We start from the raw sequence: 44,691 nt of genomic DNA on the forward strand, positions 1-44,691 counted from the left end.
CTGCCGCGATGAGTACCGCGCTGCCATTGGGGCTGTCCGGGCGAAAGACCTCAAGGCGGGGCTCGGTGATGTTGTAAAGAGCGCCCTTGGCCGTCGCCTGTTCCGGTCCGCTTGGACCACCCCCGCCGGGTGGCGTCTCGGGCCAGAGCGCAATCTGCTCTGGCGATCGCGAGCGGGACGGCCCGTGACATCCTGTCAGAGCCGCGGCGGAGAGTGCGAGAGAGGATGTCAGCACGCGGCGGCGGTTGAGCGCACTCTTCGCCTCGGCTGGCCCCTCGTTCGCAGCGGTCAGACCATAACCTGAACCTTGCTCCGCCATTGCGATAGCGGGTCTGAAACTTCCGGGCGCTTTACGCGACATGCGGCTTCCTTCCTGCTTGTCGCGAACGGCGCTCAGGCCTTTCGGACGAATTCCGATTTGAGATTCATCCCGCCGATCCCGGGAATCTTGCAAGACAGATTGTGCCCATCGCTGGCATCGACAAGACGGATACCCTTGATCTTGGTACCGCCCTTGATGACCGACGACGATCCCTTGACCTTGAGATCCTTGATGATGGTCACTGTATCGCCATCAGCAAGCACATTACCATTGGCATCGCGCACCGTCGCATCATCGCCAGCCTGGGCCGTGCCATCCGGAGCGCCGGTCTCGACGCTCCACTCGAGCGCACATTCAGGACAGACCCACAATCCGCCGTCCTGATAGATATGTTCGCAGCCGCATTGAGGGCAGATATCGCTTTTCACGATCTTGTCTTCCTGTTCATTGGGGCGCCTCATGAAAAGATATCAGGGCACCGCTTTTTCTTGACGCGCAGGGTAGCGTTTACCCCTGACAGCATGGCTTTTGCCAGCGTCATATCGATCATTAGCCGTGGCAAAGCATCTCGCCGCACAGCGTGACAGAACTTACGTGGCCCGCTGGCCCACCGTCGAACGTCTTTATTGATGGATTATTGTCGTGATCTGTCGACCCCTTTTTTGGGGTCTGGCGGAGAGGGTGGGATTCGAACCCACGGTGCCCGTGAAGGCACAACGGTTTTCGAGACCGTCCCAATCGACCACTCTGGCACCTCTCCGTAGCAGGATCACCTGGTCGTGGGCGGCTTATAAGGGGCAGGTCCGGTGGCTTGCAAGAGGGGGAAAAGCGATTCTTTTCGTAATGCCGTCATTTCGCCCTGTTCCCCACGCGATAATGATTGACGGAAGCGGCTTGCCTCCTGTAGTGAGCCCCCCTCGCGGGAGCATGCGTCTTTTGGTGCGTGGTTCGGCCAATAATAAAAAGCGACTGGGCAATGCCGACCGGGGAAAACCCTGGCAAAATTGCCAAGAGATCGGACTGATAGAGAGTTTAAGACATGTTCGCAGTCATCCGCACCGGCGGAAAGCAGTATCGCGTGGCCCCGCAGGCAACGTTGAAGGTTGAGAAGCTCGAAGCCGAAGCCGGCACGACCATCACCTTCTCCGACGTTCTGGCCGTTGGTTCCGACGCAGGCATCAAGATCGGCGCTCCGCTGGTCGCTGGCGCCACCGTCACGGCAACCGTCATCGCCCAGGACCGTCTGGACACGGTCATCATCTTCAAGAAGCGCCGCCGGCAGAACAGCCGCCGCAAGAATGGTCATCGTCAGCACGTGACCGTCCTGCGCATCGACGCGATCAACGCAGCGTAACTGACGCTAGAGAGAAGGAGAGACCTCCATGGCACAAAAAAAGGCAGGCGGTTCGAGCCGTAACGGACGCGACAGTGCAGGCCGCCGTCTCGGCGTCAAGAAGTTCGGCGGTGAAGCCGTTCTCGCAGGCAACATCATCGTCCGTCAGCGCGGCACGAAGATGATGGCTGGCCCGAACGTTGGCGTTGGTCGTGACCACACCCTGTTCGCCCTCGCCGATGGCGCCGTGAAGTTCACGCGCCGCGCAGAAGGCCGCGTTCACGTTTCCGTGACGCTGGCAGAAGCCGCAGAATAAAAGACTGGCCAATACCAGTTGACGGGAGAGGCCGGTCCGCTTGGGCCGGCCTTTCTTGTTTTGAACGATATTGTTGGACGAAGACGAGACAGACCATGAAATTCCTCGACCAGGCCAAGATCTATGTGCGCTCCGGCGATGGCGGGGATGGTGTTGTCGCGTTCCGTCGTGAGAAATACGTCGAATTCGGCGGTCCTGATGGCGGCAATGGTGGCCGCGGTGGCGACATCATTTTCCGCGCCGTTCCCAACCTGAACACCCTCATCGATTTTCGCTACACCCAGCATTTCCGCGCTCGCAAGGGCGGCAATGGCGCGGGCTCGGACCGTACCGGGGCCAAAGCCGAGACCGTCATCATCAATGTGCCGATCGGCACGCAGATTTTCGACGATGATCGTGAGACCATGCTGGCCGACCTCGATGAGGACGGCAAGGAAGTGCTGCTTTGCAAGGGCGGCGATGGCGGATTCGGCAATGCCAATTACAAGACGAGCACCAATCGCGCGCCGCGCCGTGCTGACAAGGGCTGGCCGGGCGAGGAACGCTGGGTCTGGCTGCGCCTCAAGCTGATTGCCGATGTCGGTCTTGTGGGCCTGCCCAATGCTGGCAAATCCACCCTGCTCTCTGTCTGCTCACGGGCCAAGCCCAAGATTGCCGACTACCCCTTCACTACGCTCCACCCGCAGCTTGGCGTTGTGCGCCTTTCGGCCACGGAGGAGTTTGTTATTGCCGATATTCCGGGCCTGATCGAAGGTGCCAGTGAAGGCGCAGGGCTTGGCGATCGTTTTCTTGGCCATGTCGAGCGCTGCGCGATGCTCATCCATCTGCTCGACGGCACAGAGAGCCAACTGGTCAAGAATTACCGCATGATCCGTGGCGAACTCGCTGCTTATGATGAGACGCTCGCTGAAAAGCCGGAAATCATCGTGCTGAACAAATGCGATGCCCTGACCAAAACCCAGATCACAGCCAAGACGAAGGCCCTCGCCAAGGCCTCCGGTGCCGAGGTGTTCACCTTGTCGGCAGCCACCCATGAAGGGCTGGCCGAGCTGCTGCGTATCGTGCAGGATCGCGTCACCCATTACCGTCTGGAAGAACGCGAGACCCATCAGTGACCAACCGACTGGCTGAAGCGCGCTGTGTTGTCATCAAGATTGGTTCGGCCCTGCTGGTCGATGCCAAGAACGCCGCGCTACGCCATCACTGGCTGAACACTGTCTGCGAGGATATTGCCCGGCTGCGCCGTCAGGGCACCGATGTCGTGGTTGTCTCCTCGGGTGCCATCGCGCTTGCACGTTTGCGTATGGGCATGGTGGGGCGCAGGCTCCGTCTCGAGGAAAAACAGGCCGCTGCCAGTGTTGGACAGATCCAGCTTGCACAGGCATGGAGCGCCGCTCTGGGCCTTCAGGATCTCACGGCAGGTCAGTTGCTGCTGACCCCTGGTGACACAGAGGACCGCGAGCGTCACCTCAATGCCAGAGCGACATTGCGCACCTTGCTGGGCCTCGGCTGTGTGCCGGTCATCAATGAAAACGATGCCATCGCCACGACTGAGATCCGCTTTGGCGATAATGACCGTCTGGCAGCCCGTGTCGCCCAGATGATCGGCGCTGACACGCTGATCCTGCTTTCTGACATCGATGGCCTGTATACCGCTGACCCCCGCCTCGACCCCAGGGCGGAGCATCTGCCTGAGGTCGCTGCACTGACTGAGTCGATCATGGCGATGGGTGGAGCGCCCCCGCCCGGTTACTCCTCAGGCGGTATGCACACCAAATTGCTGGCGGCCCAGATTGCCACACGTGCGGGTGCCCGCATGGCCATTGCCTCTGGCCTCTCCCCTCACCCGATCAGCCAGTTGCTCGATACCGGGCGCTGCACCTGGTTTCTGGCTGCGGAAGATGCAGGCTCGGCCCGCAAGCGCTGGCTAGCCAGTGCGCTCGAAACCAGAGGTCGCGTCATGATCGATCAGGGCGCGGTACGTGCCCTCGATCATGGTGGCTCTCTCCTGCCTGCCGGTGTGAAACAGGTCGAGGGCCGTTTCAGCCAGGGCGATCTCGTCGTTATCTGCGATGAGGCCGGACAGGAAATCGGCCGCGGCCTGACCGCCTATGATGCCGACGAGTCCCGCCTGATTGCCGGCCATCGCTCTGAGGATATCGTCACGTGTCTCGGTCATTCAGGGCTGGACGAGCTGATTCATCGCGATGATCTGGTCCTGATCCGCCAACCCCGCGAACCGGCCTGATCCTCTGCGCTCCGGTACGGTACGGTACGGTACGGTACGGTACGGTACGGTACGGTACGGTACGGTACGGTAACCGTATAGGGCGCCTGAAAGACTTAGTCATGCGGTGGGGCCCCGGCAGCCAAAGATCGTCTTCCGTCGGAAGCAAGCAACGGCGTCAAATATAGCTCCCCCCCTCCCGGATGAGTTCGGGTGCCTGTTATCGGCACCCGGGGTCGTCGTAACACCCCTTGGTGCTCCTGTGCCTATCGGCTCAGGTCATCAAAGCACTGTCACCGCCATTGACCTCGAATTCGGCGCCTGTCGTGAGGGCAGATGCGTCGGAAGCCAGAAATACGGCAATAGGCGAGATATCCTCAGGCTGTAGCCATCCGACTGGCTGAACCTCGGTCCGGGCACGATCCTTCCATGCCTGGGCGGGTGAGATCTCGCCATGCACCTTGTGATGCACCTGCTGCTCGAGAGCTGCGAGGCGCTGCTGATTCAGCGTGAGCGCAGTACCCACAAGCCCCGGTATGATGGCATTGACTGTCATGCCATAGGGCGCGAATTCCATCGCTGCGGATTTCATCAGGCCAATCAGACCCCATTTTGACGCGGAATAGCTCGCGCCCCCCTTGGTGCCGTGTCGCCCCTGCATGGACGAGACAATCAGCACACGACCGCCCTGGCGCGTGATCATGTGCGGTACAAAGGCCCGCAGGGTTCGGGCGGTGCTATTGAGGTTGTTCTCTATCTGGTCGTCCCAGTCAGCATCATCCATATCGAGCAGCGACTTCCAGCCCTGTATGGCGGCATTGGCCACGAGGATGTCGATATGGCCAAAGGCCCTGACCACCTCATCCGCTGCGGCTCGCAGCTGTGCGATCTGACGGATGTCAGCCCTGATCGCCATTGCCCGGCGACCGAATGACTGGATTTGCCGCACAGTCTCATCCAGTTCCTCATGCCTGGCAGGGACCGCATCGGCCACATGGCTTATCGGGCCGGCGATATCCAGCGCCACCACGTCGGCCCCGTTTGCGGCATACTCGACCGCAATGGCACGACCAATGCCCCGGGCCGCCCCCGTGACGACAGCCACGCGTCCCTGCAACTGCGAGCCTCTCCCCGCCCGGATCGCCCCCGCACTGAACGCATCAGAAGCTCTCGGCGCCGTTCCAGGCCCATCGTCATTGACCGCAGCGGCCTTGGAACCGTTTGCCGAGGAGAGAAATGCTGCCCCTCCGGCCAGTCCGGCCACAAGCAAGGCTCGCCGTGCGTGAACCGGTGAAGATTGGGCCTCATCGCTCATGAGTGTCTTGCTTGTCTGCGAGTGTGGCATGGTCGTATTCCCTTGTCTGACCGACGTGTTCGGCCTGGACATACTACGACACAATAAGACACAAATAGGTACACATCATTGTGTCTATTTGCTCTGAACGCGAGCCTTGCCAGTAACAGTCGCAGGAATCACTGACAAAGCCTTAGTGAATAACCATAGAAATAGATTTATTATCGTAACTAAATTATATTTTCTATCTACCACACAGGATGGAGCAGCATACCTGCATTGGCTTCAGGCAAGGTTACTTACCCTGTGCTTCATCGTCTCAAAAATTGTGTGTAGGACCGCTCAGTGTCGACATTGATCAGGGGCGCGGCGGCCAGCGCAGGGTCGGCTCGGAACGAACGCGGCGCGCGCCTGCCTCTTCCGCCTGCCGGAGTTTTTCAGCTTCCGCTCCGGCACCGCGCGGTGCCATTTCCTGACGCTGCGCCTTCAGGCGCCATGCATCATCGTTGCGGCTCGCTACCTCATTCTGATCCTTGCCCTGAGAACTGAATATCGATGCGGCGGTACCGCCTGCCCCGACATAGGGTGCGGCAGACGCCCGCGTGTCATAAGTGGCACCTGGCGGACGCGGCGCCTCTCGCGGTGGCGGCGGGTCAAAATGCGTGGGACGCAGGATGCGCTCCAGATTCTCCTGTGCGCCGGACTCGGCATAGCTGTAATCATCCCGCACAATCGGCGGGCTCTGGCGGTCACGACGCTCGTCGGCCGACGGGTGGCGCGGCTGGAAGGCCTCGCGCGCTGAAACCTCCTCGGCAGCAGGCATGGGTCGCAACGCCTCATCCTGGCCTGAGCGCTCGTACTGCATCCTGTCCGGCTGGATACGTTCAACCGGGGCATGATCTGGCGTAAGGCGCTCACCCGAAGCCCGCTCGCCGGCGGAACGCTCCCCCGAGGAACGCTCAACCGGGGGACGCTCAACCGGGGGACGCTGGGCTGCCTGCCGACCGGCCTGCGCCGACCACGGCATGGGGTCGGGAGCGCGCATGGTTTCAGTCGGACGAAGAGGCGGCTCAGCCTGCCCTGCAGACGCTGCCGCTCGCCGGGGCGGCGCATAGATTGGCTCACCCGAGGGGCCAGTTTCGCCAGCGCCCTGAGCCAGCCTCATGGCGATGATGCGCAGTTCAGCCCGCACCTCGTTGAGTTGTAGCTCCACCTCTTCCAACCGCGGTTTCACCCCGAAGATGGAAAACGGCATGAGGATGAACATAAGCCCCAGCCCAAGCAGGATGAACCCTGCAAGAAACTGCATCCACAGGGGAAGAGAAAGGAGTGCGGTCGTCATAATCAGCGATCTATGCCAATTTTACCGACACCGCCAAGCGCGATCTTTACGGCTGGTCCTTTTGCCTTACCACGATTGGCGCCTGGGCCGACTCCCGGTGCTCTTAACGGTGCATTTCCACTCTGCAGCCGCGAAGCAGATGCCCTCTGCGGCCGCATAATTTCTAGCGCAAATTCGCCCCGGTCAGAGTTACAGCAAGAGGTTGAGCGGTGCCGCTTTTCCCGTCCCTCAGGGCTTGCAGGGATTGATGGAATATCCGGGCGCGATAGACGATCCGTCCTTTTCCATCGCGCCACTGCTCGAAAGCCAGTGTCGTGTCCGGGGCCGTGCTGTCCGGCTGATCACTGAAATGCCAGTCCAGACCATATCGGGCCGCCAACGCATCGAGCGTCGTGTCATGACCCGCGAAGGCGAGAAGCCGTGTTGCGGGTAAGACGATCGAACCATCCCCCAGCCTGATCATCTCGCCTGCCATGAATCGCGCGATGATATGCGCCATGACCGCGCTGCGTGCAGCTACGGCCACACCCTGACGGCGGACGAGCCCGGACAGATAGTCATGAACCGGGAGCGCGGTTGTCAGCAGAGCCGGATTGATTTCCCCTACCCATGCCTCACGGGCGGACGCACTTCCCGCCCGGTCAAGGCTTTGCGCATGAATCAGCAGCAGGTTTTCAGCGAGCGTCGCTGCCAGTGTCATCCCTCCGCCCAGCGAAGGTCGCCCCTTTTTCTCACTGACCACGAGGCCGGTTTTGAAACAGGGCCCCTGCCCCGTCTCACACGCTTGTGGCGCAAAAAGCTGCTGCAACGCTGCCAGCCCGGCATTCACGCTGTCAGGACGCGCTCGTTTGTCATTCCGGGCCAGCTGCGTCGCGTCCGCCGCCATCTGATCATGGTGCTGTTTCACGAATTCCGCCGTCACGGCGTCAAACACCGGATCATGCTGCCCGGCGACAAGTGAGCGGGCCACGATTTTATGCCCCGGCGAGAGCGCACGGGCCATGATCTGCCCGCTTTCACGGGTGCGGTCATCGGCCGAATCTGCCCATATGAAGGGAGGCGTCGCCCCAAGGCAGGAAGACGCGTTGTGTGTGCAGGCGAGATCATAATAGCGAGCCACGCCCTGCATCATGGCATCGAGCGTGACGCGGCCATGATCGGTCAGTTCGCCGGGGGCCACTGGCCAGGAGGGCCAGACAACCCCAGTTTCCTGTTCGAGGCTACGAGCATCATGCGTCGGGCTGCGTATCCCGTGCCGTGCGATCAGCACAACCCGCTCTAGTTTTGCTGGCGCTTCAGGCTCGACCGAAGAGAAAACAGGAGATGAGACAGCTTGTGCTGTACCCGCGCCACCCAGTGCCAGCGCAAGAGAAAGAATGAGCGCGCGGATCATGGCAGCGTGACCGTCAGGTTGAAGAACACAGAGCGACCCGCCAGACGCCAGTAGAGCGGTGCGCCATCGGGATAGCCCGCACTGGCGGCAGACTGGTTACCGGCAAAATCGCTGATGGCACGATTATTGAAGAGGTTGGATATCTTGAGGCTGGGCGTCACGTCGCGCATGAAGCCCCCCAGCTTCTTGAAATGCCACCCCAGGGCAAGGTCAGCGGTTGTGGTGCTGCCAATACGATACTGGTTGGCAAAGACTGTATTGCCCGCGCTATCGGTAGTGCTGTCGAGCCCATAATGATTACCGACGAATTTGCCGATAAGTGAGGCATAAGGGCCCTTATTGTCGTCATAGAGCACACCGAAGGAGGCGAGCACATTGGGGGTAGCTGCCACGCGCACCGAGCTGTGCTTGTACTGCGCGTCATTCACGCTGTAATTGCCATAAAGCGATACGCCATGACCGATGGCATATTGCCCCTCGACTTCTAGGCCCTTGTAGATGGCACCACCACTATTGACCGAAGTGCTCTGCGTGCCAAAGCCGGGCACCTTGATCTGCGCCGAGGCGATGAAGTTCGAGAAATTGATGTAATAGGCGTCGAACGAGACCGTCCAGCGCTTCTGCTGCACCACTGTGCCGATCTGATAGTTCAGTGTGGTTTCAGGGCTGACATTGCCGACATTCTGGGTCTGGAACACGCTCATGGGCGGGGCGAGAAAGCCACGGGCAATCTGGGCGTAGGCACTCCAGCCCGGCAGGATGATCTGGTTTGCCGAGATCGAAGGCTGCCATGAGGTGAATTGCTGCGTCGTGTTCAGCGGCACCTTGGTCGATTTATTGACCGCCGCATCATAATCACGACGGAAATAGGAGTATTTGATGCCCGGCTTGATGATGGTGTTGCGGAACGGCTTCCAGTCGAACTCGAGATAGGGCTGAACGGTCGTGTTGAAATCCGAAATGTCATAGCTATAGGCCGAGCCATTCTTGCCAGGCACCATGATGCCGCCCTTTGTCAGATCGAGGGCATAGGTATAGCGCCGGTCGTCCTGCAGATCGGCCCAGGCGCCAACCAGCACATCACCCTGCGACGTATGGGCCTTGAAGGTCAGTGTATCGCCATAGTCGCGGAATTTCGCGTCGGCATATTTGCCGGGCACGTCATTTTTGTAGGTGGCCAGCTTCTTGCCCGCAGTTGAGTAGAAGGTCACGCCATTGGCGCCCGGGTCATCCGAACTGGCGTCGGTGGACTCGGTGTAATCGTGTTCAAAACCGTTCGTATAAAGACGGTTCTCGATTGTCAGCCAGGGCAGCACCTTGCTCTTGATATCGATGTAGTCGAAATCCGACGTGTAGGTGCTCGGCTGATACCCGGCATAGCATTGCAGCGCAGGATTGAAGCAGAGGCCATAATCCTTGCCGTATTTACGGTACTGGGCCAGCGTGGCCCCCTGCGTGGTGTTCTGGTTTTCCCAATTATAGGTGGTCAGCAAGGTCAGGGTCGTGTTTTCCCCCAGCCGCGCGACATCCTTGAACAGCAGGTTGTTGCGCCGCTCTCCCGAGCCGGTCAGATATCCATCCGTCTCCTCATGCTGCAGATCGAGCACCATCGAACCGAAACGGGTCTTGCCGGAATCGACCTCTACACCCCCGGCACGCGTGTTGAAGCTGCCATAGGTGCCATAGGGCGTGACCCCGAAATGCTGTGCAGGGGTGCGGGATTGAAACCCGATCGTCCCGCCAAAGGTCGCATTGCCGATAGTCGAGGCGGTGCCCGGCCCGCGATTGACCTGCACCTCACCCAGAAAATGCGAAATGAACAGCGAGGAGGTAGTGTGGTGCAGATCGCTGGCATTTCCGAAGGGGATACCATCGAACAACATGTTGTACTGACCATCCTGAAAGCCACGCAGGCTCATGGTCTCAGCCTTTCCCATACCGGGGCCGTTGGGGTTCTGTGTCCAGATGCTCGGCTGGAACTTGATGATGTCATCCACGCTTGCCAGTGGCACGATATTATTGGTGATGAAGCGCTTCTGGATGACCGAGGTCGGTTCGGTAATGGTCAGCGGCACGGTGGAAGGCGCCAGGCGCTCAGCCCGCCCGATGACCGTGATATGCTCCTGCCCGGTTTTGTCGTCGTGTTTGTCATGCGCAAAATTGCTGCTACGGGCGGCATTGGCGATCACAACAGTCCCATCGGGCTGGATATGTGCACTCAGCCCGGATCCGCCCAGCAGACGCTCCAGTGCCTTGTCGAGCGTCAAGCGCCCTTTCAGCGCCGGAGCATGCCTGCCACGCACCTGATCGCTCGAAAACAGAATGTCGCGCCCTGACTGCCGTGCGAGGGCGGTCAGGGAGTCTTCAAGCGGTCCCGCGGGCTGACTGAACCCTGTAGCCATACGCCCCTTCCCGGAGACCGCATCCCCTGCCTCTGTCTGCCGTACAGTGGAGGTCTGAGCCAGCCCAGGGATTGGCCAGGCACAAAGCGACAGCAGCACCATAGCCAAACGTTGGCGATTTCTGCGCGGCTGCATGGCAGGAACAGGGCATGAGGCTGGGCGGTCAGAGGCATACAGGGCGGGAATCATCGAAGCGGGCTTCCGTCAGGGTACGACCGGATTGGTCTCTCCCTGGCGAGACGACAGGCACGATCAGGCCCTCATCTGTTTCGGTGTCGTTTCATCAAAGCTTAACAATCAGAGCTGCACGACCGAGATCAGATCGGGGGCAAAAACCACCCGCAAAGGCAGAAGATGCGCTAGCGCCCGGAAAAAACGGGCCGGGTCATGGGTGTGAAAGACACCGCTGATGCGCAGAGGGGCAAGCGAGGGCGAAACAAGCCTGACAGGACGATCGCTGTAACGGGCCATCTCGTTCAAAGCCTGCGCCAGCGGCGTGCCATGAAACACGGCGCGCCCCTCACGCCATGCCAGCAGATCATCCAGCCTCCTGGGCCGCTGGGTCACCAGACGGGTCTGCCTGTCATACGCAAATACCTGCCCTGCCTGCACAACATGCGACGCCCCCGGTTTCTCCAGCCTTGCGCTCCCCTCAAGCACCGCGAGCGTCATGACAGTGTTCGTCACATCCAGCGCATAACGTCCACCACGCCCCGACACGGCCCAGGAGCAACAGCCGAATTGCGCCTGCTGCCCGAATGGCTCGGCCATCACCTCATAACGCCCTGTCTCGAAAACCATGCGACCGGTGCTAGGCGAGAGAACAAGAGAGCTGCACGCATCCATCTCGACGCGCAGCCCGGAAGCCATGACGCGCCGATGCGCGCCACGGCCCGTACAGATCGTCCGCGCATCTGCCACGTTTGCTGCAACACCGAGACTTGCCCCAAGCCCGACGATACCGGCCACGACGCCACGACGCGACAGCGGCAGGGAGACGTTTCTTCGGCGCGGTTGTGCAAACTGCCCGCCCTGCCAGATCTGTGAGACAAGGTTATAGGCCTGGTGATGCGCCTCTTTTTCCTCAAGCCACGCGTCGAAACGCCTGCGGTCAAGGTCGGAACACCGGTCGGACATAAGCCGTGCCTGCCAGTTTGCCGCCTGTTCGATTTCTGCAGGAGTCACGCGTCCACCGCTGTATCGGTCAGGAGCGCCATCGCCAGATGGGCCAGGGCTCGCGCCATGGATTTTTCGATCGTGCTGACACTCAGCGAGAAGGCCGAGGCAATCTGGCTGTAGGTCAAGTCATCCAAACGATGCATCAGGAAGATACGCGTCGTGCGGGGATCAAGCGCATTGAACGCCGTGCGCACGCGCCTCAGTTGCTCACGACCCAGAACGATGCGTTCCGGCCCCGGCGCAGCACAGACGGGCTCGGCGCTGGTATCATCGTCAAGCGATGCCACACGCAGCCGTGCTTCGCGCCGTGTGCGGTCGATGGCGAGATTGCGTGCCGCGCGCAGAACATAGGCTTCGGGATGTTCGATACCGTCCAGCCCGCGCTCGAACAGATGCATGAGCGCGGTCTGAAGCAGATCATCTGTATCGTTGCGCCGGTTCTGACGCCGGATACGCTCGTGCAAAGACGTCCAAACGGACTGTCTGAGGCACCATTCTGCCGCTGACATCGCCATCCTGACCGTAATGAAACAACCGGAACGGGGCGTTTCATATCAATGGCCGTTGCCAAAGTCAGGGAGAGATAGATCGTGTCTTTAAATCTTCATGAAGCCCGGCACAGGCCCTTGCTGCCCTCAGCCGGGTCACGCGCCTGCAAAACCGGTCTCCGGAAACGGGCATCGAAAAAACATGCCCGGTTCGTGTTGGTCTAAAGCCTTACATTCCAAGCGCACGGCGATAGATATCGAGCAGCGTCTCCTGCTCTTCGATCTCGTTGGGTTCTTTCTTTCGCAGCTTGATGATGTTCTTGATGGTTGCAACATCGAACCCGGCTGACTTGGCTTCGCTGAAGATATCCTTGATGTCGCCTGCCAGCGCCTTGCGCTCTTCTTCCAGACGCTCGACGCGCTCGATAACGCTGCGCAGGCGGTCAACGGCAATGCCCCCTACATTCGAGTCAGGATCGGCAGCCTGACGCGCACGGCTGGCGGCGGCTTCGTCAATATCAAAAGGCATGTCAGACATGGTGACCTCGAAAACAGGGGTTGCACACGGCCCGGTCGGGCCAGAACAGCCACAGATGCACGCAGCAGGATTTTGCAGGCACTTGCGAAGAACGGCGGCTTATCGCGCCGGTATAGGCCGGGTCAACGCATATTGCGAGGGAACGACCGGCCATCTGGCGGCTTTGCTTTGCTACCTTTACCCCGTCCGGGCACGCATGTCATAAGACCGCACTGCCCCACCCAGAACCGGAGAGCCAGGAAGATGACCAACTGCCACCAGGTCGCCCCATTCGACTACGTCATTTTCGGCGCCACCGGCGATTTGACCATGCGCAAATTGCTGCCCGCCCTCTATTACCGTCTGACCATGGGACAGGTGCCGAATACGGCCCGCATCATCGGCACGGCACGCTCCCCGCTCAAGCGCAGCGAGTACCAGACGCGTGCACGCGATGCGCTCAAGCGCTTCGTCAAGACCGATGATTTCGACGAAGACACGATCGATCGCTTCCTGGACATGATCCATTATGTCAGCCTCGACGGCTCCAAGCCCGACAGCAACTGGGCAGGTCTGCGTGAGGTGCTCAGCCACAAGGCCGAAGAGCATGTGCGTGTGTTCTATTACGCCACGGCCCCTGACCTCTACGGTGCAATCTCGAAGAACCTGAACCACGAAGGGCTGATCACCGATGACAGCCGCGTTGTGCTGGAAAAGCCGATCGGCATTGACCTCAAGACTGCCGAAGAGATCAATGAAGGCGTTGGTCAGTATTTCAAGGAAAGCTATGTTTTCCGCATCGATCATTATCTGGGCAAGGAAACGGTCCAGAACGTGATCGCCCTGCGCTTTGCCAACCCGCTTTTCGAGGCGGTCTGGTCGGGTGAGCATATCGAGTCCGTGCAGATCACGGCAGGTGAACTCGTCGGCGTTGAAGGCCGCGCTGCCTATTACGACAATTCCGGCGCCCTGCGCGACATGGTGCAGAACCATCTGCTGCAGGTGCTTTGCCTAGTCGCCATGGAAAAGCCGGACTCCCTGCAGGCCGATGACGTGCGTGACGCCAAGGTGGCCGTCCTGAAGTCGCTCGTGCCGCTCGATGCCAGCACGCTGCCCACCAGCACGGTGCGTGCCCAGTATACGAAGGGCCACAGCAAGGGCGCGACTGTCGATGGCTATCTCGACGAGCTCGGCCATGACAGCAACACCGAAACCTATGTTGCCCTGCGCGCTGAAATCGACAGCCCGCGCTGGAAGAACGTGCCGTTCTATATCCGCTCGGCCAAGCGCCTGAAGGCTAAGGTCAGCGAGATCGTAGTGACGTTCAAGCCGTCCGCCACCAAGCTGTTCCCCTCCCAGCCGGAGAAGAACGTGCTGGTGATCCGCATCCAGCCGGATGAGGGCGTGTCGTGGCAGTTCAACGTCAAGAACCCGCTCGATGATGATTTCGGCCTGTGGGAAACCAACATGGACGTGCATTTCGAGCGCGAATTCTCGGTCCGTTACCCCGATGCCTATGAGCGCCTGCTGCTCGATGCCGTACGCGGCTATCCTGTGCTCTTCATCCGTCGTGACGAGGTCGAGGCTGCATGGAAGTGGGTCGCGCCGGTTATGGATGCCTGGGCAAAGAACGAGGTGCCGATGGCGCATTATGCGGCAGGCAGCTGGGGCCCCGAGGAAGCGCGTCAGATGCTCGCCCGTGACGGGCAGGTCTGGCACGAAGATATGGAATAAGGCATCCCCTTGGCCTCTGAACCCAAAACACCCTCACTGCCCGGCGCGCCCAAACTTGGTTCGGGCCGTCGCAAGCCCCGCACCCTCAAGCAGCATCTGCTACGCCGCCTGATCGTGCTGGTACCCGCCTCGCTTCTGGCCATTCTCGTCATGAAAATGGGGTGGCTGGATCAGGCGGCGGACAAGATCCAGTTCGATCGTCTGGCATGGTTCGACAACACGAAGCTGGTCGAGCATCTGCGCGTCATGGTCACGCATAATGGTATGACCGACGTGCCTGCTAAATGCCTCGTGCCCATTCTCAATGGCAATGATCCGCCAGATGCAACACGCATCGATTTCATGCAGCGCAGCAATGATGGCTGTCCCGGCAAGCCGGGCACGTTTGACCGCTTGTTCACCATCAAGGTCAATCGTGCCGATCGCATGTTGGCAACCGACCAGGGTACACCCGGCCGGTTCCATGCCATGTCGCAACAATAAAGAAAGCCGGGCCCTGAGCCCGGTTTTTTATTGCGCCTTTCTGTACCGGGCGAATTGCGCGCGCAGATACGCCCCGCCAAGCCGCAAGGCGCGCCGCCCTTCGACCACGACAGCATAGAAATTGAGAAAGCCATGAATGGCTTTTGCACAGCAGACAAGGCGCACTCGTACTCCCGCCTCACGCAGCAGCGTGGCATACAACTCGCCCTCACCTCTCAACGGATCGAACCCGGCCGTCACGATCATGGCGGGAGGCGCCGCTGACAGATCATCTGCGAAAACTGGCGCAAAATCCGGGTCGAGCATGTCACGGTCCTGCCGGATATACTGCCGGCCATACCAGTCGAGCAGACGCGCCGTGAGCATAAACCCTTCCGCGTAGACAGCGCGGCTTGGAGGTGACCAGAGGCCCGAGACCGTGGGGTAGTAAAGAAGCTGGGCGACCACGCGCCGCATGCCTTCCACTCCCGCACGGCGAGCGAGCACGGCTGCCAGATTTCCGCCCGCGCTGTCGCCACAGACAGCGATGGGCAGGTCACGCATCCCGGCCTGTTGATCGAGCCATTTCAGGGCCGCCCATCCGTCCTCGACGGCCGCCGGATAGGGATGTTCCGGGGCCAGCCGGTAATCCAGCGACAAAACCATCGCGCCTGCATGGCGCGCGAGACGGCAGCACATGCCGTGATGCGACACCAGATCGCAATGGACAAATCCGCCACCATGCAGAAACAGGATGACGCCCGTCACCTTGCCTCTCGGGCGATATAACCTCGCCGGACGCACATGCTCGCCGCATGGGATATCGAGACTCCGCCACGACTTTATCTGCAAGGCAGAGAGAGCCTGCGGAAAGCTCGGCATGCCCGTCATGCGGCGCAGGGCAGCGAGCGATTCCGGGGTCAGGTAGTCTGGCATGGGCAGACCATCACGCCCTTTTGCGGCGCGCTTGAGCCATGAAAGGAAGATCCTGTAGGGCAATCCGGGACGAGCAACGGGCAAATCAGTCATGAACTGACCCTAGCACAGGATGCCTGCATGTAGCCGGACTTCAATCAACAGCCCCTAGCGCGACAAGCTTCACTCTCTCGCGAAAGACGATCACACGGATAATCGGGATGAGGCGGATATTCCCCTCACGGCGCCATGATATGGCTCCCCCGCTCTTCATGCCGGGTGCAGTACCTGCCAGAAGCCGCCTCGATTTCAGGTATCGTATGCTGGTTGCGTGAGCCGGAAGTGGACAAAAAGCACGGTGTCACGCTTGACCCACTCGCCCCGTTGGGTCAGGTTGCGCCCGTCAGACGGTCGGGCGATCGCTGTTGCGCCGGTGAGAACCGTCGTGATGGAGGAAAGTCCGGGCTCCACGGGAGAACGATGCCGGCTAACGGCCGGCGGGGGTGACCCTAGGGAAAGTGCCACAGAAAACAAACCGCCTGCCCGGCCCTCGGGCTGCAGGCAAGGGTGAAACGGTGCGGTAAGAGCGCACCGCTCCTTCGGTAACGCGGGAGGCAGGGCAAACCCCATCGGGAGCAAGACCGAATAGGAATGGCGGATCCGTCCCTCGGGATGGGATCAGAGGCTCTCCCGCCTTGTCATTCGGGTTGGTTGCGTGAGGCCGGTTGCAAGACCGGTCCCAGAGGAATGATCGCCCCGCTTTCAGCGGACAGAACCCGGCTTACAGACCGTCTGACACTTAGATACCGGCCAAGCTTGCGGCACCAATACCGGCATTACCGAAGAAATATCCCGAAATAGTCGGATGATGTAAATAAGCGCCAAATATACGCTATCTTTTACGCTTTTCGCCCCAATCATGCCGCAATCGCCGCGCGGGCCGCCACAATAGGAACATAACAAAAACGCCTTATCGATGAATTGATTCATAGGTCTTTGATTTCGGTGCAGAACATATCAAGAACACTCATCTTTGCTCTGTTTAAAAAACTTGGAAATTCCGCCGTTTCTTGTTGCGAATTGTTTGACGTCCCATGAATTCCCATGATATCCCAAACTTATCCAAGCGGTTTTTTCGACATGACGCTCGAAGTCCTGTCCCGTGTCGGGTCCGAAACATCTGCGGCAATCACTCCAGGACGAAGGGGAGGCATCGAACGGCGTGAGTGTGTTCCTCGGCACGCATCAGAACCGCTTCGACGCCAAGGGCCGCGTGTCCATTCCGGCTTCCTTTCGTGCGGCCCTCAGGGCTCAGGCGCAACCCGATGAAAGCCTTGTGATACTCCGCCCGTCCCATCTTCACCCCTGCATCGAGGCGTGGCCCAGCGCTGCGTTCGCCACGCTGGCAGGTCCGGTGGAATCGCTCGATATCTTCTCTGACGATCATGATGACCTGGCCGCCAGTCTCTACGCCGACGCCTACCCGATCGACGCCGACAAGGAAGGTCGCATTATCCTGCCAGACGTCCTCAAGCGTCACGCCAATCTCGTCGACGAAATCTCCTTCATGGGTCTGGGGCGCGTGTTCCAGATCTGGGAGCCCGAAGCCGGCGCCAGGCGTCGTGAGGAAGCGCGTGCGCGCGCTCGACGCATGACCAGCCGCCCCGTCACGCAGGGCGAGGTGGCGTCATGAACGCCCTTGCACCGCTTGCCATGCTGACCCGCCACGACCCCGGTCATGTGCCCGTGATGCTGCCAGAGGTACTCGATGCGCTCGCGCCACGTGATGGCGGACGTTATGTCGATGGTACATTTGGCGGTGGGGGTTATACGCGCGGCATCCTCGCGCGTGCGGCCTGCACCGTGTGGGGAATTGATCGCGACCCGACGGCTATTGCCCGTGCTGCCGACCTCGCCGCAGAACTGCACGCTCATGCGCCGGGCCGAGCCCTTGTGCCTGTCGAGGGCACATTCGGCGCCATGGCCGAGCTTCTGAATGATGATGCGCCGTTCGATGGCATCGTGCTTGATATTGGCGTCTCATCGTATCAGCTTGACGAAGCCGAGCGCGGCTTTTCTTTCCGCCATGACGGTCCGCTTGACATGCGCATGTCCCGTGCCGGTCGCTCAGCTGCGGATCTGGTCAATGAAGCGGATGAAGCCGAGCTGGCCGATATCATCTATCACTATGGCGAAGACCGCATGGCACGCCGTATCGCCTCGGCCATCGTGCGTGCGCGCCAGGAAGAGCCGATCCGCACAACGGCGCGCCTTGCGGATATCGTGCGTAGCGTCGTGCGCCCTGACAAATCTGGCATCCATCCCGCCACGCGCAGCTTCCAGGCGCTGCGTATTGCCGTCAATGACGAGCTTGGCGAGCTACAGCGTGCGCTGGACGAGGCCCCCGCCCTTCTGGATGAAGGCGGAAAACTGGTCGTGGTGACCTTCCACTCCCTTGAAGATCGTCTCGTCAAGCGTGCCTTCGCGCAGGCTGCCGGACGGGTAAGCCGCCCATCACGCCACGAGCCCATGGCCGAGCGTTTCGTCACGCCCGACTATGTTCTGCCCCATACCCGCCCCGTTCTCGCCTCTGACGAGGAAATCGGACGCAACCCCCGCTCGCGCAGTGCCAAGCTGCGCAGCCTCCTTCGTACCGCACCATCAGCCTCTGTTAGGGGGTCTTCTTCATGATCCGGCCGTTTACTATTCTTTGCGCGCTTCTTGCTGGTGGTTCGGGAATGTTTCTCTATACGAAGAAGCATGAAACAACGGTCCTGGACCAGAACATCACATCTGTTGTCCAGAAGACCGAGCGCGTGAGACAGCAAACCGCCATGCTGCGCACGCAATGGGCCCTTCTGAACCAGCCGGATCGCCTGAGCGCGTTGTCATCGCGCTTTCTGGGTCAGCTTCATCCGATGGCACCCACGCAATATGTGCGGCTTGCCAGCATGATCGAAACGCTGCCTGCGCCTTCCACCCGTCCGGCCTTTCATGATCCGCGCGAAAGCCTGAGCATTGCGGTCTCACAGGCACCGACGGCGCCTGTCGCTCGTGTCTCCGATCCCGCCCCTGCCCCCGCAGCGTCGGCACCCAAGGTCAGCAGCCCCAAGGCACAGGCCCCACGAGACACTGCGGCTCTCATAGCGAGTGCCGAGCCTGCTCACCATCACGCGCCGGTTGTAACACCCTCTGTCGCACCCCCGGTGGTGGCACCACGCGTCATGGTCGCATCGGTGACGCCGCGCGTGGCTACAGCAGCACGTCCGGCACCTTCTGCGCCCCATGCAGTTCGAACCCAGAACGTTTCCTCGCGCCCGGCCATCGAACTCGCGCAGGAAACTCCGCGTACCCATGTCGTGTCTGACGAACTCGGCCAGAGCGGCCGTCACAAATCACGCTATGGTGCCGTAGTCCATGCGTCGCCACGCGATGCCGCTGCCCGTGACACTGCAACCCAGTCAGGCGGCGAGTCCGACCTTGCCGTGCGTCTGGCCAGCTTTCGTGGCAATCGCCCGCAGGCGACGCCCGCGACGTCATGGCACAGCGCACGTGAGGCGGCTTCTCATACCGCGCACAACAGTCATGACATTGCCATGCAGTCTCCAAAGCCGCATCATGTGCAGAGCGATTCCGGGTCTTCATCGGCGCTGGCAGGCTATAGTGATGCCTTGCCGCCCCCGACCCCACTCGCCAACTGAGCGGATATGAAAGCGGCTGAGCATGGCTGGCAGGACACCCCCACCCTCTAACAGGTCGGGCCATAGCAGCGGCGCATCGTCTCGCGCCGAGGGAAAGACCACAAAGAGGGTTCGGGCCTCGCTCGACCAGATGCATACGCGACTGATCGGCGTGGGGCTCGGCTTCATGCTGCTTTTCAGCCTTGTCGCGGCCAAACTCAGCCTTGCCACCGTGTTCATGCCCATGGCGCCCGAGAAGCGCCAGATTGCCTCCCAGGTTCCGGAAATCCCCAAAAGCGATCCCAAGGGTCAGGTTGCCGGTGACTTCTCGCTCCCCGACGTGCACCGCGCCAGCATTGTCGATCGCAATGGCCAGACGCTTGCCCTGTCCCTGCCTGTAGCGCAGGTCTACGCGAACCCCATGGAACTGATCGACGCGGCAGACGCAGCAAAGAAGCTTAAGAGCGTGCTTCCGCAACTGGATGAGGCGGAAACCACACGTCGACTCTCGCTGAAGAAGCAATTCGTCTATATCGCGCGTGACATCTCGCCGGTGCAGGAAATTGCGATCAACAATCTTGGCATCCCCGGCATCTATTTCGAGGCCAGTGAGCGGCGTCATTATCCGCTAGGGCGCACCGCCGCTCAGATTCTGGGCGGCGTGGATATTGACGATCATGGTGTGGCTGGCGTCGAACGCTACTTCAACGAGCGCCTCAACAAAGATCGTACCCCACTGCGCCTGTCGCTTGATGTGCGTATCCAGGCCGTGGCGCGTGAAGTGACCCAGGCGGCAATGGATGAGTTTCAGGCCATCGGTGCGGCTGCCATCGTCATGGATGTGAATACAGGCGAGATCATCTCCATGGTCAGCCTGCCTGACTATGATGCCAATGAATTCGGCCATGCGCCTGCCGATGCCCGTTTCAACCGCGCTGTCACAGGCATGTATGAGCCTGGCTCGACCTTCAAGCTGCAGACAGCGGCCATGGCCATCGAATACGGTGTTGCCCATATCTGGGACCGCTTCTCGACCATTCCCATCCATATCGGCCGGTTCACCATCTCTGACATCAAGACCGATCATTTCGCCCCCTGGCTGGCACTGCCTGATGTTCTGGCAAAATCCTCCAACCCGGCGGCTGCGCATATCGCGCTCGATGTGGGCGCGAAAAGGCAGCAGGACTGGCTGCGGACGATGGGGTTCTTCAACCGTGTGCCCATCGAACTGCCTGAAGCAGGCCGCCCGATCGTGCCGTCTTCGAAGAACTGGGGCATATCGACCGTCATGACGGTCGGGTTCGGTCATGGCGTTGCCGAGCCACCGCTCTCGATCGTGCGCGGCACGGCGGCGACAGTGAATGGCGGCATCCTGATCAAGCCAACCCTCCTCGCCCGCGAGCAGGATGATGGCACCAACGCCGCGACGGACCAGACACCGGGAAATGCCTCACCTCCGCCCACAGGCAACGCCGGATCGCAGGATGGCGCGCTGAACACGGCCCCTGCCACCGCGCAACCCTCTCATGCGCCTGTCGTCCCCGCCGCATTCAAACCGGATGCTGACGCCAGCAGCGATGCCCCTGCACCGCCGCCCATCCCTCAGGGTGAGCGCGTCGTGTCAGAGGAGAATTCAAAACTTATCCGCAAGATGCTGCGTCTCGACGTGACACAGGGTACGGCACGTAGCGCCGAGGTGCCTGGCTACTTCGTGGGCGGCAAGACCGGCACGGCAGAAAAGGTCGGCCCCAATGGTCGTTACCTCAAGCACGTCAATATCTCGGCCTTCACCTCCATCTTCCCGATGAACGCGCCGCGCTATGCCGTGTACGTCATGCTCGACTCTCCGCATCCTACGCCCAAGACACATGGCTTTGTGACCTCAGGCTGGAATGCGGCGCCAACCACCGGCAAGCTGATTGCGCGTATCGGCCCGATGCTCGGCCTGTTTCCGGACACCAGGAACGCTGCCCGTATCGACGCCGAGATGGCCATACCGCTTGAACCTGGTATTCCCGCCGGGCGTCGCGCTCTCGGGCCGGGTAATGATCCCGGCGACCCGCGTATTGCCGCGCAGAAGGAAGAAGCCGAGAAGAAAGCTGCCAAGGCTGCCGAGAAAGCGGCGAAGCTCGCTGCCAAAGCCGCCGATCGCGCCGCGCACCACATTCCCGAACGAGGCTGAGCCCATGCGTCTTTCCGAGATCCTGAAGCGGGCCGGACTAACGGTCCCGCCTCTTGTCGTTGACCCTGAAATTCATGGCATCACAGCGGATAGTCGTGCGGTGCGGCCGGGTATGATCTTCGCCGCCCTGCCCGGCGTTGCTGTCGATGGCGCGACGTTCATTCCGCAGGCTCTCGCACAAGGTGCCTCGGCCCTGCTGGCCTCAGACGCGGTCACCCCCGCTTTTTCCGTGCCCTGCGTCTCATCGCCCTCGCCTCGCCATGCGCTGGCGCTCACGGCAGCCGTCCTTGCTGGGCCCCAGCCAGCCTATATCGCTGCAGTGACGGGAACAAACGGCAAGAGCAGCACGGCAGATTTCCTGCGCCAGCTCTGGTCCATGAACGGCGAACCGGCTGCCAGTATCGGCACGCTTGGGCTGATCAGCGACATCCCGGTCGAGGCCCCGCCGCCACTTACGACGCCAGACGCCGTCTCGATGGCCCAGACACTGGCTCAACTCAAAACCGCAGGGATCGACCATGTCGCGCTGGAGGCCTCGTCTCACGGTCTCGACCAGCATCGTCTGGATGGCGTGCGTCTCGGCGCGGGCGGGTTCTGCAATCTGACGCGCGACCATCTCGATTATCACGGGACGATGGACGCCTATCGCACCGCCAAGTTGCGCCTTTTTGCCGATCTGTTGCCCGAAGGGGCTATTGCCGCCTTCAACGCGGATATGGATGCGCAAACTGTCATGGCCCTGCGCGATCTGGCGCAGGCACGACGCCTCAAGCCGCGCAGTGTGGGCGAACAGGGCGAGACGATCCGTCTGCTGAATGCCACCCCGTTGCCGCATGGTCAGATTGTCTCCCTCGCCCTGTTCGGTGAGAAACTGCCCGACCTCACTATCGGGCTGACGGGCCGCTTTCAGGTCGATAATGTGCTTCTGGCGGCATCGATGATCTGGGCGCAGGACGATCAGGCACGGGGTATTCTCGACCTCATCCCCCATCTGCAAGGCGTGCGCGGTCGTGCTGAACTGGCCGTGACGCTGGATAATGGTGCCGGTGTCTATGTCGATTACGCCCACACCCCCGACGCGCTGGATCATCTGCTGCACAGCCTGCGCCCTCATGCGCAGAACCGCCTGATTGTCGTATTCGGTGCCGGTGGGGACCGTGACCGGGGCAAGCGCCCCCTCATGGGAGGCATCGCTGCGAAACTGGCCGATCTGGCGATTGTGACGGATGATAACCCGCGCGGCGAGGATCCCGCCTCAATCCGCGCCGCCATCCGTGCCGCCTGCCCTGATGCCCTGGAAATCGGGGACAGACGCGCGGCCATTGCCGCTGCCCTGTCCGAAGCCAGACCGGGTGATGTGGTGGTCGTGGCGGGCAAGGGCCATGAAAGTGGACAGACCGTGGCTGGTGTCACGACCCCGTTTGACGACCGTGCGGTGATCCGCGAACTGGCCGGGGTGCCGGCATGACACCGATCTGGACCAGCGCCGAGCTTCGTGAGGCCACGTCAGGGCAGCTGATTGCCGATGTTGCCGTGACCGGTATCTCCATTGATACCCGCACGCTGGAACCGGGAGACCTGTTCATCGCCCTCGTGGGCGATACCAGCGACGGCCATGCCCATATCGCGACGGCACTGGAGAAAGGCGCGGCCTGCGTTATGGTTCACAGTGCGTCAGGCAGCGACGACCCGCGATTGCTGCATGTGCAGGACACCATGCAGGGGCTACGCGCCTTGGCACAGGCCGCACGGGCGCGTTTCACCGGTGTGATGATCGGTGTGACGGGATCGGTCGGCAAGACCACGACCAAGAACATGCTGCATTGCGCCCTCTCGGCGCTCGGGCCGACCCATGCGGCAGTCGCCTCCTACAATAATCACTGGGGTGTCCCCCTGACGCTCGCCCGCATGCCGCGCGAAGCTGCATTCTGCGTGGCAGAAATTGGCATGAACCATCGTGGCGAGATCGCTCCGCTGGCCGGTATGGTGCGCCCCCATGCAGCCGTCATCACCACCATAGGCAGCTCGCATCTGGGTTATATAGGGAGTGTCGAGGCCATTGCAGAGGAAAAATCCGACCTGATCCGCGCCCTCAGTAACGCTGGAGTGGCGCTGGTTCCAGACGATACAGGCCTGGACGCCGTTTTCGAGGATGCTGCCGCACAGGCCGGGTGCCGCCTGGCCCGTGTCGGTCTGGGCGAGAACGCCGATTATTGTCTGACCGGGGTGCAGACCGCGCCAGAAGGCTCACAATTCACGCTCGGTTGTCGTGACGGAATGAGTTATGCGGTGGCGCTTGCTGCACCGGGAGCCCATCTCGTTCGCAACGCAGGCATGGCCCTTGCGGCCCTTCAGGCGCTCGGCCTGCCTCTTGCCCACCCCATAGCGGCTCTGGCCGCGTGGCGCCCCGGCGCGGGGCGTGGCCAGGTTCAGCCTATCTTGGCCGGTCAGGCTGCCCTGCTGGATGAGAGCTACAACGCCTCGGTCCTTTCCATCCGTGCAGCGCTGGAGACGCTCTCTCTCGTGCCGGGCCAGCGAAAAATCGCCGTTCTGGGTGATATCCGCGAACTGGGTGACTTTGCCGAGTCAGAGCATCTCTCACTCGTGCCGGATGTCACAGCGAACGCCGATCTGGTTTTTTGCTGCTGCCCGCATATGCGCCATGTTTTTGACGCTCTTCCCGAAGAAAAGCGTGGCGTCTGGCAATCAGACGCGGCATCTCTCGCCCCCTTCGTCCAATCCAATCTGAAAGCCGGTGACGTGGTTCTCGTAAAAGGCAGTCTTGGCAGTCGCATGCGCGATATTGTCACCCCTCTTCTTGCAGGGGGCGTGCAGGCCTGATGCTGTATAATCTTATCGCCATCCACGACACGACTCATGGCGGCTTCTTCAATCTGTTCCATTACCTGACATTCCGCTCAGGCGGCGCATGCCTGACGGCTTTCGTCATTTCGCTGGTTTTCGGGCGTCCCTTTATTGCGCAGCTCAAGCGTATCCAGCGCGAGGGGCAGCCCATTCGCACACTCGGCCCGGAACGCCATATCCTCGAAAAAGCCGGCACCCCCACAATGGGCGGCATGCTCATCCTGATCGCGCTTTTTGCTTCCACCTTGCTCTGGGCCGATCTCACGAACGGCTTCGTCTGGGCCGTCATGTTCGTGACAGCCGCTTTCGGTGCGGTAGGGTTTGCGGATGACTATCTCAAGCTGTCGCGTCGCAACACGGCAGGCGTATCCAAGCGAGCCCGATTGGGGAGCGAATTCGCTGCCTCGCTGATTGCCGGCTACTGGATGGAAAGCCTGATGCCGCCCGAACTGCGCAATATGGTGGCCTTTCCGTTCGTGAAAGACTTCCTGCTGCCGCTCGGCTTTGCCTTTCCGCTTTTTGCCATGCTCACCATGACCGGGTTCGGCAATGCGGTGAACTTTACCGACGGCCTCGACGGGCTCGCCATCGTGCCTGTCGTGATCGCTTCGCTGGTGTTCGCGCTGATCGCCTATCTGGTCGGCAATCGCGTTTTCGCCGATTATCTGCAGCTCCACCTTGTCCCCGGCACCGGCGAGCTTGCGGTTTTCTGCGCGGCGCTTATCGGCGCAGGGCTCGGCTTTCTCTGGTTCAATGCGACCCCGGCCGATGTGTTCATGGGCGATACGGGCTCACTCTCGCTGGGTGGCGCTCTGGGCGCTGTCGCGGTAGCGGTCAAGCATGAGCTGGTGCTTTGCATCGTGGGCGGGCTTTTCGTGGTCGAGACGCTCTCCGTGGTCATTCAGGTGTTCTGGTACAAGCGCACAAAAAAGCGCGTCTTTCTGATGGCCCCGCTGCATCATCACTTCGAAAAGAAGGGGTGGCAGGAGCCCAAGATTGTCATCCGGTTCTGGATCGTGTCCATCCTGCTCGGCCTGGCTGGCCTTGCCACGCTGAAGCTGCGCTGAGATGACGGGTCGCCCCTTCCCCTCCGATCTGTTTGCCGGGTCGCGCTTTGCTGTGGTCGGCCTTGGCCGCAATGGCCATGCTGTCGTCAAGGCCCTGCTTGGCATGGGGGCAGAAGTTCAGGCCTGGGATGACAAATCACCCCCGGCCCCTGATGCTTATGGGGCGCAGGGCGAAAATAGCCGCTTTACCGCAGCCCCTCTGGAGGACCTGACGGGGTTCGAGGCGCTGATCCTCTCACCGGGCATTCCTCACAGGCTTCCGAGCCCTCACCCCGTCGCCGTCAAGGCACGTGACGCTGGCGTCCCCGTTCTGTCCGATGCCGAAATCCTATATCGTGCGGTGCGCAAGGCGGGCTCGAAGGCCCGTTTCGCCTCGATCACCGGGACGAACGGCAAATCCACGACGACTGCCCTGCTCGCCCACATGCTTGATAGAGCCGGAGTGCCCGTTCTGGCCGGGGGCAATCTCGGTACGGCCTCGCTTGCCCTGCCGCTCCTGCCGGATGACGGCGTGTATGTCATCGAGATGTCGTCCTATATGCTGGAGCGTCTGGACCAGTATCATGCTGCGACAGCCTGCCTGCTCAATCTGACGCCGGATCATCTGGACCGTCACGGGGATATGGCGGGCTATGCCGCAGCCAAACGCCACGTTTTCGATAACATGACCCCGGGTGATCTCGCTGTGGTGGGCATGGATGACACCTACACACGCGCCGAGGCATCAACGCTGATTGCCGAGGGTCTGAACGTCGTCACGATCTCGGTTCATGATGAAACGCTTATCGCGCCGGTTGCGAAAGCCCTTGAAGCAGCGCCCGCCCTGCCCGGCGCGCATAATCTGCAGAATGCTCTCGTGGCACGGGCGATGGCAAAGCATCTGGGGCTGGACGACCGCGCCATCGAAACCGGCCTGACCACCTATCCGGGCCTGCCGCATCGTCAGGCGTTGGCGGGCGTCGTTGATGGTATCCGTTTCATCAATGACAGCAAGGCGACCAACGCCGAAGCCGCCGAAAAGGCGCTGCTCTGCTATGACAAGGTCATCTGGATTGCGGGGGGTACGGCCAAATCGGGTGGGATCGAGGCACTGGCGCCATTATTCGATCGAATTGCCAAGGCTTTTCTGATCGGCCGCGACGCGCCCATCCTGCAGGCCACTCTGCTGGCCCACGGGGTTGCCACTGAAATCAGCCAGACTCTCGATGTTGCGACATCGGCGGCGCTGAAGACTGCTCGCGCGCTCGATGCCCCGGTTGTTCTGTTGTCGCCTGCCTGTGCAAGCTTTGACCAGTTTGCGAGTTTTGAAGCGCGCGGCGCGTCTTTTATCGATATCCTGACTCGTCTCAGCGATTCAGAAACGCCCTGATCCGAAGGGCCGAGGGGTTAGGGAAACATGGCAGGGCTTTCACGTGTCGATACGTCCCGCATAGGGCGCTGGTGGCGCAATGTGGATCGCATCACCTTGTGCTGCGTCGGGGTGCTGATTGCTTTTGGCTATGTCCTGATGCTGGCCGCCAGTCCTGCCGTCGCCGTGCGCATTGGCGCCTCACGCGAGATGTTCATCCTCAAACAGGTGATCTTTTTGCTTCTGGCGGGTGGGGTCGTGCTGCTTGTCTCCGGCCTGTCGCGTGAAGCGGTCAAACGCCTCGCGCTCATCGGCGGTGTCATTGCGTTGGCGGCTACTTTCATGACGCTCGTTCATGGCGTCGAGATCAAAGGGGCGCGGCGCTGGATTGCGCTGCCCATGATGTCGGTCCAGCCCTCCGAGTTCCTCAAGCCGTTCTTTGCAGTGGTGACGGGATGGCTGCTTGCCGAGCAAAGGCGGCGGGTCATTTTCGGCTCGGTGCGTTTCCCTGGCATGCTCATCGCCTTCGGTTGTTTCGGGCTTATCCTGCTGCTGCTCAAGTCACAGCCTGATATCGGCATGTTGTCGGTCATCACGATGGTCTTTTTCATCCAGCTTTTCGTGAATGGCCTGCCCATCATTTTTGTTGGTGCTGGCGTAGGAGCCATGATCGCGGCGTTTGCGGGCGCCTATGTCGCGTTTCCACATGTGCGCTCGCGCGTGGAGCGCTTCCTGCACCCCAATGTGGGCGACCATTATCAGATCGACACCGCGCTGCGTGCCTTTGGCAATGGCGGCATGATGGGGCGTGGCCCCGGTGAAGGCCGGGTGAAGGATCTGCTGCCAGACGCCCATGCCGATTTCGTCTTTGCTGTGGCTGGCGAGGAGTACGGGCTGTTCATCTGCCTCTTCATCATCCTGATCTTCACAGTCATTGTGGTGCGCACGCTGCTCAAGCTCATGCGCGAGAGCGACCCGTTCGTGATCACGGCCGCGTCGGGGCTGGTTGCCGGCTTCGGGCTGCAGGCCTTCATCAATATGGGCTCGACCTTGCATCTGATCCCCACCAAGGGCATGACGCTGCCCCTCATTTCCTATGGTGGCTCCTCGGCCATCTCCATCGCCCTCACCCTTGGCATGGTGCTGGCCCTGACACGCCATCAGGTTTCGGCCAGCCCCATCAGTTCGCACTATGCCGGTCAGGGGCACTGGACGTCGCTTCGTGAAGGATCCAATTCGTGAAAAGCCCCATCGTGATTGCTGCCGGTGGCACAGGCGGCCATTTCTTCCCCGCTGAGGCGCTCGCGACCGAACTTGCGGCACGCGGGCATGATCTGGTCCTGATGACCGACAAGCGAGCCGGTAAGAGAACGAGCGGTATCTTTCAGGACAGGCCGCAATATGTGCTTGATGGCACAGGTGTGGCTGGCAAGGATATTGCTGCCAAGCTCCGCGGTGTGACTTCGCTTCTGCGTGGTGCCTGGGAGGCCCGCAGCCTGCATAAACAGATCGCGCCCGTCGCCGTGATCGGCTTTGGCGGCTATCCGTCGGTGCCCCCCATTCTGGGCAGTCGTCTTCTGACTGGCGGACGCAAGCCGATCGTGATCCTTCATGAAGGCAATGCCGTGCTCGGGCAGGCCAATGCCCTGCTGGCCCGCTTCGCCAGCGCCATCGCGACATCTTTCCCCACCGTCGCCCGTCTGCCGCTTGGGCTGCGCACGGCCCTGACCGGCATGCCGGTGCGGCCCGCCATCGAGGCGCTGCTCGATGAGCCCTATACTCCGCCCGAAGAGGCAATCAATCTCCTGATCTGGGGTGGGTCCCTGGGCGCCAGGGTGTTCTCGACCACCATGCCCGCCGCTCTGGCCCAGTTACCCGCAGGGTTCCGTGCCCGTCTGCGCGTGACGCAGCAGGTGCATGCGAAGGACATTGCCGAAACACGCGCCGCCTACGAGGCCGCAGGAATAGAATGCACACTGGCGCCGTTTTTCAGTGATGTCGCCACATTGCTTCGGCAGGCGCATCTGGTGATCGGGCGCGCCGGAGGCTCCTCTGTGGCAGAGCTTACCATTGCGGGTCGTCCGTCCATTCTCGTCCCCCTGCCCATTGCTGCGTCAGACGAACAGGGCGCCAATGCCATACAGCTCGTCGATGCTGGCGGTGCCTGGATGTTTCGCCAGAAGGACTTCACCCCCGAGGCGATATCAGCCTTTCTTGGCACCTTGCTGAATGACCCCGAACGTCTGGCGATGGCGGCGAAGGCCGCACGCGGTTTTGCCCATCCCCACAGCGCCAAACTGCTGGCCGACCTTGTCGAAGCCCGCATTTCGGACTACCGCTCCCCTGTTTCGTGATGGGTAGCCTCTTCGCTCACATCCATCGCTAACCCGCCTCCGTTCTTCTGTCCTTAACCCGATCTTCCTGTTTTTTCGCAGTTACTCTGAAAGCCTGGTTCATGCGCGCACTCCCCCTTTCCATCGGAACCATCCATTTCGTCGGTATTGGCGGGATTGGCATGTCAGGAATTGCCGAGGTGCTGCATATGCTCGGCTACAAGGTTCAGGGGTCGGATATCAGCGAAAACGCCAATGTGCTGCGCCTGCGCAAGCTCGGTATTGTCGTCGCGATCGGCCATGACGAGGGTAATCTGGGCGCGGCTCAGGTTGTGGTCACCTCAACGGCCGTGAAGAAGGACAATCCCGAGGTTCTGGCGGCGCGCGCAAGGCTAATCCCCGTCGTGCGTCGTGCCGAAATGCTGGCCGAACTCATGCGCCTGCGCTGGGCGGTGGCGATTGGCGGCACCCATGGCAAGACAACCACCACAAGCCTCGTGGCCTGCGTGCTCGAACAGGCCAAACTCGACCCGACCGTGATTAATGGCGGCATCATCGAGGCTTACGGCACCAACACCCGCATGGGTTCGGGTGACTGGATGGTGGTCGAGGCCGATGAGAGCGATGGCTCCTTCCTGCGTCTGCCTGCGGTCATTGCCGTGGTCACCAATATGGACCCCGAACATCTGGACCATTGGGGCACGGCAGAAGCCATGCAGGCGGCCTATGACCAGTTCGTGTCCAACATTCCGTTCTATGGGTTTGCCGTGCTGTGCATCGATCATCCTGCCGTACAGCAGATGATCCCGCGCCTGTCAGACCATCGTATCGTGACCTATGGCTTCAGCCCGCAGGCCGATATCCGCGCTGACAAGCTGATTACCGACCGTCTGGGCGCCACATTCGAGGTGGTGATCACCAACCGCACGCGGAAAACCACGCGTCGCGCCGGGCCGTTCCGCCTGCCCATGCTGGGCCAGCACAACGTGCTCAACGCACTCGCTGCCATCGCCGTCGCCAGCGAGATGGATATCAGTGACGAGACCATTCGCCTTGCGCTCGCCGGGTTCCGCGGCGTCAAGCGTCGTTTCACGCGTTGCGGTGATTTCAATGGCATCACGGTTATTGACGACTACGGTCATCACCCGGTCGAGATTGCCGCCGTGCTGCGCGCCGCGCGTCAGGCTGGCGCACGCGATGTGATTGCCGTGGTGCAGCCGCATCGCTACTCGCGCCTTCAAGCCCTGTTCAGCGATTTCTGCACCTGCATGAACGACGCTGGAACGGTTATCGTGACAGATGTCTATGCTGCCGGTGAAGCGCCGATCGAGGGCGTCAGCCGCGACACACTAATCGAGGGACTGCGTGCGAGCGGCCATCGCTCCGTGGTGCCGTTGCCCGGCCCCGAACATCTGGCCGAGATGATCAACGCCATCGCCAAGCCGGGTGACTTCGTTGTGTGCCTCGGCGCGGGCACCATCACCAACTGGGCCCATGCACTGCCGGGCCAGCTTGCCGCACTCAATGGCAAGGCATCATGAGCACGAAGCTGAATCAGCTTTCGCCGCGTGGCCGGTTGAATTTCGACGCCCCGCTCAGCCCGCGCGCCTGGTTTCGCACGGGCGGTAATGCCGAAGCCCTTTTCGTGCCCAAGGATGTGCAGGACCTTGCCGACACTCTGGCGGCCCTCCCCGGAGGGGTTCCGGTCACGGTGCTTGGCGCCTGTTCGAATGTCATCATCCGCGATGGTGGGATCGAAGGACTTGTGGTGCGCATGGCGGGTGGTTTCGCCGATATCATCATCGAGCCCGATGGTCTCGTGGCCGGTGCTGCAGCGCTGGACATGATCGTGGCCGAGCAGGCTGCCGCAGCGGGTCTGACCGGGCTAGAATTTCTGGCTGGAATTCCTGGCTCCATTGGCGGGGCGGTGGTCATGAATGCCGGCGCTTATGGCTCTGACATCAATGCCGTGCTCGACTGGGCTGAAATCCTCCTGCCCGACGGGACGATCACGCGTCTGGGCAATGCCGAACTGGCCTTCAGCTATCGTCATGCCAGTCTGCCTGATGGGGCCATCGTGTTAAGGGTGCGGCTGCGAGCCCAACCGGACGACCGCGAACAGATCCGCACCCATATCGCGGGCATCAAGGCCGCCCGCGAGGCCTCGCAACCCGTCAAGGCCCGCACGGGCGGCTCGACCTTCCGCAATCCTGACGGCCACAAGGCCTGGCAGTTGATTGACGACGCCGGATGCCGTGGCCTCACCCGGGGTGGTGCGCAGGTGAGCGAAAAACACTGTAATTTCCTGCTCAATCTCGGCACTGCCACAAGCCGCGATCTGGAAGATCTGGGTGACGAAGTCCGTGCGCGCGTCCTTGCCCAGAGCGGTATCGCCCTGCATTGGGAAATCAAACGCCTCGGAAAACCGTCATCGGGAGAACAGCCATGAGTCTGAAGATTGCCGTCCTTCAGGGAGGCATTTCGAGCGAACGGCCTGTCAGCCTGCGTAGTGGCGCGGGCGTTGCACAGGCTCTCGTTGAAGCCGGCCATGATGTTGTCAGTGTCGATGCCGGCCCCGATCTGGCCGAAACGATCCGCGCCCTGCGCGCTGCGGCACCGGATGTCGTGTTCAATGCGCTGCATGGCCCGCTGGGTGAAGATGGTGCCATTCAGGGCGTTCTGGAATGGCTGGGCCTGACCTACACCCATTCCTCCATACGGGCTTCCTCGCTCGCCATGGACAAGGAGGCCTCGCGTCGCGTGTTTGCTGCGGCCGGTCTGCCCGTGGCCGAAGGGCGCGTCGTGACGATGGACGAACTTGCCGCAGCTGACCCTCTACCGACGCCCTATGTGGTCAAGCCCATCGCCGAAGGGTCATCATTCGGGGTCGAGATTGTCCGGACCGGCAGCAACCGCCGTCAGACCATTGCCTCGAACTGGGCCTTTGGCCGCGAGGCGCTGGTTGAGGAATATATCCCGGGTCGCGAACTCACCGTTGCCGTGCTGGGTGACCAGGCCCTGACCGTGACTGATATCGTGGCGGCGTCTCCCACAGGCGATTTCTACGATTTCGACGCGAAATACGCACCCGGTGGTTCCGTGCATCACGTGCCAGCGCAAGTGCCCGAGGCCATTTTCACCCAGGCCTTGCGCGTGGCCGAGAACGCCCATCGTGCGCTGGGCTGCTCGGGTGCCTCGCGAGCCGATTTCCGTTATGACGAGGAAACGTCCCGTCTGATCCTTCTGGAAGTCAATACGCAACCTGGCATGACCGCGACCTCTCTCCTGCCGGAACAGGCCGCCTATTGTGGCATTTCCTACCCGGAACTCTGCGACTGGATCGTGCGTGATGCTCTCACCACGCGAGGCAAACGGGCCAGATGAGAAATCGGCGGCCGGAAGCTCCTTATCGCGGACCAGTGCAGCAGGACAGACCAGCGCGTCTCGTACTGTTCATGCGCCGCCACAAGCGGGGCCTGCGCGTATTTCTGGCCTTCCTTTTTCTGCTGGCCGTAGCAGGGATTGCAGCGTCGTTTCTGCGCCTTTCGGCCTCCGAGGCGCGTTTTGCGCCCTATCGCGCAAAGCTCGTTCAGTACCTGCCATTCCAGATCAAGACGATCCGGGTCGAGGGGCGCAACCTCACGCCGGAAGACGATCTGATGCGGGCTCTCGGCACCTCGGTCGACAAGCCGATTTTCGGATTCTCGGTCTCGGCGGCGCGTGATCGTATCGACACCCTGCCCTTTATCGATCATGCGACAGTCGAACGGCATATGCCCGACACAATTGTCATCAAGATCACCGAACGCAGCCCGGTGGCCGTCTGGCAGGACCATGGACAGTTCATCCTGATCAACCGCGCTGGCGAGCGCGTGCCGGACCAGGGGCTTGAAGGCAAGAATGGTCAGGCCTTCATCAAGCTGCCGCTGGTTGTTGGCGAGGGCGCAAACCTTGCGGCCTCCACGCTGGTTGACGCGCTGACGGCCAATCCATCGGTCAAGGAGTTCGTCGTCGCAGCCGTACGCGTCGGGCAGCGTCGCTGGAACCTGACCCTGCGCGATGGCGCAACCGTCCTCCTGCCGGAGGGACAGGAACAGGCGGCGCTTGCGCGTCTTGCGCAATATCAGGGTCAGTTCCGCCTGCTGGAGCGCCCGGTCGTGTCGATCGATATGCGCCTACCGGATCGTATGGTCATTCACCAGCCCCCCGCGCCGGTTGCCGATCCGAATGCCCCGCAGGATTCGTCGGATACCAACCAGGTTAAACAACCCGGCACCGATGCCTCCAACACGGGTAATGGCGCGACCGTGAGGAGCGGCGGACAAGCCGGATCAACGCAGAAATCAGGGCCGGGAACTGCCGGAAAACCGCCGCAATCAACGCACAAACCGGGCCATGCTGCCACTCAGCGCGGCCATGACAGCCAAGCCCCCTCCTCCGCAGATGGAGCCTCGACCGAAGAATGAACGACCTCGTGGCCACAGACCCGGACTCGCCGCGCAAGAAGCGCCGACGGACAGTGCGCAGCCGCGCGCTCCTGCCGGTCAGCACAGGGCAGAGACATCACGAACGCTCCGAAGATCATATTCTCGCCCTGCCCCCGGCAGATGAGCCTGCCATGCCCAGACACTGGCGCGTGGGCGTTTTCGGTGTGCTGGACATTGGATCGACCAAGATGACCTGCCTCATCGGACGCGGCGAGGCCGATGGTACGCTGCGCGTGCTCGGCTATGGCTGGCGCCGTTCGCGCGGGATACGCAATGGTAATATCGTCGATCTGAAAGAGGCTGAGCAGGCCATACGCGCCACTGTCGGTCAGGCTGAAGATGCGGCCGACCGTCGCCTCGACAATATCGCTGTCAACCTCTCCTGCGGTCACCCCGAGAGCCGTCTGTTCAATGCGCGTATGCCCATCGGCGGTCATGGGGTCAGCGAGAGCGATATGGCCCGTGTGGTAGCCGAGGGCCAGGCCCGCGCCTTCACCGAGGGCCGCACCGTCATCCACACCCTGCCCATCGGTTATGCGGTGGATGACACCTATGGCATTGTCGATCCCCGAGGCCAGGTCTGTGAACAGCTTACGGCACGGCTTCATGTTGTCGATGCAGCAACGACAGCAGTCCGCACGCTGGATTCGGTCCTCATGCGCTCCGAACTCAAGATGACAGGGCTTGTTTCTGCCTCTCTCGCTTCCGGCCTTTCGGTACTGGATGCAGACGAGCGTGAACTCGGCGCCACGGTCATCGACATGGGCGGTGGCACCACCTCCATTGCCGTGTTCGGTGACGGCATGCTGCGCCATACGGCCTTCCTGCCCGTGGGCGGATTGCATGTCACCCGTGACCTTGCGGGCATGCTCTCGACCTCGCTGGACGAGGCCGAGCGCCTCAAGACCAAATACGGGGCAGCCGAACTCTCCGCCGAGGATAGCAGCGAGCTCATCACGCTCCAGAAAATCGGCGAGGCACCCGGCACCCTGACAACCGTCTCACGCGCGAGACTGGTTTCGGCCATCAGGCCGCGCATCGAGGAAACACTCGAGCTCGTGCGCGATCGTCTGGACGATGCCGGCTTCAGCCGGACCGGCCGCGAGCGCGTCGTCCTGACCGGAGGCGCCTCCTTGCTGGATGGCGTCGGGCCGATGGCCGCACGCATTTTGGACCGCCCGGTTCGTCTTGGCCGCCCGCTGGGCATTGTGGGATTGCCCGAAATCGGCGCGAACTCCGCGGGATTCTCCACGGCATCCGGCCTGCTGGCCTGGGTCGCGGGAGCGGACCGCAGTTTTCATGATGCCGACACGCCCGAACAAAGACCGGGGGGCATGTTAAAGCGCCTGGTTCATTTCATTAGGGGTCGCACGTGACTAAAAACTAACCTATTAAGGTTATACTTTTCAGTCATTCTCCCTGAATTCGGGACTGATACCAGCCCTATCCGGATTACGCCATGACGCTCAATCTCACTGCCCCGCAATACAACTACTCTGATTTCTCTCCGCGCATCACCGTTATCGGCGTTGGTGGCGGTGGCATGAATGCCGTCAACAACATGATCGAGATGCAGTTGCAGGGCGTCGAATTCGTTGTGGCCAATACGGATGCGCAGGCTTTGGCAGGTTCACGGGCAGAACGCCGTGTGCAGCTTGGCCCTCATCTTACACAGGGCCTCGGTGCAGGCGCCAAGCCGGAAATCGGCAAGGCCGCTGCCGAGGAAGCTGCAGAAGAAATCAGCCGCCATATCGATGGCGCACACATGGTTTTCGTTACAGCCGGCATGGGTGGCGGCACTGGAACAGGCGCGGCGCCTGTCATCGCCAAGATGGCGCGCGATCGCAAAATTCTCACAGTTGGCGTGGTCAGCACACCTTTCGGCTTCGAGGGTGCACGACGCAAGAAAGTGGCCGAGGCAGGCATTGCCGAGCTTCAGCAATATGTCGATACCCTGATCGTCATTCCGAACCAGAACCTGTTCCGCATGGCAACCATGCACACCACCCTGCGTGAAGCCTTCAAGATGGCTGACGAGGTGCTCTATATGGGCGTGCGCGGCGTGACCGATCTCATGCTGGCACCCGGACTGATCAATCTCGACTTTGCCGATATCCGCACCGTCATGGCGGAAATGGGCAAGGCCATGATGGGGACAGGTGAAGCCGAGGGTGAAGATCGCGCACTCGAAGCCGCCAATCGTGCCATTTCGAACCCGCTTCTCGACGATTCGTCCATGTCCGGCGCACGCGGCCTGCTGATCAACATCACCGGTGGTGACGACCTCACCCTCTATGAAGTCGACCAGGCCGCAGAGCGTATCCGACAGGAAGTGGCCGATGACGCCACGATCATCTGGGGTTCGGCCATCGATTCGTCACTTAACGGACGTATCCGCGTGTCGGTGGTCGCGACAGGTATTGATGGCAGCCGTGCCCCTGAGCCTGAAGAGATCCAGCCGCCGGTCGAGTCCGTGCAGGAAGCGCCTGTCGTCCCGGACGGTGCGGAAGTCACGACCAACGCCAACCAGCAGCCCTTCCAGCCGGCCTCGACTTATGCGCGCCAGCAACCGCATTATGGTCTTGAAACGCAGGCCCCCGCCAGCGCGGCCCCGTCACCCCATTCAGTGCCGCCCCAGGCAGCAAAGGCGACGCCGCAGCCTGCGCCTTCCCCGCGATCAGGCCTGTTTTCTGATCAGGGACAGCGTCCCGCGCCCGAACCCCAGTCTCAGCCACGCAGCCTGTTTGGCATCGTGACGGGGGCACTTCGCGGGCGTCCGGCCCAGTCGAGCTATACCGAGCATAACGAGGCACCGCGTAATGAACCCACCGTGGTCGAACGCGCCGAGCCTTCACGTCCTGTTTCGAGCCACGACAACAGCGAAGAAAACGGTCTCGACATTCCTGCTTTTCTCCGTCGCGATCAGGGTCGCTGATATCTGACACAAAGCCACGCTCTGAAACTGATTTTTACGTGCAGTTTCAGAGCCTTAGGCCGTAATGAATGGCAACAAACATTGACTGGTCTGCCTGCCCCTTTAACGGGTAGAGCTTTCTTCAGGACCGAAACATAACGTTTCGGTAATTTGGGAGAGCATTGCATCATGCAGATCACGGCCGAAACACCGTTCAAAGCATCGATCGTGCCTCCCTCAGTTTTCAAGAATTCAGCCGATTTTTTGAGCCCCTTCAGCACCAACGCGCAGACCGTGCTCCAATGCACGCTCAAGCAGCCCATCACCTGCGTCGGTATTGGGCTCCATAGTGGCCATCAGGTGCGCATGACCCTGCGCCCTGCCCCTGTGAACCACGGTATCGTTTTCCGCAGAAGCGATCTTCCCGATGCCCTGCCGATCCCAGCGCGCTACGACAATGTGGTGTGCACACGGCTCAGCACGGTGATCGCCCGTGCCGATGCGCCAGATATCCGCGTTGCAACAATCGAACATCTGATGGCCGCCCTGCACGCCAACGGTATCGACAATGCCCTGATCGATATCGATGGCCCGGAAACACCGGTACTTGATGGTTCAGCTGCCGAATTCGATTTCCTGATCCAGTGCGCGGGCAAGACCGAGCAGGATGTTGCACGCGTCGTGATCGAGGTTCTCCGTACCGTTCGTGTGGAAGACGATAACGGAGCCTTTGCCGAGCTTCGCCCCGCACGGGCTGGCTTCGTCCTCGCCATGTCGATCGATTTCACGGCCGGCGCGATCGGCCATCAGCGCCATGCCATGCCCTTCACCCTCGACCGCTTCCGCCAGGAAGTGGGGTATTGCCGTACGTTTGTTGAGCGTAAGGAAATCGAGACCCTTCAGAAGATGGGTCTCGCCCGTGGCGGCTCTCTGCATAATGCCATCGTTGTGGAAGGCGATACGGTGCTCAATCCTTGCGGGCTGCGTCATCCCAAGGAATTCGTGCGTCACAAGCTCATGGATGCCGTGGGCGATCTCTATCTGGCCGGGCATACGCTCAAGGCTGGTTTCATGGGCCATAAATCGGGCCATGGATTGAACAACCGTCTCTTGCGCTCCCTTTTTTCCTCCGGTGAAAACTGGCGTCTGGCAGGTCAGACCGCTCGAAACAGAAGCGAAATACACGCAGCAGCGTAAGAGAAACGATCTCGTGCGCCCAGGACTTCCGCGAATGGTCAGGCGTGATATAAGACCGTTCGTCAGTGGAAGAGTCGGCATGCACCAGAATACAGAACGTCACGTACCTCCTGCCTCGAAGCGTCAGCGCGTCGTTAGCGTCCTGACGGCCGGCAGCTTTGTGCTTTTGAGCGGCTGCTCGCTCTTTTCCAACAAGGAAGAGTTCAAGGCACCGAAGGTCGCCAGTGCCGAGACGCTGTATAATTACGGCATCGATGCCCTTCATTCGAAGCGCTACACGCTGGCCAGTGGCGAATTCGAACTCCTGCAGCAGAACTACCCCTATTCGGGCTATGTCGGTAATGCCGAGCTGATGGAAGGCTATGCCTATTACCTGCAGGGTGAGTATGCACTTTCAGTCCAGCAGCTTGAGCGCTACCTGCTCCTCCACCCCACCAGCCCTGACGCCGCTTATGCCTACTACCTGCGCGCTCTTTGCTACTACGAACAGATTGCCGAAGTGCAGCGTGACCAGCAGGGTACGATCGAAGCCCTGAACGCTCTTGAGGAGGTCGTGACACGCTTCCCACAGACGGCCTATGCCCGCGACGCCCAGCTGAAGATCGACCTTTGCCGCGACCATCTTGCCGGTAAGGAAATGCTCGTCGGCCGCTACTACCAGCAGCAGCACAACTACGAGGCGGCTCTTGGCCGCTACCAGCGCGTCGTGAACGACTTCCAGACGACCAATCACGTCGCTGAAGCGCTCGAACGCATCGTCGAGGTCAGCCTTGAACTGGGTCTGGTCGACGAGGCACGCAAATCGGCTTCGGTTCTGGGTTACAACTATCCTAACAGCCAATGGTATCGTTACAGCTACAACCTGCTGCGCAACCGCGATCTCTTGCCCGATCATAGCGTCGCGCCGGGTGGCAAGCAGCGCGGTCTCTTCGGCCGCATGTGGCACTCGGTTTTCTGATCCGGACGAGACAAGGACGCTGGCGCGATCTGCCGCCGCCAGCGATGTTTCCAGACTGACACATCAGGACCGCCTTGCATGCTGACTCACCTCTCGATACGCGATGTCGTTCTGATCGAGAGGCTCGATCTGCCTTTTCATCCGGGACTGACGGTCCTTACGGGTGAAACCGGGGCGGGCAAGTCCATCCTTCTCGACTCCCTTGGACTGGCTCTGGGAGACCGCGCCAGCGGCGGGCTGGTCCGTGCCGGGGCAGATCAGGCTGGCGTTTCCGCCTGTTTCGATATTCCCAATGGTCACCCTGTCCATCAGCTTCTTGCCGAACAGGGCATTGCCCTTGATGACCCGCATGAACCGCTTGTGCTCCGGCGCACGGTCACTGCGGATGCGCGGTCGCGGGCCTATGTGAACGATCAGCCCATTGGCGTTGGGCTGTTGCGTCGCATCGCGGCTCTTCTGGTCGAAATCCAGGGCCAGCACGACCAGATGGGTCTGGCGGATCAGGCAACCCATCTCGATCTGCTCGACGCTTTTGGCGTGGATCGCAGTGCTCGCGAGGCCGTGGCTCGCGCCTATCGTCGCTGGATCGAACTCACAGCAGCACTCGCCGCAGCGCAGTCTGAAATGGAAGCGACGCGGCGTGAGGAGGACTGGCTGAGACAGGCAGTTGATGATCTCAGCGTTCTTGCCCCGCAGGAAGATGAGGAAGAGCAACTGGCTGCGCTGCGTATCGGCCTGCAGCAAAACGAACGACGTGGCGAGGCCATTGCAGCGGCCCTGTCCGAGCTGACACCGCGTGACCGTCGCTCTGCCACCCCCGCCGCCGCCCTGCGCAATGCCAGCCGCACGCTGGCCCGCCTGCTACCCTCCCCCGGCGACGACCCAGTTGCCCATTCCGCGCAGCAGGCCCAGGCGCAGGAGGCACTCGAGGCTCTGGAAAAAGCCGAAGAGGCGCTTGCCGAAGCTGAAACCCTGCTTTCCCGTCTCGCCGCTGATGCAGACACCGACCCCCGCCTGCTTGAGGAAACCGAAGAACGTCTGTTTGCCCTGCGTGCAGCGGGTCGCAAGCATGGTGTGGCGGTCAATGAGCTGGCCGCTCTGCTGGCGAGCCTTCAGGCCCGCCTTGAAGCGCTGGATTCAGGCAATGCCCGTATTGATCAGCTGATGGCGGAAACGCAGGCCGCGCGCGAGGTGTTTGCCACAGAAGCAGAGAAACTCAGCCAGATACGCGAGCGCGCTGCGCGTCGGCTTGAGACCGCTGTCATGGCCGAACTCAAGCCGGTCAGGCTCGAGCGCGCCAAATTCATTGTTTCGCTCACGCCACTTGCGCCGGAGGCCTGGAACCTGCGTGGCAAGGAGCAGGCGTCCTTCCTGATCGCCGCCAATCCGGGCCAACCGCCTGGCCCACTGGCCAAGGTGGCCTCGGGCGGCGAACTATCGCGCCTCATGCTGGCTCTGAAGGTCGTGCTTGCCGAACGCTCGGCCATACCCACGCTGGTTTTCGACGAAGTGGATTCCGGCGTTGGCGGGGCTACGGCCTCGTCCATCGGTGACCGCCTGCACCGTGTGGCGCAGGATGTACAGGTCCTTGTCGTCACCCACAGCCCGCAGGTTGCGGCGCGTGGCGACCAGCATCTGCGCATCAGCAAGCGTATCCGAAAGGACAGGACAGAAACCCTTGCAGAAAAACTCTCAGCCGAGGAACGCCGCGAGGAGATCGCGCGTATGCTGGCTGGCGAGACCATAACGGATGCCGCGCGTACGGCCGCTGACAGCCTGCTGGAACAAGAGTGATGACTGATACCCCCGCCCGTGAGCACGCCAGATTAGCGGCGCTCATTGCGCGCTGGAACGACGCCTATTACCGCGACGACGCCCCTGAAGTGTCAGATGCGGAATATGACGAGACCAGAAGGGCGCTTATTGCCCTTGAAGAAGCCCACCCTGACCTCAGGACTGAGGGCGGCATTGCTGAACGCATTGGTGCGGCGCCGGATAACGCCTTTGGCAAGCAGCCTCACCGCGTACCCATGCTGTCGCTCGACAACGCTTTCAATACCGAGGAATTCGAGGCTTTCGTGGCGAAAGCCGCCCGCTTCCTCGGACTGGATGCCAAGGGGGCCGATCAGCTCACTTTCGTTGCCGAGCCCAAGATCGATGGCCTGTCGATCAACCTTACCTATGTAAACGGCGAATTGCTGCGCGGGACGACACGCGGTGACGGGCTGGTGGGCGAGGACGTCACCGCCAATCTGAGAACCATTGCTGACATTCCGCAAAAGCTCGAAGGAGAGTTCCCGCAGGAGATCGAGATACGCGGCGAGATCTTCATGGCAAAGGCCGATTTCCTGTCGCTCAACGAGACAATGCAGGCACAGGGACAGAAGGTTTTTGCGAACCCGCGCAACGCTGCCGCAGGGTCACTGCGCCAGCTTGACCCCAACGTGACTGCCAGACGCCCGCTATCGCTTTTTGCCTATGCGCAGGGCTTTTCGAGCCAACGCTGTGCCGCAACACACTGGGACTGGCTGGAGCAGTTGAAACGTTGGGGCTTCCCGGTCAATCCGCTCTCAACACGCATCCGCCATGCAAGCGAGATCGCCGGTTATATCGCCAATCTCGCCCGCGAACGCTCATCCCTGCCCTATGACATCGATGGTGTCGTCTTCAAGCTGGATGATATCGACCTCCAGACCCGCCTTGGCTTCGCAGGCCGTGCACCGCGCTGGGCCATTGCATGGAAATTCCCCTCCGAGCAGGCCATCACGCGACTGGAAAAAATCGAGATACAGGTGGGGCGTACAGGTGCGCTTACCCCCACGGCCCATCTGGAGCCGGTCAATGTCGGCGGTGTCATCGTGTCACGCGCAACGCTGCATAACGAAGACGAAATTGCGCGCAAGGATGTCCGCCCCGGCGATCTGGTACGTGTGCAGCGCGCAGGCGATGTCATTCCGCAAATTCTCGGCCCTGTCCCCGAGGACAAGCCGCGTGGCCCGGCTTTCATCTTCCCGGCGCATTGTCCCGTCTGTGGCGCCCTGACAGAGCGCCCCGAAGGTGAGGCTGTACGACGCTGCACTGGCGGCCTGACCTGCGAGGCGCAGGTGGTCGAGCGCCTGATTCATTTCGTCTCCCGGCCGGCATTCGATATCGACGGGCTGGGTGAGCGCTCCATACGCGAGTTCCACGAGATCGGCCTGATCGACCGGCCCGGCGATATTTTCCGCCTGCGTGACAAGGCCGACATCATCCGTGACCGTGAAGGCTGGGGCGAGGTATCGACGCGCAATCTGCTCAATGCCATCGAGCAGCGCCGTACCATCGCCTTCAGCCGGTTTCTCTTCGGGCTTGGCATACGGCGTATCGGCGAGCGCAATGCCCAGCTTCTGGCACGCCATTACCAGACCTATGAAGCCTGGTTCGACGCCATGCGCGCCGCCGCCATGATCGGTTCTGACGACCGCCTTGCCCTCGGCAGCATCATGGGTATCGGCCAGAGCATCGTGGCCGATCTCCTCGCTTTTTTTGCCGAGCCGCATAATGTGGAGGCGCTGGCTGATCTGCGGGCGCAACTCACAATCGAGCCGGAATCCCGCCCCGAGAAAGGCCCGCTCTCGGGCAAGACCATCGTGTTTACGGGCACCCTGCACACCATGACCCGCCCTGAAGCGAAGGCGATTGCCGAGCGTCTGGGCGCACAGGTGAGCGATTCCGTATCGAAAAAGACCGGTTTGGTGGTTCTGGGTGAAAAAGCGGGATCCAAGGCAAAGAAAGCTGCCGAGCTTGGGCTTGAGACCTGCGACGAGGCTGGCTGGCGCGCAATCGCCGGGTTGCCGCCAGCCGGTTAAGGGCGGATACTGTGCCATGAGCCAAAAAAAACACGAAAACAGGCTCTTCTTTTTCCAGCCCATTCAGAATGAGGAGTCAGGCACATGATGCTGCTGCTTCTGGGCCTCGCGGCCATGGTGGCAGCGATTGCCGTCTCGATCCTGATATCACTTTCCGAGATCTCCTTTGCCGCAGCGCGTGACATTCGCCTGCGTGCGCTGGCTGATCAGGGTGACGCCCGTGCGGCGGCTTTCCTCAAGCTGCGGCGTAATAGCGGGCAGGTCATCACCGTCCTGCAAATCTGCCTCAATGCCGTAGGCGTTCTTGGCGGTGTCATATCCAGTGAGCTTCTCACACCGGCCTTCAGCACAGCGCTGATCGAGGCCGGGCTGACGCCAGGTGTCGCCTCCAAGACGGCTGCGACGCTGGCCTTTATGATCGTGACGGGCCTGTTCGTCCTGTTTGCTGATCTGCTGCCAAAACGTATCGCCCTGAACAATCCGGACCGTGTGGCGCTGCGTGTCGGCTGGTTCCTTACCGGGGCGCTGAGGGTGCTTTTCCCCGCCGTCTGGATTTTCTCGGTGATTTCAGACTGGCTGCTCACTATGCTGCGCATCCCGGCAGCCTCTGCCGTTGAGCCCGTCACGCCTGAGGATCTGAACGCCATGCTGGCCGCAGGCACGGCATCCGGCGTATTGCAGGAGAAAGAGCATCAGCTGATCCAGAACGTTCTGGCGCTGCAGGATCGCTCTGTCACCTCGGCCATGACCCCGCGAGACGAGATCGTTTTTCTCGATGTGCAGGAGAGCCTTGAATCCCAGCGCGACAAGGTACGTATCCGACCCTATTCGCGCTATCCGCTCTGCGATGGCGGACTCGATCACGTGATTGGCTCGATCCGCGCCGAGGACGTTCTGGTGGCGGTCGTGGATGAGGTGCCGGCCTACACCGATCCGAGCCAGCCCATTACCAACCAGATTTTCCGGATGCGTCGTGACACGCTTTCGCTGCCGGACACGCTGAACCTGTGGGACACACTGGCGCAGTTCGACTCGCATGGTGCAGGCTTTGCGCTGATCGTGAATGAATACGGTCTGGTAGTCGGTCTCATCACCTTCAAGGACATCATGGGCGCGCTCATGGACGGGCTCGCAAGCCCGTTCGAGGAACAGGCCATTGTACGACGCGACGCAAATTCGTGGCTCATCGACGGCGCGGCTCCCATTGGAGACGTGTTCCGTGAGCTCGATATCAACCTCGACGCCGAGCGCGATCTGTTTCACACAATCGGTGGTTTCGTCATGCACCGACTGCGCCGCATGGCCCGCAAGGCCGACCGGGTCGAGGCTGCGGGATACCGCTTCGAGGTCGTCGATGTGGATGGTTTCCGCATCAACCAGCTTCTCGTATCCCGTATGGCGCAGGGTGACGCGTAGGCACCGTTTCCAGCGTTAGCCACGCCTCAAATCAAGGATACTCGTCATATCGGGCGGCTATCGAAATTTTCCTGACGCTTCGAGACAGCCGGAGCGTCAGAAGAACCGCCTCCGGACGAGCTCCCTGCTTGTCCGTGTCATGGCGGCCATCCTGACAGCGCACAATGTCATGGCGGCCTTCGATCACAGGAAAGCCCGTCGATATCCTGCCAAGCCCTCCTAAATCTGCCTCCGACGGGGGCACCATTGCAAACCCGTATCTGACAAAGGATTTCCCGGCCTGCACCACGCCGCTGCGTGCTTGACCTTCTGAGCCTTCGGGGCGTTCCTGTTGCGCGCGTCAGATTTCGGGTTGGAGGCACATGTCAGAGGGGGTGGAAACACGCATACGCTGGTGGCCCGTCCCCGCCGATCTGCCCAACCCACCCTTCCCGTCCGGCTGGATCGGTTTTTCCCTGCGCAGCTGGGCGGC

General features: G+C 61.2%; 36 protein-coding genes, 1 tRNA gene, 1 other RNA gene and 1 pseudogene. 28 read left to right on the forward strand and 11 right to left on the reverse strand.

Features of this window, described 5'->3' with window-relative positions:
- From P792_RS37270 to P792_RS22690, 3 genes and pseudogenes are all read right to left on the reverse strand, one after another.
- A pseudogene (locus tag P792_RS37270) lies at positions 1-361 on the reverse strand (hypothetical protein); the annotation flags it as partial.
- Between the two features lie 32 nt (positions 362-393).
- Positions 394-783 (reverse strand): zinc ribbon domain-containing protein YjdM, encoded by a 390-nt coding sequence (locus tag P792_RS22685; RefSeq protein WP_051395770.1) that lies wholly within the window; start codon positions 781-783, stop codon positions 394-396.
- 209 nt (positions 784-992) lie between these two features.
- Positions 993-1,082: transfer RNA gene (locus P792_RS22690), tRNA-Ser, on the reverse strand.
- Positions 1,083-1,361: 279 nt separating this feature from the next.
- Between P792_RS22690 and rplU the strand changes: the two genes are divergently transcribed.
- The 4 genes from rplU to proB all read left to right on the forward strand — a co-directional run bounded on the left by rplU (position 1,362) and on the right by proB (position 4,219).
- A complete protein-coding gene (gene rplU / locus P792_RS22695; RefSeq protein WP_023977545.1) occupies positions 1,362-1,676 on the forward strand; it encodes a 50S ribosomal protein L21 in 315 nt (104 codons plus the stop codon).
- Positions 1,677-1,704: 28 nt separating this feature from the next.
- The gene (rpmA, locus tag P792_RS22700) at positions 1,705-1,971 is read left to right on the forward strand and encodes a 50S ribosomal protein L27 (RefSeq protein WP_023977546.1); all 267 of its coding nucleotides are present in this window, start codon (positions 1,705-1,707) and stop codon (positions 1,969-1,971) included.
- Between the two features lie 95 nt (positions 1,972-2,066).
- Positions 2,067-3,086 carry a GTPase ObgE gene (gene obgE, locus P792_RS22705; RefSeq protein ID WP_023977547.1) on the forward strand — a complete coding sequence of 340 codons (1,020 nt, stop codon included), beginning with the start codon at positions 2,067-2,069 and terminating at the stop codon, positions 3,084-3,086.
- Positions 3,083-4,219 carry a glutamate 5-kinase gene (gene proB, locus P792_RS22710; RefSeq protein WP_023977548.1) on the forward strand — a complete coding sequence of 379 codons (1,137 nt, stop codon included), beginning with the start codon at positions 3,083-3,085 and terminating at the stop codon, positions 4,217-4,219. The genes obgE and proB overlap by 4 nt, the downstream gene beginning before the upstream one ends.
- Before the next feature lie 253 nt (positions 4,220-4,472).
- Here the strand turns inward: proB and P792_RS22715 are convergent, their stop codons facing one another.
- The 7 genes from P792_RS22715 to P792_RS22740 all read right to left on the reverse strand — a co-directional run bounded on the left by P792_RS22715 (position 4,473) and on the right by P792_RS22740 (position 12,825).
- Entirely contained in the window at positions 4,473-5,543 is a 1,071-nt protein-coding gene (locus tag P792_RS22715; RefSeq protein WP_235075371.1) for an SDR family NAD(P)-dependent oxidoreductase, read from the reverse strand.
- A gap of 307 nt (positions 5,544-5,850) precedes the next feature.
- Complete coding sequence (locus P792_RS35755) at positions 5,851-6,834, reverse strand: hypothetical protein (RefSeq protein WP_023977550.1); 984 nt, start codon at positions 6,832-6,834, stop codon at positions 5,851-5,853.
- Between the two features lie 163 nt (positions 6,835-6,997).
- Positions 6,998-8,227 (reverse strand): histidine-type phosphatase, encoded by a 1,230-nt coding sequence (locus tag P792_RS22720; RefSeq protein ID WP_023977551.1) that lies wholly within the window; start codon positions 8,225-8,227, stop codon positions 6,998-7,000.
- Positions 8,224-10,629 carry a TonB-dependent receptor gene (locus tag P792_RS22725; RefSeq protein ID WP_235075372.1) on the reverse strand — a complete coding sequence of 802 codons (2,406 nt, stop codon included), beginning with the start codon at positions 10,627-10,629 and terminating at the stop codon, positions 8,224-8,226. The genes P792_RS22720 and P792_RS22725 overlap by 4 nt, the downstream gene beginning before the upstream one ends.
- A 297-nt stretch (positions 10,630-10,926) precedes the next feature.
- Positions 10,927-11,814 carry a DUF4880 domain-containing protein gene (locus P792_RS22730; protein ID WP_023977553.1) on the reverse strand — a complete coding sequence of 296 codons (888 nt, stop codon included), beginning with the start codon at positions 11,812-11,814 and terminating at the stop codon, positions 10,927-10,929.
- Positions 11,811-12,317 (reverse strand): RNA polymerase sigma factor, encoded by a 507-nt coding sequence (locus tag P792_RS22735; RefSeq protein ID WP_023977554.1) that lies wholly within the window; start codon positions 12,315-12,317, stop codon positions 11,811-11,813. Before P792_RS22735 ends, P792_RS22730 begins: the two co-directional genes overlap by 4 nt.
- A 208-nt stretch (positions 12,318-12,525) precedes the next feature.
- Entirely contained in the window at positions 12,526-12,825 is a 300-nt protein-coding gene (locus tag P792_RS22740; protein ID WP_051395789.1) for a DUF2312 domain-containing protein, read from the reverse strand.
- 252 nt (positions 12,826-13,077) lie between these two features.
- On the opposite strand from P792_RS22740, the gene zwf reads away from it, so the two are divergent.
- Both zwf and P792_RS22750 read left to right on the forward strand, forming a co-directional pair.
- Complete coding sequence (gene zwf, locus P792_RS22745; RefSeq protein ID WP_023977556.1) at positions 13,078-14,547, forward strand: glucose-6-phosphate dehydrogenase; 1,470 nt, start codon at positions 13,078-13,080, stop codon at positions 14,545-14,547.
- Positions 14,548-14,556: 9 nt separating this feature from the next.
- Entirely contained in the window at positions 14,557-15,030 is a 474-nt protein-coding gene (locus tag P792_RS22750) for a hypothetical protein (protein ID WP_023977557.1), read from the forward strand.
- A 27-nt stretch (positions 15,031-15,057) separates the two neighbouring features.
- Here the strand turns inward: P792_RS22750 and P792_RS22755 are convergent, their stop codons facing one another.
- Positions 15,058-16,038 carry an alpha/beta hydrolase gene (locus tag P792_RS22755; RefSeq protein ID WP_051395772.1) on the reverse strand — a complete coding sequence of 327 codons (981 nt, stop codon included), beginning with the start codon at positions 16,036-16,038 and terminating at the stop codon, positions 15,058-15,060.
- Between the two features lie 289 nt (positions 16,039-16,327).
- Here P792_RS22755 and rnpB point away from each other — a divergent pair.
- The 22 genes from rnpB to P792_RS22855 all read left to right on the forward strand — a co-directional run bounded on the left by rnpB (position 16,328) and on the right by P792_RS22855 (position 44,219).
- An RNA gene (gene rnpB, locus P792_RS35760) (RNase P RNA component class A) lies at positions 16,328-16,724 on the forward strand.
- Between the two features lie 422 nt (positions 16,725-17,146).
- A complete protein-coding gene (mraZ, locus tag P792_RS22760; RefSeq protein WP_023977559.1) occupies positions 17,147-17,617 on the forward strand; it encodes a division/cell wall cluster transcriptional repressor MraZ in 471 nt (156 codons plus the stop codon).
- Positions 17,614-18,615 carry a 16S rRNA (cytosine(1402)-N(4))-methyltransferase RsmH gene (gene rsmH / locus P792_RS22765; protein WP_023977560.1) on the forward strand — a complete coding sequence of 334 codons (1,002 nt, stop codon included), beginning with the start codon at positions 17,614-17,616 and terminating at the stop codon, positions 18,613-18,615. The genes mraZ and rsmH overlap by 4 nt, the downstream gene beginning before the upstream one ends.
- Complete coding sequence (locus P792_RS22770) at positions 18,612-19,625, forward strand: hypothetical protein (protein ID WP_023977561.1); 1,014 nt, start codon at positions 18,612-18,614, stop codon at positions 19,623-19,625. Before rsmH ends, P792_RS22770 begins: the two co-directional genes overlap by 4 nt.
- Positions 19,626-19,755: 130 nt before the next feature.
- Positions 19,756-21,786: a penicillin-binding protein 2 gene (locus tag P792_RS22775; protein WP_051395774.1), complete on the forward strand. Its 2,031-nt coding sequence runs from the start codon at positions 19,756-19,758 to the stop codon at positions 21,784-21,786.
- A gap of 4 nt (positions 21,787-21,790) precedes the next feature.
- A complete protein-coding gene (locus P792_RS22780) occupies positions 21,791-23,254 on the forward strand; it encodes a UDP-N-acetylmuramoyl-L-alanyl-D-glutamate--2,6-diaminopimelate ligase (protein WP_023977563.1) in 1,464 nt (487 codons plus the stop codon).
- Positions 23,251-24,627: a UDP-N-acetylmuramoyl-tripeptide--D-alanyl-D-alanine ligase gene (gene murF, locus P792_RS22785; protein ID WP_023977564.1), complete on the forward strand. Its 1,377-nt coding sequence runs from the start codon at positions 23,251-23,253 to the stop codon at positions 24,625-24,627. Before P792_RS22780 ends, murF begins: the two co-directional genes overlap by 4 nt.
- Positions 24,627-25,718: a phospho-N-acetylmuramoyl-pentapeptide-transferase gene (gene mraY, locus P792_RS22790; RefSeq protein WP_023977565.1), complete on the forward strand. Its 1,092-nt coding sequence runs from the start codon at positions 24,627-24,629 to the stop codon at positions 25,716-25,718. The genes murF and mraY overlap by 1 nt, the downstream gene beginning before the upstream one ends.
- 1 nt (position 25,719) lies before the next feature.
- Positions 25,720-27,087: a UDP-N-acetylmuramoyl-L-alanine--D-glutamate ligase gene (murD, locus tag P792_RS22795; RefSeq protein WP_023977566.1), complete on the forward strand. Its 1,368-nt coding sequence runs from the start codon at positions 25,720-25,722 to the stop codon at positions 27,085-27,087.
- A 27-nt stretch (positions 27,088-27,114) separates the two neighbouring features.
- Positions 27,115-28,308 carry an FtsW/RodA/SpoVE family cell cycle protein gene (locus tag P792_RS22800; protein WP_023977567.1) on the forward strand — a complete coding sequence of 398 codons (1,194 nt, stop codon included), beginning with the start codon at positions 27,115-27,117 and terminating at the stop codon, positions 28,306-28,308.
- Positions 28,305-29,420, forward strand: a complete 1,116-nt coding sequence (gene murG, locus P792_RS22805) for an undecaprenyldiphospho-muramoylpentapeptide beta-N-acetylglucosaminyltransferase (RefSeq protein ID WP_031239967.1) — start codon at positions 28,305-28,307, stop codon at positions 29,418-29,420. The genes P792_RS22800 and murG overlap by 4 nt, the downstream gene beginning before the upstream one ends.
- A gap of 101 nt (positions 29,421-29,521) precedes the next feature.
- Positions 29,522-30,940, forward strand: coding sequence for a UDP-N-acetylmuramate--L-alanine ligase (gene murC, locus P792_RS22810; protein ID WP_023977569.1), 1,419 nt, complete (start codon positions 29,522-29,524; stop codon positions 30,938-30,940).
- On the forward strand, positions 30,937-31,848 hold the full coding sequence (gene murB, locus P792_RS22815; protein ID WP_023977570.1) for a UDP-N-acetylmuramate dehydrogenase: 912 nt from the start codon (positions 30,937-30,939) through the stop codon (positions 31,846-31,848). The genes murC and murB overlap by 4 nt, the downstream gene beginning before the upstream one ends.
- Positions 31,845-32,783 carry a D-alanine--D-alanine ligase gene (locus P792_RS22820; protein WP_023977571.1) on the forward strand — a complete coding sequence of 313 codons (939 nt, stop codon included), beginning with the start codon at positions 31,845-31,847 and terminating at the stop codon, positions 32,781-32,783. Before murB ends, P792_RS22820 begins: the two co-directional genes overlap by 4 nt.
- A 35-nt stretch (positions 32,784-32,818) precedes the next feature.
- Complete coding sequence (locus tag P792_RS0117730) at positions 32,819-33,865, forward strand: cell division protein FtsQ/DivIB (protein WP_023977572.1); 1,047 nt, start codon at positions 32,819-32,821, stop codon at positions 33,863-33,865.
- Positions 33,862-35,262 (forward strand): cell division protein FtsA, encoded by a 1,401-nt coding sequence (gene ftsA / locus P792_RS22825; RefSeq protein ID WP_023977573.1) that lies wholly within the window; start codon positions 33,862-33,864, stop codon positions 35,260-35,262. The genes P792_RS0117730 and ftsA overlap by 4 nt, the downstream gene beginning before the upstream one ends.
- 83 nt (positions 35,263-35,345) lie before the next feature.
- On the forward strand, positions 35,346-36,821 hold the full coding sequence (gene ftsZ / locus P792_RS22830; RefSeq protein WP_023977574.1) for a cell division protein FtsZ: 1,476 nt from the start codon (positions 35,346-35,348) through the stop codon (positions 36,819-36,821).
- Between the two features lie 168 nt (positions 36,822-36,989).
- Positions 36,990-37,997 carry a UDP-3-O-acyl-N-acetylglucosamine deacetylase gene (gene lpxC / locus P792_RS22835; RefSeq protein ID WP_081866797.1) on the forward strand — a complete coding sequence of 336 codons (1,008 nt, stop codon included), beginning with the start codon at positions 36,990-36,992 and terminating at the stop codon, positions 37,995-37,997.
- 79 nt (positions 37,998-38,076) lie between these two features.
- Positions 38,077-38,955 (forward strand): outer membrane protein assembly factor BamD, encoded by an 879-nt coding sequence (locus P792_RS22840; protein ID WP_023977576.1) that lies wholly within the window; start codon positions 38,077-38,079, stop codon positions 38,953-38,955.
- 78 nt (positions 38,956-39,033) lie between these two features.
- Complete coding sequence (gene recN / locus P792_RS22845; RefSeq protein WP_023977577.1) at positions 39,034-40,749, forward strand: DNA repair protein RecN; 1,716 nt, start codon at positions 39,034-39,036, stop codon at positions 40,747-40,749.
- The gene (gene ligA / locus P792_RS22850) at positions 40,749-42,803 is read left to right on the forward strand and encodes an NAD-dependent DNA ligase LigA (protein WP_023977578.1); all 2,055 of its coding nucleotides are present in this window, start codon (positions 40,749-40,751) and stop codon (positions 42,801-42,803) included. Before recN ends, ligA begins: the two co-directional genes overlap by 1 nt.
- 84 nt (positions 42,804-42,887) lie before the next feature.
- A complete protein-coding gene (locus tag P792_RS22855; RefSeq protein ID WP_023977579.1) occupies positions 42,888-44,219 on the forward strand; it encodes a hemolysin family protein in 1,332 nt (443 codons plus the stop codon).
- Positions 44,220-44,691: the final 472 nt, after the last annotated feature.

The sequence above is a fragment of the Asaia sp. SF2.1 genome (assembly GCF_000505765.1).
Classification (GTDB): Bacteria; Pseudomonadota; Alphaproteobacteria; order Acetobacterales; family Acetobacteraceae; genus Asaia; species Asaia bogorensis.

Bases quoted from the DNA above. Each gene is read 5' to 3' on its own strand.
- P792_RS22715 (WP_235075371.1), bottom strand. From the start codon at position 5,543: ATGCCACACTCGCAGACAAGCAAGACACTCATGAGCGATGAGGCCCAA.
- P792_RS35755 (WP_023977550.1), bottom strand. From the start codon at position 6,834: ATGACGACCGCACTCCTTTCTCTTCCCCTGTGGATGCAGTTTCTTGCA.
- ftsZ (WP_023977574.1), top strand. From the start codon at position 35,346: ATGACGCTCAATCTCACTGCCCCGCAATACAACTACTCTGATTTCTCT.
- recN (WP_023977577.1), top strand. From the start codon at position 39,034: ATGCTGACTCACCTCTCGATACGCGATGTCGTTCTGATCGAGAGGCTC.
- ligA (WP_023977578.1), top strand. From the start codon at position 40,749: ATGACTGATACCCCCGCCCGTGAGCACGCCAGATTAGCGGCGCTCATT.
- murF (WP_023977564.1), top strand. From the start codon at position 23,251: ATGACACCGATCTGGACCAGCGCCGAGCTTCGTGAGGCCACGTCAGGG.
- rsmH (WP_023977560.1), top strand. From the start codon at position 17,614: ATGAACGCCCTTGCACCGCTTGCCATGCTGACCCGCCACGACCCCGGT.
- P792_RS22725 (WP_235075372.1), bottom strand. From the start codon at position 10,629: ATGGCTACAGGGTTCAGTCAGCCCGCGGGACCGCTTGAAGACTCCCTG.
- P792_RS22800 (WP_023977567.1), top strand. From the start codon at position 27,115: ATGGCAGGGCTTTCACGTGTCGATACGTCCCGCATAGGGCGCTGGTGG.
- P792_RS22740 (WP_051395789.1), bottom strand. From the start codon at position 12,825: ATGCCTTTTGATATTGACGAAGCCGCCGCCAGCCGTGCGCGTCAGGCT.
- P792_RS22820 (WP_023977571.1), top strand. From the start codon at position 31,845: ATGAGTCTGAAGATTGCCGTCCTTCAGGGAGGCATTTCGAGCGAACGG.
- lpxC (WP_081866797.1), top strand. From the start codon at position 36,990: ATGCAGATCACGGCCGAAACACCGTTCAAAGCATCGATCGTGCCTCCC.
- P792_RS22780 (WP_023977563.1), top strand. From the start codon at position 21,791: ATGCGTCTTTCCGAGATCCTGAAGCGGGCCGGACTAACGGTCCCGCCT.
- P792_RS22720 (WP_023977551.1), bottom strand. From the start codon at position 8,227: ATGATCCGCGCGCTCATTCTTTCTCTTGCGCTGGCACTGGGTGGCGCG.
- murB (WP_023977570.1), top strand. From the start codon at position 30,937: ATGAGCACGAAGCTGAATCAGCTTTCGCCGCGTGGCCGGTTGAATTTC.
- P792_RS22840 (WP_023977576.1), top strand. From the start codon at position 38,077: ATGCACCAGAATACAGAACGTCACGTACCTCCTGCCTCGAAGCGTCAG.
- P792_RS22855 (WP_023977579.1), top strand. From the start codon at position 42,888: ATGATGCTGCTGCTTCTGGGCCTCGCGGCCATGGTGGCAGCGATTGCC.
- rpmA (WP_023977546.1), top strand. From the start codon at position 1,705: ATGGCACAAAAAAAGGCAGGCGGTTCGAGCCGTAACGGACGCGACAGT.
- P792_RS22685 (WP_051395770.1), bottom strand. From the start codon at position 783: ATGAGGCGCCCCAATGAACAGGAAGACAAGATCGTGAAAAGCGATATC.
- murC (WP_023977569.1), top strand. From the start codon at position 29,522: ATGCGCGCACTCCCCCTTTCCATCGGAACCATCCATTTCGTCGGTATT.
- murD (WP_023977566.1), top strand. From the start codon at position 25,720: ATGACGGGTCGCCCCTTCCCCTCCGATCTGTTTGCCGGGTCGCGCTTT.
- P792_RS22755 (WP_051395772.1), bottom strand. From the start codon at position 16,038: ATGACTGATTTGCCCGTTGCTCGTCCCGGATTGCCCTACAGGATCTTC.
- mraY (WP_023977565.1), top strand. From the start codon at position 24,627: ATGCTGTATAATCTTATCGCCATCCACGACACGACTCATGGCGGCTTC.
- P792_RS22735 (WP_023977554.1), bottom strand. From the start codon at position 12,317: ATGTCAGCGGCAGAATGGTGCCTCAGACAGTCCGTTTGGACGTCTTTG.
- P792_RS22775 (WP_051395774.1), top strand. From the start codon at position 19,756: ATGCATACGCGACTGATCGGCGTGGGGCTCGGCTTCATGCTGCTTTTC.
- P792_RS22770 (WP_023977561.1), top strand. From the start codon at position 18,612: ATGATCCGGCCGTTTACTATTCTTTGCGCGCTTCTTGCTGGTGGTTCG.
- zwf (WP_023977556.1), top strand. From the start codon at position 13,078: ATGACCAACTGCCACCAGGTCGCCCCATTCGACTACGTCATTTTCGGC.
- obgE (WP_023977547.1), top strand. From the start codon at position 2,067: ATGAAATTCCTCGACCAGGCCAAGATCTATGTGCGCTCCGGCGATGGC.
- rplU (WP_023977545.1), top strand. From the start codon at position 1,362: ATGTTCGCAGTCATCCGCACCGGCGGAAAGCAGTATCGCGTGGCCCCG.
- ftsA (WP_023977573.1), top strand. From the start codon at position 33,862: ATGAACGACCTCGTGGCCACAGACCCGGACTCGCCGCGCAAGAAGCGC.